This window comes from Leptolyngbya sp. Heron Island J (assembly GCF_000482245.1).
Classification (GTDB): domain Bacteria; phylum Cyanobacteriota; class Cyanobacteriia; order Phormidesmidales; family Phormidesmidaceae; genus Leptothoe.
In genome coordinates this window covers 1-57,008 of record NZ_AWNH01000046.1, presented here as the reverse complement: position 1 = coordinate 57,008, position 57,008 = coordinate 1, and the positions used below count along the sequence as shown (strand labels likewise).

58 protein-coding genes and 1 pseudogene are annotated in these 57,008 nt (G+C 48.0%); 37 read left to right on the top strand and 22 right to left on the bottom strand.

All coding sequences use genetic code 11. The features are described 5' to 3' along the window. The first annotated feature begins 250 nt into the window (after positions 1–250). From N836_RS53480 to gatC, 3 genes are all read left to right on the top strand, one after another. On the top strand, positions 251–694 hold the full coding sequence (locus N836_RS53480; protein WP_023073061.1) for a hypothetical protein: 444 nt from the start codon (positions 251–253) through the stop codon (positions 692–694). A 157-nt stretch (positions 695–851) separates the two neighbouring features. After that, positions 852–1,373 (top strand): photosystem I assembly protein Ycf3, encoded by a 522-nt coding sequence (locus tag N836_RS53475; RefSeq protein ID WP_023073060.1) that lies wholly within the window; start codon positions 852–854, stop codon positions 1,371–1,373. 77 nt (positions 1,374–1,450) lie between these two features. Beyond that, on the top strand, positions 1,451–1,738 hold the full coding sequence (gatC, locus tag N836_RS53470; RefSeq protein WP_023073059.1) for an Asp-tRNA(Asn)/Glu-tRNA(Gln) amidotransferase subunit GatC: 288 nt from the start codon (positions 1,451–1,453) through the stop codon (positions 1,736–1,738). A 48-nt stretch (positions 1,739–1,786) separates the two neighbouring features. On the opposite strand, the gene N836_RS53465 is transcribed toward gatC, so the two are convergent. Beyond that, positions 1,787–2,533, bottom strand: a complete 747-nt coding sequence (locus N836_RS53465; RefSeq protein WP_031292827.1) for a creatininase family protein — start codon at positions 2,531–2,533, stop codon at positions 1,787–1,789. Positions 2,534–2,657: 124 nt separating this feature from the next. On the opposite strand from N836_RS53465, the gene N836_RS53460 reads away from it, so the two are divergent. After that, a complete protein-coding gene (locus N836_RS53460) occupies positions 2,658–2,945 on the top strand; it encodes a DUF6679 family protein (RefSeq protein WP_023073057.1) in 288 nt (95 codons plus the stop codon). Between the two features lie 9 nt (positions 2,946–2,954). On the opposite strand, the gene N836_RS53455 is transcribed toward N836_RS53460, so the two are convergent. Together N836_RS53455 and N836_RS77885 are read right to left on the bottom strand one after the other, a co-directional pair. Then, entirely contained in the window at positions 2,955–4,625 is a 1,671-nt protein-coding gene (locus N836_RS53455; RefSeq protein WP_023073056.1) for an MBL fold metallo-hydrolase, read from the bottom strand. Between the two features lie 47 nt (positions 4,626–4,672). Then, positions 4,673–4,795, bottom strand: coding sequence for a hypothetical protein (locus N836_RS77885; RefSeq protein WP_265579503.1), 123 nt, complete (start codon positions 4,793–4,795; stop codon positions 4,673–4,675). Positions 4,796–4,916: 121 nt separating this feature from the next. Between N836_RS77885 and N836_RS0138145 the strand changes: the two genes are divergently transcribed. Then, a complete protein-coding gene (locus tag N836_RS0138145; RefSeq protein WP_031292824.1) occupies positions 4,917–5,507 on the top strand; it encodes a DNA-3-methyladenine glycosylase in 591 nt (196 codons plus the stop codon). 33 nt (positions 5,508–5,540) lie between these two features. Here the strand turns inward: N836_RS0138145 and N836_RS73355 are convergent, their stop codons facing one another. Beyond that, on the bottom strand, positions 5,541–6,116 hold the full coding sequence (locus tag N836_RS73355) for a sporulation spore germination protein (protein WP_023073054.1): 576 nt from the start codon (positions 6,114–6,116) through the stop codon (positions 5,541–5,543). Positions 6,117–6,244: 128 nt separating this feature from the next. Between N836_RS73355 and N836_RS53445 the strand changes: the two genes are divergently transcribed. Continuing rightward, positions 6,245–7,258 carry an aspartate carbamoyltransferase catalytic subunit gene (locus tag N836_RS53445; RefSeq protein ID WP_023073053.1) on the top strand — a complete coding sequence of 338 codons (1,014 nt, stop codon included), beginning with the start codon at positions 6,245–6,247 and terminating at the stop codon, positions 7,256–7,258. 4 nt (positions 7,259–7,262) lie between these two features. Here N836_RS53445 and N836_RS53440 read toward each other — a convergent pair whose 3' ends face one another. Then, a complete protein-coding gene (locus N836_RS53440; RefSeq protein ID WP_023073052.1) occupies positions 7,263–7,526 on the bottom strand; it encodes a hypothetical protein in 264 nt (87 codons plus the stop codon). A gap of 190 nt (positions 7,527–7,716) precedes the next feature. Here N836_RS53440 and N836_RS53435 point away from each other — a divergent pair, with 190 nt between their 5' ends. The 4 genes from N836_RS53435 to N836_RS53420 all read left to right on the top strand — a co-directional run bounded on the left by N836_RS53435 (position 7,717) and on the right by N836_RS53420 (position 10,993). Further along, on the top strand, positions 7,717–8,208 hold the full coding sequence (locus tag N836_RS53435) for a molybdenum cofactor biosynthesis protein MoaE (RefSeq protein WP_023073051.1): 492 nt from the start codon (positions 7,717–7,719) through the stop codon (positions 8,206–8,208). 112 nt (positions 8,209–8,320) lie between these two features. Further along, on the top strand, positions 8,321–9,181 hold the full coding sequence (locus tag N836_RS53430; protein WP_023073050.1) for a DUF1361 domain-containing protein: 861 nt from the start codon (positions 8,321–8,323) through the stop codon (positions 9,179–9,181). 165 nt (positions 9,182–9,346) lie between these two features. Beyond that, on the top strand, positions 9,347–10,393 hold the full coding sequence (locus N836_RS53425; protein ID WP_023073049.1) for a DUF3616 domain-containing protein: 1,047 nt from the start codon (positions 9,347–9,349) through the stop codon (positions 10,391–10,393). Positions 10,394–10,612: 219 nt separating this feature from the next. Continuing rightward, entirely contained in the window at positions 10,613–10,993 is a 381-nt protein-coding gene (locus N836_RS53420; RefSeq protein WP_023073048.1) for a hypothetical protein, read from the top strand. A 19-nt stretch (positions 10,994–11,012) separates the two neighbouring features. Here the strand turns inward: N836_RS53420 and N836_RS53415 are convergent, their stop codons facing one another. From N836_RS53415 to clpS, 3 genes are read right to left on the bottom strand one after another with little or no spacing between them, the layout of a single operon-like run. Further along, positions 11,013–12,179, bottom strand: a complete 1,167-nt coding sequence (locus N836_RS53415) for a hypothetical protein (RefSeq protein WP_023073047.1) — start codon at positions 12,177–12,179, stop codon at positions 11,013–11,015. 48 nt (positions 12,180–12,227) lie between these two features. Next, a complete protein-coding gene (locus N836_RS53410) occupies positions 12,228–12,524 on the bottom strand; it encodes a DUF2103 domain-containing protein (protein WP_023073046.1) in 297 nt (98 codons plus the stop codon). Between the two features lie 3 nt (positions 12,525–12,527). Then, on the bottom strand, positions 12,528–12,857 hold the full coding sequence (gene clpS / locus N836_RS53405; protein WP_023073045.1) for an ATP-dependent Clp protease adapter ClpS: 330 nt from the start codon (positions 12,855–12,857) through the stop codon (positions 12,528–12,530). A 372-nt stretch (positions 12,858–13,229) separates the two neighbouring features. Here clpS and N836_RS0138140 point away from each other — a divergent pair, with 372 nt between their 5' ends. The 3 genes from N836_RS0138140 (at position 13,230) to N836_RS53395 (ending at position 17,585) form a co-directional block, all read left to right on the top strand. Continuing rightward, positions 13,230–14,186, top strand: a complete 957-nt coding sequence (locus N836_RS0138140) for a 2-keto-4-pentenoate hydratase (protein ID WP_023073044.1) — start codon at positions 13,230–13,232, stop codon at positions 14,184–14,186. 328 nt (positions 14,187–14,514) lie between these two features. Then, positions 14,515–15,330, top strand: coding sequence for a DUF928 domain-containing protein (locus N836_RS53400; RefSeq protein ID WP_023073043.1), 816 nt, complete (start codon positions 14,515–14,517; stop codon positions 15,328–15,330). Next, on the top strand, positions 15,330–17,585 hold the full coding sequence (locus N836_RS53395) for a CHASE2 domain-containing protein (RefSeq protein WP_023073042.1): 2,256 nt from the start codon (positions 15,330–15,332) through the stop codon (positions 17,583–17,585). Before N836_RS53400 ends, N836_RS53395 begins: the two co-directional genes overlap by 1 nt. Here N836_RS53395 and N836_RS53390 read toward each other — a convergent pair. Then, positions 17,560–18,015 (bottom strand): peroxiredoxin, encoded by a 456-nt coding sequence (locus N836_RS53390; RefSeq protein ID WP_023073041.1) that lies wholly within the window; start codon positions 18,013–18,015, stop codon positions 17,560–17,562. The genes N836_RS53395 and N836_RS53390 overlap by 26 nt on opposite strands. A gap of 112 nt (positions 18,016–18,127) precedes the next feature. On the opposite strand from N836_RS53390, the gene N836_RS53385 reads away from it, so the two are divergent. After that, on the top strand, positions 18,128–19,588 hold the full coding sequence (locus tag N836_RS53385; RefSeq protein WP_031292816.1) for a DASH family cryptochrome: 1,461 nt from the start codon (positions 18,128–18,130) through the stop codon (positions 19,586–19,588). Positions 19,589–19,599: 11 nt separating this feature from the next. Here N836_RS53385 and N836_RS53380 read toward each other — a convergent pair whose 3' ends face one another. Further along, positions 19,600–20,241 carry a Uma2 family endonuclease gene (locus N836_RS53380; protein WP_023073039.1) on the bottom strand — a complete coding sequence of 214 codons (642 nt, stop codon included), beginning with the start codon at positions 20,239–20,241 and terminating at the stop codon, positions 19,600–19,602. Positions 20,242–20,312: 71 nt separating this feature from the next. Here N836_RS53380 and N836_RS53375 point away from each other — a divergent pair, with 71 nt between their 5' ends. Continuing rightward, complete coding sequence (locus N836_RS53375) at positions 20,313–20,624, top strand: antibiotic biosynthesis monooxygenase family protein (RefSeq protein ID WP_023073038.1); 312 nt, start codon at positions 20,313–20,315, stop codon at positions 20,622–20,624. A 23-nt stretch (positions 20,625–20,647) separates the two neighbouring features. Here the strand turns inward: N836_RS53375 and N836_RS53370 are convergent, their stop codons facing one another. The 3 genes from N836_RS53370 to N836_RS53360 form a co-directional block, all read right to left on the bottom strand. After that, positions 20,648–21,151 (bottom strand): hypothetical protein, encoded by a 504-nt coding sequence (locus tag N836_RS53370; protein ID WP_023073037.1) that lies wholly within the window; start codon positions 21,149–21,151, stop codon positions 20,648–20,650. 3 nt (positions 21,152–21,154) lie between these two features. Next, positions 21,155–21,730, bottom strand: a complete 576-nt coding sequence (locus tag N836_RS53365) for a hypothetical protein (protein ID WP_023073036.1) — start codon at positions 21,728–21,730, stop codon at positions 21,155–21,157. Positions 21,731–22,018: 288 nt separating this feature from the next. Next, positions 22,019–23,179, bottom strand: a complete 1,161-nt coding sequence (locus N836_RS53360) for a pyridoxal-phosphate-dependent aminotransferase family protein (protein ID WP_023073035.1) — start codon at positions 23,177–23,179, stop codon at positions 22,019–22,021. Positions 23,180–23,373: 194 nt separating this feature from the next. Here N836_RS53360 and N836_RS53355 point away from each other — a divergent pair, with 194 nt between their 5' ends. Together N836_RS53355 and N836_RS0138135 are read left to right on the top strand one after the other, a co-directional pair. Then, positions 23,374–24,090, top strand: a complete 717-nt coding sequence (locus tag N836_RS53355; protein ID WP_023073034.1) for a C40 family peptidase — start codon at positions 23,374–23,376, stop codon at positions 24,088–24,090. Positions 24,091–24,255: 165 nt separating this feature from the next. After that, positions 24,256–25,554, top strand: a complete 1,299-nt coding sequence (locus N836_RS0138135) for a lysylphosphatidylglycerol synthase transmembrane domain-containing protein (RefSeq protein WP_023073033.1) — start codon at positions 24,256–24,258, stop codon at positions 25,552–25,554. A 16-nt stretch (positions 25,555–25,570) separates the two neighbouring features. Here N836_RS0138135 and N836_RS53350 read toward each other — a convergent pair whose 3' ends face one another. Then, on the bottom strand, positions 25,571–26,563 hold the full coding sequence (locus N836_RS53350) for a M28 family peptidase (protein WP_023073032.1): 993 nt from the start codon (positions 26,561–26,563) through the stop codon (positions 25,571–25,573). A gap of 14 nt (positions 26,564–26,577) precedes the next feature. On the opposite strand from N836_RS53350, the gene N836_RS53345 reads away from it, so the two are divergent. Then, positions 26,578–27,060, top strand: coding sequence for a hypothetical protein (locus N836_RS53345; RefSeq protein WP_235071097.1), 483 nt, complete (start codon positions 26,578–26,580; stop codon positions 27,058–27,060). Here the strand turns inward: N836_RS53345 and N836_RS78200 are convergent. After that, positions 27,031–27,270: pseudogene (locus tag N836_RS78200) on the bottom strand (glycosyltransferase 61 family protein); the annotation flags it as partial. The gene N836_RS53345 and the pseudogene N836_RS78200 sit on opposite strands and share 30 nt — an antisense overlap. A gap of 245 nt (positions 27,271–27,515) precedes the next feature. On the opposite strand from N836_RS78200, the gene N836_RS53340 reads away from it, so the two are divergent. From N836_RS53340 to N836_RS73350, 7 genes are all read left to right on the top strand, one after another. Then, on the top strand, positions 27,516–27,860 hold the full coding sequence (locus tag N836_RS53340) for a rhodanese-like domain-containing protein (RefSeq protein ID WP_023073030.1): 345 nt from the start codon (positions 27,516–27,518) through the stop codon (positions 27,858–27,860). 75 nt (positions 27,861–27,935) lie between these two features. Then, positions 27,936–28,406 carry a phycobilisome protein gene (locus tag N836_RS53335; protein ID WP_023073029.1) on the top strand — a complete coding sequence of 157 codons (471 nt, stop codon included), beginning with the start codon at positions 27,936–27,938 and terminating at the stop codon, positions 28,404–28,406. Positions 28,407–28,443: 37 nt separating this feature from the next. Further along, entirely contained in the window at positions 28,444–29,124 is a 681-nt protein-coding gene (locus tag N836_RS53330; RefSeq protein ID WP_023073028.1) for a V4R domain-containing protein, read from the top strand. Next, on the top strand, positions 29,121–29,411 hold the full coding sequence (locus tag N836_RS53325; RefSeq protein WP_023073027.1) for a hypothetical protein: 291 nt from the start codon (positions 29,121–29,123) through the stop codon (positions 29,409–29,411). The genes N836_RS53330 and N836_RS53325 overlap by 4 nt, the downstream gene beginning before the upstream one ends. A 52-nt stretch (positions 29,412–29,463) precedes the next feature. Then, positions 29,464–29,937: a phycobilisome protein gene (locus tag N836_RS53320; RefSeq protein ID WP_023073026.1), complete on the top strand. Its 474-nt coding sequence runs from the start codon at positions 29,464–29,466 to the stop codon at positions 29,935–29,937. A 92-nt stretch (positions 29,938–30,029) separates the two neighbouring features. Next, entirely contained in the window at positions 30,030–30,695 is a 666-nt protein-coding gene (locus N836_RS53315) for a V4R domain-containing protein (RefSeq protein WP_023073025.1), read from the top strand. A 41-nt stretch (positions 30,696–30,736) separates the two neighbouring features. Next, positions 30,737–32,491: a serine/threonine-protein kinase gene (locus N836_RS73350; protein WP_023073024.1), complete on the top strand. Its 1,755-nt coding sequence runs from the start codon at positions 30,737–30,739 to the stop codon at positions 32,489–32,491. A gap of 13 nt (positions 32,492–32,504) precedes the next feature. Here N836_RS73350 and N836_RS53305 read toward each other — a convergent pair whose 3' ends face one another. Then, complete coding sequence (locus N836_RS53305) at positions 32,505–34,283, bottom strand: DUF1565 domain-containing protein (RefSeq protein WP_081716863.1); 1,779 nt, start codon at positions 34,281–34,283, stop codon at positions 32,505–32,507. A 344-nt stretch (positions 34,284–34,627) separates the two neighbouring features. Between N836_RS53305 and N836_RS53300 the strand changes: the two genes are divergently transcribed. The 5 genes from N836_RS53300 to N836_RS53280 all read left to right on the top strand — a co-directional run bounded on the left by N836_RS53300 (position 34,628) and on the right by N836_RS53280 (position 40,261). After that, positions 34,628–35,683: a thiamine phosphate synthase gene (locus N836_RS53300; protein WP_051394580.1), complete on the top strand. Its 1,056-nt coding sequence runs from the start codon at positions 34,628–34,630 to the stop codon at positions 35,681–35,683. Between the two features lie 17 nt (positions 35,684–35,700). Further along, positions 35,701–35,928, top strand: a complete 228-nt coding sequence (gene thiS / locus N836_RS53295) for a sulfur carrier protein ThiS (protein ID WP_023073021.1) — start codon at positions 35,701–35,703, stop codon at positions 35,926–35,928. 167 nt (positions 35,929–36,095) lie between these two features. After that, a complete protein-coding gene (locus N836_RS53290; protein ID WP_023073020.1) occupies positions 36,096–37,049 on the top strand; it encodes a DUF1517 domain-containing protein in 954 nt (317 codons plus the stop codon). Between the two features lie 283 nt (positions 37,050–37,332). Beyond that, on the top strand, positions 37,333–38,427 hold the full coding sequence (locus N836_RS53285; RefSeq protein ID WP_023073019.1) for a YdcF family protein: 1,095 nt from the start codon (positions 37,333–37,335) through the stop codon (positions 38,425–38,427). Positions 38,428–38,512: 85 nt separating this feature from the next. Then, on the top strand, positions 38,513–40,261 hold the full coding sequence (locus N836_RS53280) for an ABC transporter ATP-binding protein (RefSeq protein ID WP_023073018.1): 1,749 nt from the start codon (positions 38,513–38,515) through the stop codon (positions 40,259–40,261). A 238-nt stretch (positions 40,262–40,499) separates the two neighbouring features. Here N836_RS53280 and N836_RS53275 read toward each other — a convergent pair whose 3' ends face one another. The 3 genes from N836_RS53275 to N836_RS53265 form a co-directional block, all read right to left on the bottom strand. Continuing rightward, entirely contained in the window at positions 40,500–41,720 is a 1,221-nt protein-coding gene (locus tag N836_RS53275; protein ID WP_023073017.1) for a type II secretion system F family protein, read from the bottom strand. A gap of 121 nt (positions 41,721–41,841) precedes the next feature. After that, positions 41,842–42,981: a type IV pilus twitching motility protein PilT gene (locus tag N836_RS53270; RefSeq protein WP_023073016.1), complete on the bottom strand. Its 1,140-nt coding sequence runs from the start codon at positions 42,979–42,981 to the stop codon at positions 41,842–41,844. A 142-nt stretch (positions 42,982–43,123) separates the two neighbouring features. After that, entirely contained in the window at positions 43,124–45,133 is a 2,010-nt protein-coding gene (locus N836_RS53265) for a GspE/PulE family protein (RefSeq protein WP_023073015.1), read from the bottom strand. Between the two features lie 465 nt (positions 45,134–45,598). Here N836_RS53265 and grpE point away from each other — a divergent pair, with 465 nt between their 5' ends. The 5 genes from grpE to rsgA all read left to right on the top strand — a co-directional run bounded on the left by grpE (position 45,599) and on the right by rsgA (position 51,339). After that, positions 45,599–46,300 carry a nucleotide exchange factor GrpE gene (gene grpE / locus N836_RS53260; protein WP_023073014.1) on the top strand — a complete coding sequence of 234 codons (702 nt, stop codon included), beginning with the start codon at positions 45,599–45,601 and terminating at the stop codon, positions 46,298–46,300. Between the two features lie 422 nt (positions 46,301–46,722). Next, entirely contained in the window at positions 46,723–48,732 is a 2,010-nt protein-coding gene (gene dnaK, locus N836_RS53255) for a molecular chaperone DnaK (RefSeq protein ID WP_023073013.1), read from the top strand. Between the two features lie 102 nt (positions 48,733–48,834). Then, the gene (dnaJ, locus tag N836_RS53250) at positions 48,835–49,962 is read left to right on the top strand and encodes a molecular chaperone DnaJ (protein ID WP_023073012.1); all 1,128 of its coding nucleotides are present in this window, start codon (positions 48,835–48,837) and stop codon (positions 49,960–49,962) included. 22 nt (positions 49,963–49,984) lie between these two features. Then, positions 49,985–50,236, top strand: a complete 252-nt coding sequence (locus N836_RS53245) for a sulfurtransferase TusA family protein (RefSeq protein ID WP_023073011.1) — start codon at positions 49,985–49,987, stop codon at positions 50,234–50,236. Then, positions 50,233–51,339 (top strand): small ribosomal subunit biogenesis GTPase RsgA, encoded by a 1,107-nt coding sequence (gene rsgA, locus N836_RS53240; protein ID WP_023073010.1) that lies wholly within the window; start codon positions 50,233–50,235, stop codon positions 51,337–51,339. The genes N836_RS53245 and rsgA overlap by 4 nt, the downstream gene beginning before the upstream one ends. 90 nt (positions 51,340–51,429) lie before the next feature. Here the strand turns inward: rsgA and cysS are convergent, their stop codons facing one another. From cysS to petC, 3 genes are all read right to left on the bottom strand, one after another. Then, positions 51,430–52,881, bottom strand: coding sequence for a cysteine--tRNA ligase (gene cysS / locus N836_RS53235; protein WP_023073009.1), 1,452 nt, complete (start codon positions 52,879–52,881; stop codon positions 51,430–51,432). A 182-nt stretch (positions 52,882–53,063) separates the two neighbouring features. Beyond that, positions 53,064–54,032 carry a cytochrome f gene (gene petA / locus N836_RS53230; protein WP_031292799.1) on the bottom strand — a complete coding sequence of 323 codons (969 nt, stop codon included), beginning with the start codon at positions 54,030–54,032 and terminating at the stop codon, positions 53,064–53,066. Positions 54,033–54,087: 55 nt separating this feature from the next. Beyond that, positions 54,088–54,630, bottom strand: coding sequence for a cytochrome b6-f complex iron-sulfur subunit (gene petC, locus N836_RS53225; RefSeq protein ID WP_023073007.1), 543 nt, complete (start codon positions 54,628–54,630; stop codon positions 54,088–54,090). A gap of 402 nt (positions 54,631–55,032) precedes the next feature. Here petC and N836_RS53220 point away from each other — a divergent pair, with 402 nt between their 5' ends. Further along, positions 55,033–55,344, top strand: a complete 312-nt coding sequence (locus tag N836_RS53220) for a DUF3067 family protein (RefSeq protein ID WP_023073006.1) — start codon at positions 55,033–55,035, stop codon at positions 55,342–55,344. A 660-nt stretch (positions 55,345–56,004) separates the two neighbouring features. Then, positions 56,005–56,997 (top strand): ribose-phosphate pyrophosphokinase, encoded by a 993-nt coding sequence (locus N836_RS53215; protein WP_023073005.1) that lies wholly within the window; start codon positions 56,005–56,007, stop codon positions 56,995–56,997. Positions 56,998–57,008 lie beyond the last annotated feature (11 nt).

Below are 57,008 nucleotides of genomic sequence, written 5' to 3'. Positions count from 1 at the left end.
CATGCCTTTCTTGGCACCCTGCCCCACAGACGGTTTTTCTCAGCCCACCCCGCTGTACACCGTGGTTATGCTAGGAGGGCGGGGAACAATAGACACACAACTAAACAGTGCTTTTTACGAGACTGAAGTGTGCAGCCCGCATTAGCTAACGGTTAGCAAGCTACCATAGCGTTAACCGTTGTCATACGTCAGGATGCTTGGGGCACCGACGAGTCAATAACGTTTCTAGGTCGCGGGTTAGGCAAAACTTATGTGGCAACAGTGGCGAAAGGCTAATAACTATATCCGTAGCATAGAAACCTATGGGGATATGAGCCCTGATTTATCCATACGTCATCAGGTTAACCAATCTCTCAGACAGCGTCGTCATCCCCTCTCAACTGAGGCTTGGTGTGAAGAATGCCATCAAGTTACCCAGTCTCAGCCCAGTACACTGCTGTTTATCTATCATTCGTTAGAAGCCTATTCCGGTCTGGAATTTAATCGCATCAGACCCCACGACCGTCTGGTAGATGATTTACAGTTTCCCATGGTGTGCTGGTTTGACTGGTCAGTCAGCTTTTGTGATGACGTCGTCACCCACTTTGATATAGACATTAGCGACTGCTTTGACGAAACACGTTTTGACACCGTGGGTGACTTGATCATGTTTTTAGATGCATGTTTAGTCAGTCAAGCTTCTCCAACCGATTGATACCTCTGTGGCTGTATCTGGCGCTGGGGTTTTGCTTTGGTAGAAACTTTAGGTTGCAACTTAGCTAGGGTTTATTACAGACCCCAACTAACTCGTGAAGGTTATGGCTGCATTACATTAAAATGTAGCTTTGGCACTCTTATCGACTAGTCTTGCCATGCCTAGAACTCAGCGTAACGATAATTTCATCGATAAATCTTTTACGGTCATGGCCGATATGATCTTAAAGATGCTGCCGACGAAAAAGCAGGCGAAAGAAGCCTTTGCCTACTACCGTGACGGCATGTCTGCCCAGGCCGATGGCGAATATGCAGAAGCCCTGGATAACTACAACGTAGCGTTAGAACTCGAAGAAGATCCCTACGATAAAAGCTTCGTTCTTTACAATATGGGGCTGATCCACGCTAGTAACGGCGATCATGATACTGCTTTGGAAAAATATGCCGCAGCTATCGAGCTCAATCCTCGCATGCCTCAGGCGTTAAACAACACTGCGGTTATCCATCACTACCGAGGTGAGCAGGCTGAAGCTGCAGGCGATAAAAAAGCAGCTGAAGTCTTTTATGACGAAGCAGCCAGCTATTGGTTGGAAGCGTTAAGGATGGCTCCCAATAACTACATTGAGGCTCAAAACTGGCTTAAGAATACGGGCCGGATGCCTGCAGATGTCTTCTTTTAATCAATAGGTTGAATAGTGATGGATGGTGGGTAACTCCTACCATCCGAGTATGTACGATTCATAGTTACCTCGCTCAAATGATTGATTTAGAACAAGTTCGTAAGGTAGCGCTGTTGGCTCGATTGGAGCTAACTGAAGCTGAAGAGCAGCAGTTTACAGAGCAGCTCAGCGGTATTTTGGACTATGTCCAGCAGCTAAACGAGCTGAATACGGAAAATATTGAACCCACTACGCGAGCAATTGAGCTGAGTAACATTACTCGTCAGGATGAATTGGCTCCCTTTGAGGATCGTGAATCGATCTTGGGAATTGCCCCTGATCGCGAGGATGACTTTTTTAAGGTACCTAAAATTTTGGGTAGCTAAAACACTTTCTTTCCCTTTGTGAAGGCGTTTCATGGAACGCCTCTACCATTAATCCCCTAAGAATTTGAGATAGTCATTACTCATTTCTTTGACAGCGGCTTCGTAAAATTGTTTGCCATGTTCTGGGGTAGCTAGATCCGGGTTAGAGCCCATGCGACCGTCAGCATAAAACTGCCGAAAATCGGTAGCGCCATAGATGCGATGTCCTGAGGGAGCAACCTGGGGCTCTAATGGTGCTGACTTGATGAAATCAGGATAGGCATACTGAGTCAGCGCCACTTCACTGGGGGTGGCGTGGGAGCCTTCTTGGTTACCGTAGAGTTCTTTAGCCAGGGTATATACGGAGCGACACATAAACCAGTTTGCTAGTTTACAGCGCACCTGCTCGGCACCGGCAATATTCAGATCCGCCAGCATGGCATAGGTTTCAGAAAAGGCAGCTTTAAGCGTAGCCATGTTTCCCCCGTGGCCATTGATAAAGTAAAACCGGGTAAACCCGGCTCGGGCTAGAGGCTTAATATAGTCTTGAATTAAGGCAATGAGCGTACTGGGACGTAGACTCATGCTGCCGGGAAAAGCAGTGTGATGCAGGGCCATGCCAACGTTAATGGTGGGGCCGATCAAGGCTCCTGTTTGTTCGCCCACACCTGTGGCAACGGTTTCCGCACAAATGGCATCAGTGCCAATTAACCCCGTTGGGCCATGCTGTTCAGTGGACCCAATGGGAAAAATGATGCCTTGCGATCGCACCAAATACTCCTCTACTTCAGGCCATGTACAAAGATGTAGTCTCATAATTTAACCTCCGCCAGCCATAAACCCATTATCCGGGTGGTCAAAGTCCATTCACCTCCCTTAAGCTGTACTTAAGTTATGGTCTTAGGACCACAGTAGTCGCTTAGATGACGGGTAGATTTCTATGCTACATCGCAAGATATACCAACTCTCCTGCGACGGTCGTGAGGTGTGGGTATTTTTAAGGGATCAGCACCGCTGGATCGAGCGGGCTAAGATCCTTAACATTGAGGGTGATCTCGTGACTTTGCGCTACGAAACCGAAGAAGAAGATGAACTCTGCGCCTGGGAAGAAATGGTGAGGCTAGAGAGCATTGGCTCCATCCAACAAAAGTTAGCCACAGTCCCCAAAGGAGATACAGAAATAGCCATCTCAGATGACTGTCCCACCTCTGAGCAACTCCACGAATAGAAACGCGCCCTACCGGGCCATAAATTCTGGGCAGTGACCGTCTGGGGCCACTAGCCTACCAAACAAGGGTGACTGCGGCTGCTGACAGCTACGCTGCTGATAAAACTGACAATTGTCACAGGCGATGCGATCGGGAGCCAACCGATTAGTAATCTCCGTCAATTCCGATGGATCTACGCCTCGTAAGACCAAATTATCGCCCTGCCAGCGGGCTTCAATGATTCCAGTTTCAGCAAAGCTCTGCCAGCGAGCATCCGACGTAATTGTAGGCGGCAGCTGCATAGAGACTTGCTCCCGAGAGTCACTAACGGTACCTTCAAAGGTCAGTTCGCGGGGTGGGGGTGGGGATGTAAACCGCGTATCCAAAAACAGAGATAGGGGATTCCCTGGCAGCGGGATATGAAGCTGATAGCGGCTTTGGAGCGATTCTAAATTTGCAAGGGCGCTAAGATCATCCAATTTGCCGTGGACCAACACCACATGACGTGGCCGCAAATTGTGAATCAGCTGTGTGGTGCCATCACCATCACAGTGGCAATACAACTGATAGGTTTCTAACTGCACAGTGCCCGACGTGGTCGCATTTTTGAAACTATCAAACCAGTCGTAGATCGGGCCATGGGTATTGATCTGAGTTTGCCAGGCCCTGAGGTCAGCTTGCTCTGGCAAAAAGACACTCCAAGACCCCTGATGACGTTGACAATAGAGATCCACCGGGGTGGCTGGATGGACTAAAAATACTGCAGGTGCATGAAGAGGTAGAGTGGAGGCCTCAGCTGATAGACGTTTGATGTTGGGATTGATCCGATCGTCCCAGAAGATAGACTGATGTCGAGCAAAATTTTGCACATTGCGAGGAAAGGCATCCGGCTGCTGAGCCAGCAGTTCTAGATAAGCATCACAGCTACGGGCAATGGCGGGATCAACCCAAATGGTTAAAGGTTGCCCAGTAAAATGGTAGTGGCTGCGCCAGAGCATCAACAGCTCTTGCCCTAGACCCAACATGGGCACTGGAAAAACAACACAGCGCGACTGGTCTAAGTGCGATCGCAACTGCTTAATGAGCTGATTTTCCTGCTGACGACGATTGGGATAGCGGGTTGCCCCCAGACTCCCCTCAATAATCAGCACATCGGGATGTAAACCCCGTAGAGCCGCCAGCGGCAAACCATCTACCAGACGAGTACTGGAAAGAAAACAATCCCCAGTATAGAAAATCCGATAGTTTCGATTGTTATGGATATAAGTAAATAGAGCACAGGCAGCCCCTGGCAAATGGCCAGCGGGCCACAGCTCTAGGGTTAAGTTGTCTGCTAATTTAACTGGCATCCGCCAGGGCAAAACCCGAAGGGACTGGGCCAAAACCCTATCCTCCAACAGAGCAGCCGTGGCCGCTGTGGCATAAATCGGCACGTGGGGCCAGCGTTGTTTTACCTGGCTTAGACTGTGGCCATGCTCAAAGTGAGCATGGCTAAAAAAGACGGCATCTGGGGCAGGAGCACTCTCTAGAGACGTTAAATCCTCTAGACCGCAATCAAGTAATACTCGGTGAGAGCCAATGGTCAGACCTAGACTAATGCCTTCATTCGCATGACCAACACCGTAGGGATAACAAACAACAGTATTCTCATCGGCAACAGCGGATGATCCCAGCGATGGTACAACAGTATTGGCCCCCATTAGGTCAGGCGTACCTCATCCCATAAAGTCAACGCCTGTTACACCCATTAGTGGGCAGAGCCATTGCCATGGTAGTCATCAGAGTCGTAAAAGCCATTTTGGGTACCAAAAAACAGGCACGCGACCGAGAAAACAATGGCTAAGACGGGCAAAATCGCTTTGATATCCACAGACGGTTATTCCTTAGTCGAGCTTTCTAGGTGTTTTGATGATCGTAGCAAGTTCATTCAGGAATGCAATCATAGTCCCTATGACTGTTATCAACTGCAACATTCTGAGTCTGTGCCCCTGATGATTTCTGCTGAATGGTGCGATCGCAACACGCTGCATGTCGCTCCTGACTTAATTGGATGTACCCTTGTCCGCCAGCTTCAGGGCGAAACCCTACGCGGTCTAATTGTGGAAACGGAAGCATACTGCCCAGACGACCCGGCCTGTCATGCCTATCGCGGCAGAACCCCGAGCAATGCTGCCATGTTTGGACCACCAGGCCATAGCTACGTCTACTTTATCTATGGCATGTACCACTGCTTTAATGTCGTCACCGAATTACTGAATATTGGCAGTGCCGTCTTAATTCGCGCCATTGAACTAGACCAGTTGCCCCAAACCATTGATGCCAAATATAAAAAGCAGGGAAAACGCATCGCTGCTGGTCCGGGTAAGCTATGCCGGACATTAGCTATCGATCGTCAGCACAATGGCCTTGGTCTGATGCCCCAAAACCAACTGTGGCTTGAGCATCGCGCTCCAACATTTCAAGAAAAGCTAGACCAGGGCTACTACGAACTCGTTCAAACCACCCGGATTGGCATTTCCAAAGCCGCTGAGCAACCGTGGCGCTGGTATCTCAAAGACCATCCCAGCGTGTCTAAGCCTTAGGAAGTTAGCTTGGAACGGCGTGGTGGGCCGTTCCTACAGGACAATTTCTTTGCCGCGATTGGTAAATTCCACCTGATTGACTTTCCAGGTTGAATTTTGGGTCAGGGTCTCTTCTAGTCCACCAAATAACCCTTGCTGTTCGCAACTCGATAACGACAGAAACTGCCGCTGAGAATCCTCAGCCAAACGTAGATCAACAACTGCTTTACTATCTTCAACATTCACCCGATAGCCCGATAGCTTAAATGCTTCAAACTGATGTCGTTCTAGCACCTCGCCCACGGCCTCAGTCATGGCTTGATCTGCAGGCACCTTGACTGATTCCGCTGTAAAGTTGCTACAGCTGTCATCCATGACATAGATTGAAACAGCCACCATGTCACTAGCCCCATCCGCTGTATCCGTCTGGGCTTCTACTTTAGGCTCATCTGCATCCGTCGATTCACCAAGCTCGTCAGAAGTCGCATTCTCATTCACTTCAACTTCTGCAGCAGGGTCTTCTACTGGCGACGGGTCAGCTACATCCGTAGGGTCAGTACCATTACAACTGGCAATGGTTAGCCCTACAGCCACAAATAAACCTAATAATACCTTTGGGAACCGCACCATCGAATGAAATACTAAGTAAAGCGTTTGCTCATATCCTACAAACTGAAGATATGATCTGTCGCTAAAGTGTGACAGTTTGCTACACCGCAAACGCTATACCCAGTCCCCTATTCAATTTTGGTCTGTCTATGGCCGACAACATCTGGAGTCGTCGTCACATTATTTCCCTAGAAGACTTCACCCCTAACGACTATCAAACCATCCTCCAAACAGCGACTAGTTTTCGTGAAGTCCTTTCCCGCCGCACTAAAAAGGTACCCGCTCTACAGGGTCAGGTAATTACTAATCTGTTTTTTGAACCCTCCACACGTACCCGCAGCAGTTTTGAGCTAGCGGCTAAGCGATTGTCTGCAGACATTCTTAACTTTTCGCCTGGCAGCTCATCCCTTAAGAAAGGAGAAACCATTTTAGATACGGCCAAAACCTACTTGGCCATGGGCACTAATCTAATGGTGATTCGCCATCAGCAGGCAGGTGTGCCAACGATTATTGCCCAGGAGATGAACCGGATTAACTCAGGTGTGGGCATTCTCAATGCTGGCGATGGCCAACACGCTCATCCATCCCAAGCTTTACTCGATTTGTTTACCATCTGTAGTACTCTCGACCCAGAAAATCCTAATATTGAGCAGTTACAGGGAAAAAAAGTAACTATTGTTGGCGATATTTTACATTCACGGGTGGCTCGTTCCAATATCTGGAGTTTAACGACCTGTGGCGTAGAAGTGCATCTGGTTGCGCCGCCAACTTTACTACCCAAGCATTTTCTAGATGCATTTAAGCAGCCAAGCAAGCAGGCCCATACTGCTACATTAGAACGCAACCTTTACATCCATTGGCAGTTAGAGCCCGCTTTAGAAAATGCCGATTTTGTCATGGCGCTACGGTTACAGCATGAACGCATGAGTGAGCATCTGCTGCCCAGTCTGCGAGAATATCACCAGCAGTTTGGCATCACCCGCGAGCGCTTACGAGGTTGTAAACCAACGGTCAAAATTATGCATCCTGGCCCGACTAATCGCGGCGTTGAGCTGACATCGGACTTGATGGATGACCCAGAACTGAGCCTGGTCCCAAAGCAGGTGACCAGCGGTATCGCAACTCGCATGGCTCTGCTTTACCTAATTGGCGGCGTGCAATAGGTGTCTATGTATCGTCAGCCCCCATGTCTTTCAAAAACTGACGATAGTTAAATATGGTTTTCTCTTCAGAAATCTGCTGAGCAGTATGAAAGGTAAACCGTCGCTCTTTACCTGATTCTTGCCAGGCTTGCTGTATTTTCTTTGATGGAAATGTGCCTTGGACAAACATCGCCATCATTTTGGCCCAGCGGGTTTTGAGCTGATGGGTTTCTCCGACATAAAGCCGATATTTTCCAATGTTAGCTACAGCAAAAATTCCAGAACTCATATTGCGATCGCTATTCCTGATAACCCAGCAGCCCTAAAACCAGACGTCACTTAAAGCTAACTCGCTTTCCAGTCAATTTTCCCCCAGAGTTGGTTAAATCATCAATATTAAAGATGTTTCGCAACTCCCAAGGGACTATCTACAATAAATAGCGTCCATCCCCCGCACCCGTCTTGCAATACGCACAGCTATGACCCTTGGCCTACCCTTTAACCTCGACGTTCAAACCCAGACAAATGAGACTGATAGTTTTACTATCACCTTTGCCCCCCTATCCCTAGATGAGGTATATCGACTCGCAGATGATGAGGCAAATGGAGCCATTGTTGTCATGAGTGGCATGGTACGCAACAACACTGATGGCAAAGCAGTTGTTGCATTGGAATATCAGGCCTATGAACCGATGGCAGTCGCCGTGTTTAAACAAATTGCCGCTGAGATCCGCAACAAATGGACCGATGTAACCCACATTGTGATTCATCACCGCACCGGCAAACTAACAGTCGGAGAAATCAGCGTGCTTGTGGCTATTGGCTGTCCCCATCGCTCCGAAGCTTTTGCAGCTTGTAAATACGCCATTGATACTCTCAAACATAATGCTCCCATTTGGAAAAAAGAGATTTGGCACGATGGTTCGACTAGCTGGGTAAGTATTGGAGCTTGTGAGGATGACAACGAATAGTCTGTTAAGAACAATTCATTTGCCTTAATCCCAAAGCTATAAAGAATCCATACTGGAATTAGCCCTTGGAAATGAGTAGAACTGTAATGTCCGATATAGGGTTGATAAATTTATGCGATGGATCATCGTTGACATTTACCAGGGCATCAATAACTTCTACAGCGGTTGGATCTGGTGGAACTTATTTCTAGCCTTTATTCCAATGCTGCTTAGCTTTAAGCTATTTCGCCGGAAAGCACTTTCTCCTTTCTGGTTTGCGCTAGCCTGTTTTGGAACTGCCCTAATTGGTATCGTCGGGCTGGAGTCGAGGCTGCCCAGACTTAGAGTGTTTGCGTTGGGTGTCGTTCGTGGTATCCAGACAGGTGATCCTAGCACCTTACTCCAGTTGCTTTGGCTGGCCGGGGTTATGGTGATTGCTCTTGGCATCAGCGTTTGGCTATTTAAACAATCGCATACACGGAAGCTCTGGCTGTGGTGGATAGGATTGGTGACTTTTATCGCCTTTCTTCCCAATGCGCCTTATGTTTTGACCGATATTCTTCACCTGATTCGTGGCACCAGTGTTGGCACAATCAGGATTTGGGTGATTGCTTTTATATTTATTCCAATGCATATGGTGGCCATTATTTTAGGATTTGAAGCCTATGTGATTGCTCTTTTAAATGTAAATTTCTACCTGCAACAAAAGGGATTACAAGCACTCACTGGGCCAGTCGAGATTGGACTCCACGCACTGTGCGCTTTTGGCATTTATCTGGGCCGTTTTATTCGACTTAACAGTTGGGATATTGTTGTTGACCCGTCCAGTGTTCTGGCTGTCACCCTTAACACTTTGACTTCAAAGCGACCGTTAGCTGTTATTTTCTTTTCATTTGTTCTACTCACAGTGCTCTATTGGATCATGAAGCAAGTAACCCTGGGGCTAAAGCTTAGAATCCACTATGCTCGCACGGGGCAAAATGCCCTTGATTGAGCCAATAAAGCCTTGGGAAAGGTTCTATTAGCTGGATCAACATCGATTCCTATGGCAACGAAAATCAGGACCTCCAATAGTTATTAACATTGCTGTGAGTTTTCGAATCAGCGTCTTGGCTAACGGTATACTCGGTCAAACCTCAATGACATGTGGTAAACATCCGTGACTAATAGCTTTTTACTCAACCGTGTTTTACTAAAATTTGGTGATCCTGATCCCAAACTAGCAGGCAACTTATCAGCAGTAACAACAACGCCAGATGGCAGTCTCTGGCTGGGGTCCGATGAATTTATCTCGATTGAGCGATTACAGCCAACTGACCACTGTATCTACGATCAACATCAGGCTGTGCCCGTCGGTGATTTTGTCTCTTTGGTAGACGACGAATCTGAAATTGATATTGAAGGCATGGACTATGCTGATGGCTATTTGTGGCTGGTGGGTTCCCACAGTGTTAAGCGCAAACAACCTAAGGGGAAAAAGGTTAAAAAGGATGTGCAGCGGCTAGCAACTATTACCAGTGACGCTAATCGTTATTTGTTAGCGCGTATACCCGTTGTTGAAGGCAAGCTAGTAAAAACAGCTAAATCAATCACTGCTGGTGCCCTGCCGCCTAGCCAAGATAAAAACCCATTAATGACTGCTCTGGCTAAAGATGAGCATATTGCTCCATTTTTGACCATTCCTTCAAAAGATAATGGATTAGATATCGAAGGTCTGGCTGTAGCTGAAGATAAAGTCTTTTTAGGGCTACGTGGCCCAGTCTTGAGAGGGTGGGCTATTATTTTAGAACTTGAGCTGGAAGAAAACAAATTAGGAACTCTCTCTCTTAAAGCTTTAGACAAAGATATTTACTATCGTAAGCACTTCGTTGACTTAAATGGTCTTGGGGTCAGAGATTTATGTTTTCATAACGAGGATTTATTAATCTTAGCTGGACCAACTATGGTGCTTTCAGGAGCTATGCAAATCTTTCGGCTGAAAGATGCTGTGGAGCATGGCAACGATACCATCTGGAGTCAGGATTCTGATGCTCTGAATGTTTTGTTTAATTTGCCTCTGACGATGGGTTGTGATTTTGCTGAAGGTATCACTCTGTTTTCGTATTTAGGCGAAGACAATTTACTAGTTGTTTATGACCGGCCCAGTGTCTCACGCATACCGGATGAATATGCTGTTTTTGCAGATATCTTTCGCTTGCCTACCTAAGCTAAGATCTACACTATAAGCACGTTTGAAAAACGCGAGACCAACATATCAGCCAGGTCACGCACCATAAAAGATTATATCTGTCTGTTCTTAAGGAACTCAGAGTCGTTTTTGAATGTCTTCTAAAAAACGCAAATCGCTTTTCATCCAAGGAATCAGGATGTATGTGTCACGCTTTAAAACATGACTAAGTCTCATTTTATACACCAAATTTAACGTATGACATCCAATACTAAAAGGACCGTTGAAGATCAGTCAGAAGCTATTGATTTTCTGCTTTTGGCTTTAATTTTGTCCAACAGTCGTTTTCAGCGATATTATCCGTTAACACAATTTTTGAACTATCAATTGGGATTGTTTCTCGATCTGCTAAATATTCTCCAACGCTTACGTGACGTAGGATGGCTGAGAAACATCTCAGAGTCTGAAAGCCTAACTATATATGAGATTACAGATACTGGTGAAGAGGAATTGAGTCGTATCAATATGAACTCTGTGTTTCAACAGTTGCAAAATGATGTGGGCAACCCCAAACTGCTTTCTGCTTTGCAGAAAATGCTACAGCCCACACCATCCCCAAATATCTCGCCACCTGTCTAGAAACCAGCTGATTCAAAGCTTAGCCAGCACGTAAGCTCCTAGCGATTTCTAGACAAACGGCTAAAGGGGCATTTGTTTTAATGGCTTGGGAATCGAGATGGGTGCGGGTGGCGCGATAAGAGCGATCGCAAATCCTCCTAATCAACCGATCCCTTGCCGGCACATCCATCTGGCCCCGACGCCCAATCTCCGCCAGAGGATAGTAGTAAGGGGGCATCGCCGTCTCCTCACCCATGATCGCCAATAGCCGCTGTAGTCGTTGGGGCCAACGCCACTGATGGGCCAAAGCAGCCATCTGAGCGATATAGGCTGCGTCATGGAGTGGCCCTAGCCACATGGGTCCGCTAACTACCGGTGCTGTTCCACAAACTTCGCAGCCCAGCTGACCCAGCTGTCGCCAATCAGCCGTACGAAACTGACCACAGCTGTGGCAATAGGCCAAAAATCCATAGTGCTTGTCCTGCCAAGAGCCAGTCACAACCCGTACCATCACCCGATGGATAGAGCCATTAAAAATCGAGAATACCGGCTCAATGTGAAACCCTCTGGTAGCGGCCTGCTTAGCTGCACAGCCAATCAACAGCCTTAATCCCTGCTCGTGAACGGCAGGATGACTGCGGGCACAAGCCCCATACATCTGCACGCTTCTCTCTAAAGCATGACCGCTGGTCGTTCGGCCATCGGTGCTGGTGAGATAGAGCAGTCCTCCGAACTTAATAGCCCACAGTGCTGTATTGACAAAGGGCGTAGGACTGCCAAAGCTATCGATATCGATCAGGTCGTAATAGTCTTGCTGCTGGGCACAGCTAAAAAATAACTGGTTGGCATCCTGATGGGTAATGCGATAAGTGTCAGGAGCCATCCCCTGGTGTAAATTTGCACTGAGCACCGCCTGTAGGTCAGGATTGCCCTCATTGGCCCAGACCCATTCAGCACCAGCCTCCAAATGATAGCGTAGAGGACGAACACCACAGCCGGTCATGGCATCAATGACACGCAACCGGCCGTGCTGCTGACGATAGATGGCCGCCGCCAACACGGCTAGATCACGACCTATCTGGCTGGTAGAGCGATAAAAAGCGGTTGCGGTACCCGTAGCCATGCCTTTGGCGATCGCAAATCGTGCCTTCCCTTCTTGCCGCTGAGCGCTAGTGGGTAAAATTCTCCTGTCCTCTCTATTCCCCATTAACTGCTGACCATTGACTACCGTCAAAAGACCCTAAGCACCGTTTCTCTACAGTACCGTCTCAATCACAGTTGCCAATTGCTCTGCACTCAAGTCAGTAATCACAAACACTTCTTGCACCGACTTACCTTTGCGGGCAATCAACTTAAAGCCGCCACGAATTGGGACAGACACTTTCAAGCGCAGCTTTGGCGCATTGGAACGCCCCCGGCTAATCACCGCCGGTGTCACGGTTGTAATTTGAGGATGGGTCGCCAGCTTTTGCAAAATTGCAATCAAACCAGGAATATGAGTCGAATGGTTAAGCACGACGCGACCACGCAGATCTTTGGGAGTAGATGCCATGGGCTAAGCCTGCTCTAAGGGAGCCATAGTCAACCCAGCTCGAATTAACTGACTGTGGTAAAGTTCTGCCTGCTCAAGCGGTCCAATCCATACGGTAGCTTGCCCTTCATAATGCACCTGATTAGTCAACTTCCAGGCTTGATCGGGGGTCATGTGGGGAATATATTTCACCAGCGTCTCAGCCACATGTTGAAACGTGTTGAAATCATCATTGAGCACAATCACCTTGTAGTTAGGATATGGCTTTCGGGTGGTTTGTCCCGCCCTCTCCCGAGTCACTGTAGGTGACGCAGAAATGGCCTGAACGGTCGAATTAAAAACTACCGCCTTCATAGGTTATGACTTCGCTAAGACAACGGACATACGGTCGCACCATCGCCTATGGGAATGATCGTAGATGTCTTTATATACAGTAACAAAATGCTCTGGAAGATTGGCGAGGGAGATTAAAAAGAAGTCAGGGCACACAGAAGTTAGAAAGACCATGTGAGCACATGTTCAGCTTCACGTACAAAACAAATTCTACACAAGCCAGTTGGCCAGGCGTCACCTTTATTGATGCATTTATAGAAAAATCTTTGTAAGCTAGATAATCTTCTGAACACTGGTGCTGGCAAAATTTTTAGGGGTGTTTTAGATCAACAGACGACGCCAGCCAGATAAATTTAATCTTTAGACGATTTACTAAAAGTAAGGGAACGGAGTATGAAATACTGGCGCTGGCTACAGGGCATGGGCCTCGGCATTCTCATGGCTGGTGGAGCCACAACTATTCAAGCCCAGGAGTTGGGGCCTAAGCCATTACAACCCTTACGGTTAGCCCAAAGCTATACAGACCTGGTAGCAGTTTCATTGTTCCAGCACTACACCGCTGGTTATCCAGCCCCTATCCTGACGGAAGGTCTATCATCACGCCAAATTGACTCAATTCACATCGACTTTGTCCGTCGTTTAATGAGCGAAGCCGGCGATGAAGGTGTAATCGTCGGCTACAAAGTGGCGCTAACTAATCCCAAATCCCAGTCACAGTTAGGCATTACCCACCCGCTTTACGGCTTCCTGCTAGAGAATATGCTGCTTGAAAGTGGAGCAGAGTTGCCCTTTGAGTTTGGCAGCCGCCCTCAAGCTGAAGGGGATTTGATGGTCCGGGTCGGTAGCGCCGATATTAATCAAGCAGAAACAGATTTAGAATTATTGGCTGCTTTGGATGCCGTCATTCCTTTTTTAGAGCTACCCGACCTGATTTATGAAGAAGACGCTTCGATTAATGCTGGGGCCATGGTAGCCGTCAATGCCGGGGCGCGATATGGTGTCATGGGCGACCCAATTGATCTGAAGTCTGAAGATAGTGGTCTGGATCAGCTGGCCAATATTCGAGTTGTCCTCAAAAATGCCAGGGGTCAATTTTTGGTTGAAGGAAATAGTACCGCCTTATTGGGACATCCAATTAATGCTGTGCGCTGGTTGCGGGATACTTTGCAGAGCCAGGGTGTAGACCTGAGACCGGGGGATTTATTGTCATTGGGTTCGGTCACCTCTTTAGTGCCGTTGGATGCTGATACGGATATTACAGGGATCGAAGCTCGGTATTTTGGCCTCAGGGATGATGAACGCTCCATTGATCTCGAAGTCTCATTTGAGCGTCCTGAAGAGGATGACTGATGTGCCTAGCGGGTAAGTGTTTGAGTGTAATAACGATTACTCATGTGTCTGTAGAACCGACGAGTCAATTTTTCATGGGTAGTCACCTATGATCAAGCTACGATCAAGTTGACCAACCTGCGTCTACAAGACATTACAACAGTTATTTAAGAGATTTTAGAGCATGATTCTGTCAGCCTTGTTGGCAGACAGTTTCCCCACTGGTCTACTCAAAAGTTACCGAAACAGGTTCTGAAAATCATGTAGTTCTGCGTAAGAACAGTTAACTATTCAAACACACATATCACTTAGTCCCGCGTAATCAGAGGTTGTTAGAGAAGAAATCGTCATGTCTATTCCTTTGCGTTGTATTCCAGCTGCGCTTGCTACCCTGATAGTGGTTGGTGCTGGTCCTAGTTATGCTTTAGAGTTTCCTCAAACCCGCGATCGCGGTGCCCCTGCTCGGGGACCATCCATGGCGACTCGCGGTGAGATCTGTCTGGACCCTCAAAATCGGCCTTCCTTGACATCGTTGTTGCCTCATAATGCGATCGCAACCGCATTTGGAGCCGACACCAATATTCCTATGGCCCTCTGGTTCTACATTCCAGAAACCGTAGCCGCTGGCGCAGAGTTGACCATTGTCAATGAACTGGGGGATGAAATTTTTCAACAGGCTATTGCACTGCCTGAGACCCCTGGCACCCTCCCAATCGACCTGCCCAGATACCAGGCAGACGGCGTCACCCCCACCTTTGCCTCCGGCAGTCTATACTACTGGGATTTTGCCCTGATTTGTGACCCAGACGATCGTGGAGACGATGTCCTGCTGGGTGGTGGCATTCAGCGGCTTGATGCCAGTCCCGATTTCTTAGCCGAACTCAACGCCGTGGCCAATGATCCACTGGCCCAGGCCGAACTCTATGCAGCCGCTGGTGCATGGCAAGAAACCATCGCCTTAGCCGCCTCTATTCGGTCTCAAAACCCAACTGCCTGGGCCGAACTACTCACATCGGTTGACCTCGATTCTGTCGCTGCACAACCCATCTTAGGTCAGGATGATTTGGCAGGAGAAGTCCCAGCAAGGACACCGACAGCAACCCCCAACCATTCCAGTGACCTGCAGCAGCTACTGGATGGCATCAACCACAGCGGCGCTGAATAATGAACCTGAAAAAGCTGTGGTGGCAGTGGCGCGGGGTAGCCATTGCCACGCCAACTGCCACCATTCTTGTTGTTCTTCTGAGGGCGGCAGGGCTGTTACAGCCCTTAGAGTGGCGCACCTACGACCAATATTTACAGTGGCGGCCTGAAGAGACCGACCCACGGATTGCCATTGTTGGCATCGACGAGCAAGACATTCGGGAACTAGGCCAGGCTATTATCCCCGATGGAATTTATGCTGAAGTAATTTCAAAACTGGCTCAACAAAACCCTAGAGCGATTGGTCTCGATATTATTCGCGATGTTCCCGTAGAACCCGGCCATACCGAGCTAGAACAAGTTTTTCGTAGTACCCCTAATCTGGTAGGTATTCGCAGCACTTTAGGAGACAATGCCGAGCGGGATCTGATTGATGCCGCCCCCACCCTGGCAGAACTAGGACAAATTGGCATCAACAACGGCATTGTAGACAACGACAATACAATTCGACGGGGACTGCTGATGGTGACCACCCCTGAAGGTGACCAGGCCCCCAGTTTTGCCCTGTATCTGGCCCTGCTTTATTTAGATGCTGAAGGGATTGGCCCCGAACCCGTCGATAATACAGACTCCTGGCAGCTTAATGGCGCAGTCTTTCGACCGTTGGAAGCTAACGATGGTGGGTATGTCCGGGCCGATGCTGGCGGCTATCAAACATTAATTAATTATCGCGGCGGTAGCGAGCTGATAGAAACCGTCCCCTTAAGAGCTGTACTTAATGATGAAATCGCCGATGACTGGGCTACAGATCGGATTATTCTGATTGGCTCTATAGCCGAAAGCCTGAAGGATAGATTCTTCGTACCCCACAGCAGTAAGATGTTGGCCCTGCCCAAGTCCATGGCTGGGGTAGAAATTCATGCCAATATTACTAGTCAAATCATCAGCGCGGCCTTAGAGGGTCGAGCCTTGATCCGCACCTGGTCAGAACCAATGGAAATTCTCTGGATTTTTCTATGGGCTGCATTGGGAGCAACAATCACCTGGATACAGCGCGATCCAGGCAAACGTACGCTCCTGCGTCAAATGGCTCTACTGGTGGCCGTTGCTTCGATTTTGGTCCTGGGTGCCTATGCATTATTGCTAGCAGGCTGGTGGGTGCCGGTGATTCCGCCATTAATGGCTTTAGTCGGCGCTGCTTCTGGCGTCAATACCTATTTGGCTCGCAGTGCCAGCCAGATTCGTCGCACCTTTAGCCGCTATTTAAGCGATCAGATTGTGGCAAATCTGCTGGAAAATCCTGACAATCTTAGATTAGGCGGCGAGATTCGTAAAATCACGATTCTCACCTCTGACCTCCGGGGATTTACAGCCCTATCAGAACAGCTGCCCCCTGAAAAGGTAGTCAAAATTTTGAATCTATATCTGGGCTATATGTCCGATGTGATCAATGACTATGAGGGCGTCATTGATGAGTTTATGGGGGATGGCATTTTGGTGATTTTTGGAGCTCCTAATACGGTGGCCAATGATAATCATCCCGACCGGGCCGTGGCATGTGCGATCGCAATGCAACAAGCCATGGTCGAAGTCAATGCCGCCATGCGGGCCAATGGCTTTCCTGAACAAGAAATGGGCATCGGCATCAACACTGGCCAGGTAGTCGTCGGCAACATCGGCTCCGAGAAGCGAACGAAATACAGCGTCATCGGCGGTGCCGTCAACCTCACCTTTCGCATCGAGTCCTACACCACAGGCGGTCAAATCTTTATTTCCGAAGACACCCACCAAGAGATGGATACCATCAACAATCATCGCCTGGCTATCCAAAGCAAGCTCGAAGTCTACCCCAAAGGCATCAAACGCCCCATCACCATCTATGACGTCACCGGCATCGGCGGCGACTTTTACAATCTTTCTCTTACCACAGAAGAACTTCCCCTAGAGCCCCTAATTGAAACCATCCCCATTGAATACGTAGCCCTAGAAAACAAACAAGTTGGAGCCCAACATCATCAGGGAAGTCTCCACAAACTCTCCGCCAAAACAGCCTTGCTACACATCAAAGATGTTGAGCCCCTCAGCATACTCACCAACATTAAGCTGACAATCCAGACCCAGACAGCGCCGCTAGAGGTACGTGAAACCGACATTTATGCCAAAGTGCAACAGCAAGGCAAGACCGAGCAAGAATATGTGATTACCTTCACAGCCCGGTCGCCTGCAGTCATCGCGTGGCTAAATCAACAAATCAGCCCAACCCTTTCAACACTGTAAGCGCTTCATCCACGTGCTTTTTAGGATTGAATTGGGAGTTGAACACATGACGAACGGTGCCGCTTTGATCAATCACATAGGTCACACGCCCTGGCAGCAAACCTAGGGTAGCCGGTACACCATAAGCCTTACGCACACTTGAATCAGCATCACTCACCAAAGTAAACGGCAGACTATACTTGCCAGCAAACTTTTGATGTGACTCTGGAGAATCACTACTAATGCCAATCACCTCAGCCCCCAGATCCTGAAAATCCTGGAAGCTATCACGAAATGTGCAGGACTCCGTAGTGCAGCCAGGCGTATCATCCTTGGGATAGAAATACAGCACCACAGTCTTCTGACCCTTAAAGCTAGATAGCGTCACCGACTCCCCAGACTGGGACTGCAATGTAAAATCCGGAGCCGTATCACCCACCTTAATCGCCATCGTTTGCGTTCCTTTCTTTTATGGGAAGAAATTGTTAACTTTTATTTAGCATACTGCTTTGGTAGAAAAATTAAACGCTCTACCTCTCCCCACCCAACTCAAACCTTTTTTCATGCGCATTTTGCTCTGGTTTCGCAATGACCTCCGCCTCCACGATCACGAACCGCTCCACCGAGCCCTAGCGCAAAACGCAGAGATTATTCCCGTCTACTGTTTTGATCCACGTCAATTTAGCCAAACCAGCTTTGGCTTTCCCAAAACCGGTGTATATCGTGCCCAGTTTTTGCTAGAAAGCGTGTCTGACCTGCAAGCATCCTTACAGACAAAAGGCTCAGATCTCGTCGTACGTCATGGCAAACCCGAAGACGAAATTCCTATCATTGCCAAAGCACTGCAGGTAGACGCTGTCTACTGGCACGAAGAAGTCACCAGCGAAGAGCTAGCTGTGGATGCAGCCCTAGAAAAACAACTCACCCAGCTCAAAATCAGTTATGAAGTGTATTGGGGAGCCACCCTCTACCATCCCGACGATTTACCCTTTGAAATCTCTCAGCTCCCTAAAGTCTTCACCGCCTTTCGCAAAAAGGTCGAAAAAAGCAGCTCAGTTTATCCAGCCTTTGTAGCCCCCACAAAACTGTCGCCACTGCCCACTATTGAGCCAGGTAGGCTGCCTACATTAGCCAGTCTAGGATTAGACAACAAAACTCCCGAGCCACGCGGCGTCTTGTCGTTTAAAGGAGGAGAGACCTCAGCCCTCCAGCGTTTGCAACATTATTTTTGGAATGTAGACAAACTGCGCGTCTACGAACAAACTCGCAATGGCATGTTAGGCGCAGACTATTCCTCTAAATTCTCCCCCTGGCTGGCCCTGGGTTGTCTCTCACCCCGTCGTATCTACGAAGAAGTGGGAGCCTATGAAGCTAAACGTGTAAAAAATGACTCCACCTATTGGCTAATATTTGAGCTACTCTGGCGAGACTTTTTTCGGTTTATCTGTGCCAAACATGGCGATACCGTGTTTTATCCTTCAGGATTACGAGGGTTACAAGTCGACTGGAAACAAGATTGGCAACGATTTGAACAATGGACCAGAGGTGAGACAGGATATCCGCTGGTGGATGCCAACATGCGAGAGTTAGTCACCACTGGATTTATGTCAAACCGGGGACGACAAAACGTCGCCAGCTTTTTAACTAAAAATCTGGGCATCGACTGGCGCATGGGAGCAGAGTGGTTTGAGTCGCTGCTGATAGATTACGACGTTTGCAGCAACTGGGGAAACTGGAATTACACAGCTGGTGTCGGCAACGACGCTCGCGGTTTTCGCTATTTCAATATTCCTAAACAGTCAAAAGACTATGATCCAGATGGAAAGTATGTAAAACACTGGCTACCAGAGCTAGCCAAGGTACCCCGCAAAAAAATTCACAGCCCCTGGAAACTAGATGCAGACGAGCAGAAGCGTTGCAATGTGACTATTGGTGTGGATTATCCCAATCCAGTGGTGGACTTGGATAAGTCAGTGCGCAGAAATGAAGCCATTTATAATGCCGCTATGGAGATCCGTCGTTAAGTTTAGACTGACTAACGAATCTGTTCCATAAACCATGCACCAATTGCTGACTGATCGGCAACGTCACTGCGGCGTAGTGCCTCTACAATCAGACTCAGGGTCAAATTTGAGAGTACTTTTGATGTGTCAATACGTTTGCTGCTGCCATCTGGCGAAATCGAAAACGCAATCAGCTGGACATTTCTAACATCCCAAATCCAATACTCAGAAATACGTAACGCTTCATATTGAAGACGTTTTTCACCTTTATCATCAGCCAGGGTCGTGTCGGAAATTTCGATCACCAGATCTGGTTTGGGATGTTGCTCTAAGTTAATGATGCGAGTGCCTTTAGGGATACAGTTCGCATGATCACCAACGTAGTAAGAGATATCCGGTTGAAATTCATCGCTACCGGGTCTGCGATAAGAGCAAGCATCACGAGGATCAAGGGGAATACCCGTAACCATGCCGAAAAGACCAATAAGCAGCATGAGGATGGCATGGTCTCTTGCATGATCGGAACCTGTTGGCATGGTTTCCAGCCTCATTTTGCCATTGGAATAGTAGGCTTTATGGTGTTGATGTTCAGGCCGTTCAACCAACTGCACGAACTCATCCCAGGCAACTGATGTCCAGGTATCTGTAGGGAGTGGTAAGCGTGTTAAGGACATAGCACTCATCAGGATTGAATTCGAACATAGCTCTATTCTAGAAGATCTGCCAGTATTGACTCACTCAACCCATGATTCTAGAAGTCGCTATTCTTGACATCAAACCCGGAGAAATCGACGCCTTTGAAACTGCATTTCAGCAAGCCCAGTCGATTATTAGCTCCATGGCTGGCTATGGCAGCCACCAATTGCAAAAGTGCATCGAAAAAGAGAACCGATATATATTGCTAGTGACTTGGCAAACCTTAGAGGATCACACTCAAGGTTTTCGCGGTTCAGAAGAATATCAACAATGGAAGGCGCTGTTGCACCACTTTTATGATCCGTTTCCCGTGGTGGAGCATTATCAGCGGGTAACTGGCAGCAAGGTATTAGAAAGCTGAGCCCATCTAGATCCCGTCAGTCATTATCTATCCAGCAGGTGTGATTTATACTTCAGCGGATTCTTTAGCAAGCGCAGAATTTTAGACGGAGCCAGGTTCAAAATTTTGTTAGCTAGAGTAGGAGCCTGTTTAATGCTTTTCAACTTTAATATCTGGTGAACTTGCTCTAGGACAGCTGGCTCGATATCTTGCTCCTGCAAATATTGAACTACTAGCACCTGTTGAAGGCGGTATAGATCATTCCAGGTTTGAAAAGCGTTTTGCGAACTTCGGGCTTTTTCTAGCTGTTGACTGAGCGTCGCTATTTTTGAAGCTACGTCATCAGCTTTTTCAGCTTGCGTAGGAGCATCAGTAGTTAATTCTTTTTCAGCCCTAGCATAGGTATATCCTAACTTGAGCGAAGCATCGGCTACATTGGCCGTATTTTTGGCCAAGTCTTCACTCAGAGATGACATTTTATCGATACCCGATTCGATGTTATCTAACTTTGCTGAGGCTTTTCTGAGTGAATCCGTTAAGCGCCCCATGAGTTAACCTCGGTTATCAAGTAAGCTACGATTAATACTAGCTTGATCTTCTTTTAGAAAATCGTTTTCGTCGTCTTCAACCACCACATCTGCCCGTTTCATCATTAGTTGGCTAATATCTGTGGTCAAAAGTCTTTTTGCAGCCTGTAGTAATCGCCAGAAGCCGCCTAGGCTCTTATTATCCTTAACTTCCTCATAGACGTTTTCAAATTCATCTAATAGACCAGCAGTGGCATCAAGCTGTTGCTTCAAATCACGCACACTGCTGGACAGCTGATCACGTTCTGTTCGAATTGACCCTTGTAACTGAACACTATGAGCTAAAGACTTTTGCAGAGTTTCTTTATCCCGACTAAGAGTATCCAAAGCGGAACTAACATTAGCCAAGCTATGCTTCAGTGTCTTAACTTTGGTTTTAGCTTCTGTCTGACGCCTTACTAACTGCCCACGACTAATGGATAAGCGCTTATATTCTTGACGAATATCTTGATAAGTAGCCTCAAGCTCTTCTCTATTTAACGTTTGAATGTGGAGTGGGAATTCGCCGACACTCCTATATTCTTTGAATCCATCAGCCATGAGTCACTGATTCCGAATTTAAGTATGGAAACTAGACAAAGCGCGACTTATATGACTTCAAAGCACGTCGCTTCGATTAGTACTACTCTAGCTCGCTCAGATCAGAACAGGGATGAGTGGTTCTTAGGAACTTATAAATAATTCAAAGAAATTTGATATTTTTTACTGCAATATTAACTGATGAGACATACACGATTTTTTCTCATATGAAAAATCTCTGCTGATACTTTGAAAATATTTCGGTTCTCAGCAGAGGTGATTTTTACAGACCTTTTGTTAATTAGCCAGTTACAGCTCTGCCATAACTTTGCCTAAAGCCACTAGCACATTGTCTACATTTTCTGGCCGACTGTTATAGCCCATCAGGCCAATACGCCAGACCTTACCGCCTAGTTCACCCAAACCATTGCCAATCTCAATATTATGGTCATTGAGTAGCTTACTGGTTACCGCTTTCGCATCAACACCTTCTGGCACCTGAACTGTTGTCAATGTTGGCAGACGATATTCTTTATCCACATGACAATTAAGACCCAAATCTGCCAGGCCCTCCCACAGTTTCTCGGCGGTCGTTTGGTGACGCTCCCAGGAGTTCTCTAATCCTTCTTCAGTGACTAGACGTAGCGCCTCACGGATTGCGTAGGTCATGTTAACCGGGGCAGTGTGATGGTAGGTGCGATCCTTACCCCAGTAGTTACGCAGCAAGGAAATGTCTAAATACCAGTTAGCGACCTTGGTCTGACGTTGGTCCAACTTTTGCAGGGCCCGCTCGCTCATGGTGAAGGGGGAGCTGCCTGGAGGGCAGCTTAAGCCTTTTTGGCTGCAGCTATAGGCCATGTCTACTTTCCACTCATCTAGAAAGATAGGAATACCACCGAGGCTAGTGACCGTATCAACCAGAAGCAGACAGTCAAACTCACGGCACAGATCACCTACACCTTCCAGGGGCTGACGCGCACCGGTAGAGGTTTCGGCATGGACCAGAGCCAGAATGGCAGGACGATGCTCTTCGAGGGCAGCACGTAGTTCGCCTAGGCTAAAGACCTGTCCCCAGGGTTTGTTGATGCTGCGGACATCGGCTCGATAGCGACCGGCCATATCCACCAGGCGGTTGCCAAAGTAGCCGTTAATGCCGACAAGCACAACATCCCCAGGCTCGACTGTATTGGCCAGAGTGGCCTCCATAGCGGCAGAACCAGTGCCGCTGATGGGCAATGTCATCTGGTTCTCGGTTTGCCAGACGTAGCGCATCATCGCCTGTACTTCATCCATTAAATCCAGATAGGCTGGGTCTAGATGACCGATGGGCTGCCGGTTCATAGCGGCAACCACGTCGGGATTGGAGTTGGAAGGGCCAGGGCCGAGCAGCAGACGCTCCGGGATGTCTAGGGCTGGGGGGGTAATACGAAAGGTCTCGTTGATTTTGGGTCGAGCGGCAGTCAGAGTCATGGCGTTGCTTAACGGATGAAGACGACTAACAAAACAGTAGCTAATGCGACAAAATGTTTTTTTATTGTCTGACGTAATGGGTCATTCGTTACATAGGAACGTCAAGAGCGTTACATTCGGGTTGCAGATATTTAATTGCAGTATGGCGCTGTCTGCACTTTGAATGCTAAGGGTTCGGAACACGGAAAAGGAGGATGAATTTGGTTCAGTTAATGGATTTGAAGAATCGCTGGCAGCTGGCTCCTGAGGCTGAGTATCGATGCGATCGCAACCTCAACCTCTACAAAACCCCAACTGAACCCAGTCTGGTTACCCAGGCCGCCACCGGACGCCAGCTGAGAATCACAGCCATTGAATCCACAGGCATTCATGTCATTCTGTGCGCTGACGACTATCCCGGCTGGCTCAGGTTAGACGATATTGACGCCCTGACACCTGCCACTACGTCGTACCAGCCGCCTACTATGACTCGGCATGATATTGAGCAAGTGATTCCAGATGCGATCGCCTTTACCCAGGCCGCTATGGCAGTTCCCAATAAATATCTTTGGGGTGGCACTGTGGCTCCTAACTATGACTGCTCCGGGCTAGTACAAGCCGCCTTTGCATCAGTAGGAGTCCCCCTACCCCGCGACTCTTACCAACAAGAAGCCTTTACAACCACAATTGACAAACATGACCTGCTAGCTGGGGATCTGCTCTTCTTTGGTACCCCAGAGCGTACCAACCACGTTGCCCTATCCCTGGGAGCAGGAAGCTATATCCATAGCTCTGGCAAAGATCAAGGACGCAATGGTATCGGCATTGACTCAATCGTCACTCTCGCCGATCCAGTCAGCCGGACCTACCATAACCAATATCGGTGCTGTGGCCGAATTATGACAGGCTATCTGCCCCAAAAGACAATCTAATCGGTAATGTGTCAACACTGTGTGCTAAACCTGTATCCAAAATGCCCGTCCAAATTAAAAGTCTAGGTTATGACCCTAGAGTTTTAAATGTGAACGCGGTTTAATACTCGTTACCATTGCCCAAGTGTTTTACACCGCCATTTTATGTGCGGGCTCCTACCACCCATGGTTAATCGCATCCTTCGCTGGTTTTTATTTGGTGGCATTCTATTCTTTCTTGCTAAGACCTTAAAGGATCATTGGCAAGAGGTCAGAACTCTGGAAATTACCGGCGCTACTTTAGCGCTGCTGACAGTTGCTTTAGGAATTACGCTGATCGCCCACATTTGGTCGGGGTGGGTATGGCATCTGATTTTAAAATCCATTGGCCAGCCCCGCGATGGTCGATGGACCACCATGATCTATCTCAAAACCAACATTGCTAAGTATCTACCAGGCAATGTCTGGCATTTCTATGGACGGGTACGGGAGCTACAGACATCGGGCTCATCGACGGGCGCTGCTATCCTCGGTGTTGTGTTAGAACCCGTGCTGATGGCTGCTGCCGCTCTGGGGTTAGCTGCCATTAGCTTTAGCGTAACTGCGGTTAATGACTGGCGGCTGTTAATTGTGTCCACAGCAGCGCTAGTGGCGATGCTAGTGGCGATTCACCCACGTTTTCTGAATCCCATCCTGCAAAAGCTCGGCAAAGCCAAAGCTAAGTCCCAAGGACTGACGGTGATTATCAGCACGTTACGGCTCAAGCGGTATCCTTGGTCGTCACTGTTGGGAGAGCTTGGGTTTGTGATCCTACGCGGCATTGGGTTTGTGATTACGATTGCGGCCCTCCAAACGCTACAGCCAAATCAGATTTTGCCAATTATGGGGGCGTTTAGTATTGCCTGGTTGCTAGGGCTGGTGGTGCCTGGGGCTCCCGGTGGTGTGGGTGTATTTGAGGCGGTTGCGATCGCAATCTTGGGGAATCAACTGCCCAGTGGGTTAGTCATCAGCGGCGTTGCCCTTTACCGCTTGATTAGCACCCTGGCCGAAGCCCTTGGGGCCGGGCTCATCTGGCTAGAAGAACGCATTGCCGAAATGATGGCTCCCGTAGCAAAGTTCAGAAAACGGCTCCTATTGTTGCCCCCAGCCAGAAACGATATTTCTGCAGAAGAAGAAACAGCTGCCCTCCTAGAAACCGCCCCCCAAGCAACACCTGAGGTTTCCTATGTGGTCACACCCAAGGAACAGAATTCACCTCAAGCAGCATCCTCACAAGCCATCACGATGTATGGAGAAGACTCCGTCACTGATGACTTAGACAATGATTTGCTCAGCGGAGAGTTAAATGATGCAGCCGTTGAAGACATGACTCCTGGCGTCAAACTCGACAAATCAGAACCCGCATTGCCATCGTTTTTACCTCAGTCTGTCAAAGCCGAAGGAGAACCAACTTCACAATCTTTTTCACCTAGAAAGAGTAGTTAGATTTCCAAACTCGCATTTAGCTATTTGCCAACAGCCCTGATAGACGCTCAACCACGTAGTTAGCAGTCTGTTCTAAAAACGTTAAATCCAAAGTCTCAACCGTATCACTGTCCCTGTGATAATTTGGATTGCGAAAATTGGCAGTATCAGTCACCATCACGGCTCCAATAGCATTGAGCCAGAAAGGGACATGGTCACTGCGAAAGAGATCGGGCATCAGCGGCAAAACCCCAATGGGCACTGGTAGCGTCACTGCTTTGATCGCTGTTGGTATCTGGGTGTCAGCAGTATTCTCAGCCTCGGTAGAAAAGACAGCCAACAAGTCTGGATGCTCGGCATCGCCAATCACCCCAATAAAGTCTCCTTGATTGGGCAAACCTTCATCTCCTAGTCCAGGTGGATAGGTTTGACAACCGGCTTCATAACAGGCATAGCCTAGCATTTCTAAAATGACTGCACCGGTTAAGCCATTCAGGTTGGCGGCATCGTTGACAAACGCATTACTACCCAACAGTCCGGCACCCGCTGGTTGTAGCTCTTCCTGGTCAAACAAGACGACCTGCAGGGTTTTATCGGTCGGGTAGTCGGCAAACAGCCGGGCTATCTCTAAGACCGTGGCCACAGCACTAGCATTGTCGTCTGCACCAGGGGAACCGGCCACTGAGTCATAGTGTGCGCCGACTAGAATTTTTTGCTCAGGGGTTTGCATGCCCGGACGGACAACGCTCAGGTTAATACCTGCACTGTCGCCAACCCCAAATGCTTGACTGATGGGCTCGTAACCGTAGCTTTGGAGTTGTTGGGTTAAGTAGGTGCGGGTGCAGGCTAAGGCGGTGTTAGTGTGCCGTTCGTTGGCCAGGGTTTGGAGGTGCGATCGCAGTTGCTCACCATCCACCCTAAGCTGCGACGATTGGGCTTTGGAAGATAGCTCATAAAACACAAACAGACCGGCTGCCAACGTCAGTAAGCCTAGCCATAGTCCAACTCGATGCCTAAATTGCTTGCCCATGACCCATATCAAATGTGATTGATGTATCCGATATCAAGATGCAGCCCACTGTAGATCGCGGTATTGAGAATCGTCTATCAGCCGCTTATTTCTATTTTATGAAAACATCTTCTAAACTTGACCAGTCTAATCAGCGCCATGTTGTTTTACTAGCACTAGGCTATGGTGGACTATTCTTATTAATTCTATGGGCGGCCTACACCAATAACTTACCGCTCAGTTTGCTCGGAAAAATCCCCTACTATGACAAAATTGGGCACGTAGTGCTCTACGCCCTAGCCAGCTATCTAGGCCATCGAGTTTTGCATCGACAACACTTCAGAGGTGTTCGATATTTGCCTATTTTTCCAGTATTGTTTGGACTGGCAATGACAGCAGAAGAGATTGTGCAAGGGCTCTCACCCTATCGCACCTTAGATGCACTAGATTTAGTCTGCAGCCTCAGCGGTGTGGTGTTGGGCTATTTTCTAGCGCAAAGACCTGAACAGCAAGGTTAACCCCCATTTGAGAAGTACTCTAAATAGCTTTGCTTGTTCAGCAACACTCAAGGGATTGACTTTAACAATTTGAAGATTATAGGCTGCCAATAGTTCTCTTAACTCACGCTCATTAAGCAGTTTTCTACCAGTCTTGACATATTCTCTTGCGAGATAAACTCTTCGATATGTTTTTTGGATAGGGTGTTGTATAAAAGCTGATTTGATGGCCTTGCAGAATCGGGCAAAGGAATCACGGGACTGCTAGTCGTTGGTCTGATTCATATACCTGCAAGGATCGATTGCTCATGCTCAAGTAATAGCACGAGGGAAGCTACAACGCCTCTGCTCTGTTTGACAAACGGCAATCGATGGGTTGCTTCTACTTTTAAGCAGAGTTGCTTTATATTTCGTCTAATTAGCGATCGCAAACGCTACCCTAATCAAATAAGTGGTGATCCTATCGGAGCAGATCAATGTACGAAATGGCAGGTATCGAAGAAATATCAGCGCCCGAGTTTGCCCAACGACTAACAGATGGTGAGCTACAGCTCGTGGACGTGCGGGAGCCAGAGGAGGTTGCGATCTCGCATCTACCTAACTTTATTCATCTACCCCTAAGCCAATATCCTGACTGGTCCGAGCAAATCTTTAATCACCTTGACCCCAGTCTCGAAACCATCGTTATGTGCCACCACGGCATGCGGTCTGCCCAGATGTGCCAATGGCTCCAACGCCAGGGCTTTGAGCGTACCAAAAACCTATCCGGCGGCATCGACGCCTACGCCCGACTTGTAGATAACTCCATTCCCCGCTATTAATAGCCTTATTCCAATGTACAGACATTGCCAGCACCATCTCTTCCCATTCAAACTACCGCCCACTGCCTTGCCCCTATGTTTAGTCAGCTTCAAACCCTCGTCCGTGAAGTCGATGGTCGCTATGCCACTGATACAGAACTCATGTTTTTGCAAAACTATTTGCAAACAGCCCGGCTGAGGTTTAGTGCCTATCAAAAAATTCAAAAAGCTGAACCAGACATTATCCAGCAAGTCAAAAAAAAGCTAAAAGCAACTGACCCCCAATTACTGCGACGCGGCAAAGTAGACCTCAGTGCAAAATGGCAGCGAGACACCGTTAGAGTATTACGCTACTGCGCCCATGCTCTGCTGGTGGCAGATGAAGTGGGCCTAGAAGAGAGCTTTCTACTCTGGTTTCAATCCATCATGCGCTCCTTCAAAGCCCAACAAAGTTGCGACATCACCTACAAAGCGATGCAGGAAATCATCCGTCAATACCTGACACCACAAGAGGCTGAGTTATTTTGCCCAATTTTGGCCCAGGCCAGACTTTTGCTAGGTCAATAGCGTTACCCTGAAGGTATCTCCAGGTATATCAGGTCTTATGGACACCCCGTCGGTTCATTCCCACAAGCTGCATCAGCAATACCCCCAAAAGCATAACCACTATAAGTTTTCCGATTTCTTTCAGTTCAATGGTTCAGAAGGCACTATTTCTGACTGGAATGGCAGCCGTAACATCCTCACCAGCGAAGACTTTATCATCGGCCTGTTAGAAGGATTAGAGGAAGAAGTTGGAGCAGCCTCAGCCGCTGTCATGTATTCCATCGGATTGGAATGGGGTAAGCAAGACTCACAATTTTTTGACCAATGGTTTGAACGTGAGTATAACGTGAGTCCACAGCAAGCTAACCTGATGTTTTTGTTAGAAACCTGGTGGTGGCCTTTTACAGCCCAAGGCTGGGGACGTTGGGAAATCGACATGGCCGACCGCACCCAAGGGTTTATGTTTATCAACCTATTTGACTCAGCCGTAGCGCGAACCCTGGGAGATGTTGGTAAACCCGTCTGCTATCTCTATGCAGGCCTCTATGCAGGCTTTTTCACCGAAATGGTTCGTAAGCAACTGAGCTGTATCGAGATTCAGTGTTATTCCATGGGCGAAACCTACTGTAAGTTTCTATTGGGAGCCAAGGATCGCATTGATGCAGCAGCATTTTGGCTGAACGAAGGAGCAACAGCCAGTGATATCGAAAACCGGCTGCGTTCTGGAGACTCATTATGATGGGTAGCCTTCCAACCCCGTATAGGCTGGATAGTCAACCAGCAGAAACGATCTCAGTCGGCGAATTTTTTCAACAAATCAATTGGTATGGGAGCGTCTTGCTAGATCTGGATGATGCCGCCATACTCCCTCCCTATGAAACAGTTGGGCAATTTTTTGGTACATTTCCTTGGCAGGGTACAACAGCATCTATACCCGCTGATGACTGGGCTCCCATTAGAGATGACGATATCGTCTCAATAGAAGACGATACCCTGACCCTGGAGGACCTGTCGGCATTGTTCTAGGTCAGGCGGTCGTCTGTCCCAGGTTCTGGATAAAAACTGCCCATTGATCACCATGACAACTCCCAGCCAACACATTTTGCGGCAGATTGAGCTGCAACCCGATAGAAGCTATCTTACAGCTCAGGAATTGAGTAACCTTGGTCGGTATGTTGGCAGCCTAGCGGATCGGGTTCGAGCCTATCGTCAGCTGCGTGAGTGGGAGGTGAATCTGCTTCAAGAATTGGTGGATCGACTCCCAGCTGAGCTAAAGGAGAATCAAAGTTCTCTAGAACAAAGCATTAAACAAACGATTCTGATTTTACGCTACGCAGCCCTAGGTATGCTGGCAGATGATGTCAATCTAGGACGGCGGCGGTTAGAAGGATGGCTGCCAACCATGGTATCGGTTTACCAGACCCAAGCCATTGATACCATCCTGCAGCGTTACCTCAATCAACAGCTACCCAGGCTCCTGACTGATTCACAGTTTGCCCTACTTAAACCCGCGCTAGAAGCTGCCCAGCAGCTGTTACAGGCTGAGGAGTAGACGCGCTGCTCTGTTTGAGGAAACTCTCCGATGATAGAATTTGCTCAAACGGGTGTCATGTTTGTAGAAGGCCCTTTAGGAAATACGTCAAGATGGTGTTAGTAGCCGACTTACTTGCAGACAATAACCTGACGGCTAACTATTTTGCTAGTGATGTATACGTGCACGGCACTCTAGAGCTGGGGTTGTTGGAAAATCGCCGGGGTGACCGCTTGTTGGCACTGCCGAGTACGCTCATTCGGGCGATTTATTCAGGGTTGGACAATGAAACTGGTCAGGCGGCCATGCTAGTGCTATACAACTGCGGACGCTGGTGGGGTAAAAACTTTTATACTCGCTTTTGTGAAGAGCTGACTGATTATCACAATCGGTCGATATTAAGCTTATCGATGGCTGAATTTATGCAAGCCCTGCAGCAATGTTGGGTCACCCACGGCTGGGGCCAGATTAGCCTGGATAAGACCTATCAGTCTCAAGGTTTTTTAGTTGTTAAAATTCGGTCATCGGCGTTTATTTACTACGCACCTAAGTTAGAGCAACCTGTTGGTTTTCTGGAGATGGGAGCATTACAAGCCTTTTTTAGTGCGTTGAGTGATCAAACACTGCACTGTGTGCAAACGGAATGTGAATCCCTAGGAGCTGAAGAAAATTGTTTTGTCCTGGGTCTTAAAGAGCGGTTAACTCTGGCAGAAACCGGTGTAAAGCAGGGCCTTTCCCATAATGAGATCATGAATCTACTGGTAGCGCAGGGAGCATAGCGGCGTGCTGGCGGGTCAACGAACGCAACGGATGCAGTGATGTGAAAATTATCCATCAGCGGTCTAGCTATCGCCTGTTAGGACTGGTTGGCAACGGTCAGTTTGGGCGTGTGTATTGTGGAGTTCATCGCAAAACAGGACAGCTGGTGGCGATTAAATATGTTCATCGCCATAGCTTATCTACCCATGCGTTTTTGCGAGAGCTGCACTGTTTATTAAGTCTTTCCCATCCCAATATTGTGGCTTGCCATGCACTAGAACATGCTGAGGATGGTCGACAGTTAATATTGGAGTACTGTGCGGGGGGAACTTTGCGATCGCACATGCTCAATCCTTTAAGCCTGGCTGACATCCTCACCCTGGTATCAGATGTCCTGCGTGGGTTAGCCCACGCTCACCAGCAAGGAGTCATCCATTGCGACATCAAACCCGAAAATATTTTACTCAGCTACTGTGGCAGCCGCTGGCGAGCCAAGATTTCTGACTTTGGCATTGCCAGATTGGTCCAAGAACTGCCTAACCATAAAGGGTCAGGTCAAACAGGCTCTCCTGCCTACATGGCTCCAGAACGCTTTTATCGTCAGTATGCTCCCACGGCAGACGTGTATGCCGTGGGCATCATGCTATTCGAACTCTTGGTAGGACAACGACCGTTTACAGGCACTCCTACAGCCTTACAATCAGCCCACCTTAACCAGCCCGTACCCACAGTCGATCACCTCAGCAAACCGCTAAGACAAATCATCAATAAAGCTTTAGAGAAATTACCAGCCCGTCGATATCCAACTGCGGCTGAAATGTTAGCAGATTTGCAACAGGTCGATCCCCTGAGTGCAGAGCTAACCTTACCGGACAGAGCCGAGCCGATCATCTACCATCCCTATCGGGGTCTCCCCACCTACAGCTTGACTCACCCCGTACATCACCTCAAGCAGTATTCAGCCACACTGACAAACGGAACCGCTGCAGACTCCCAGACCCTGATTGCCTGTGGCCCTCAATTAAGCATCTTACAGCCGCCATCCCTCACTATTTCTGAGCAAAGTTTAGATGGTCCAATTCAGGGCATATATTCACACAAAACCGGGTTACTAGTGAGTACACCCTACACGCTTTGGCGTGGCTCTACCCCCACTGCTCTGACGCCCCTAAGCCATTGGCCCACACCGTCGCTGGTCGCCGTTGCACCTCACCATCGTTGGGTAGCTACGGTTAGCCCCAGCACCAAACAACTGACCATTACGCAACTGCGCCAGTCAAACCAGGTGCCTGCCCGTCGACCACTGCCACCAGACCTGGATATTAATCAAGTGCTGGCACTTGATGACGGTCATATCGCCATCTTAGTTAGCTCTAAACAAGCCGGTAGTCAGCTATTGCTATGGAACCGACAAGGCATGTACCTCACATGCCTAGATTTGGGTATTACTCTACGACAGTTAACTCCCATGCAACAGCCTCATCAGTGGCTGGCGATCGACGTAAATGAGCCTCATACAGTGATTATTCTGACCCTGAAGCCTCTGCGTATGACCCGCTTGATTTTAGATATTTGCCCTACTTTTATGCTGGACTTACCCCTGGGCTATCTCTTTAGCAATAGGGAGGGACGGATACAGTTGCTGGATCGTGATTTCTCCACAATTGGTGGGATTCAGGGACCAGCCGCAGTGACTGCGGTGACCGCCTGGAGTTCCCATGAGCTATTGGTTGCTACATGGCAAGACAAACCAACTGGCGTGAGTGCGCTTCATACCTTAGATTTACAGGATTTTGAGCTAGATGTGATTTTTTAATGGCTGTCAGCGTTCAATTTCTCAAATTGACCTGCCCATCAATGCCATGCTCTCGGAGCCAATCTAATCGCTCTTGAGCATCTGCTTCGTCTACATAGGCACCCGCCTGCATAAATATGCGATCATCCACCTGGGTACGAAAGGCATCAGGCACCAAACTCTGCAATGCCTCTGCATCTGCCATATCAACCAGCACACGATAGCGAAATGTGGCAGCTAGAGCTACTGTGGTGCCTGGCGGAGTCAGACTCATGGAACCCTGCCCACTCGGAATCGCCACCGATGGTACAGGTAATCGCTCACCAGTGTCGATCACCCTAACGGCGGGGGCAGCAGGAGTAGCAACATCAGGAGCGGATTCAACGGTTGCAGTTGGCGGCGATGAGTCAGGAACAGGACTACTATTTAATCGAGCCAAAAGTTTCGCAACGCCTTCTCGTCGTTCCTGACTGGGTGAATTATGGGGGGTACTCTCATCGGGTGTCGTTACCGGAACAATGGCTATAGGAATGGCATCATCGGTAGCCATGGTCTCAGCTGTCCTGTCAGTTGTTACCGGAGCTGGTGCCACCGATGCCGCTGCTAACTGTTGTCTGTCAGGTGCGATCGCACTAATCGATTCATCCGAGATCGCCTCATCTGAGATCGCCTCATCCAAAACCGCTTCATCCACATCCGTTATCTCTTCTAGTATCGCCGTCGGCGTAGTCGTTACAGTCACAGCCTCAGCAGCAGCATTCAAGTCAGTATCGGACTGGATAACAGCCACAGCAGTTTCCATCTCAGCGACTTCAGGCTCAACAGTTTCAGCATCAGGTCTGATCAGTACCGCCGCTCGCTCTTGAACCGCCACTGCTGCCGGAGGATTCGACTCATAGGTACCGGCTGCAACCTTAACGGCAATGACATCCGTAGGGTTAGCAGGTGCTGCTGGCGCTACTGCCACAGCTGTGTCTACTTCCACCACCCCATTACGTCGGTTGTCATCCAGTACATTCGCTTCTATGAGAGGACGGGCATTATTCTTTAAGGCAATCCCCACATCATTGCGAGCAATCCGATTGTTATTAATGATTGGAGTGGCTGGACTCACCACAGTAATAGCCCGGCCTGTTGCTTCAAAATAGTTACCTCGCACCATGGCACGACCATCTCCTTGAATGGTCAAACCATAGTGGTTACGGTGAAAGTAGCTATTCTCAATCACCGGAGCCCCATTGGAGACCTGGACTCCAGAAACAGCGTTAGACACGAGTGCCACCCTGCGCAACACAGGTGAACCCGCCGTAATCCACACGCCACTTCCCTTGGGGTTAGACACCGTGACATTCGCCAACCCAGAGCGATCGGTCGTCACAATGGTGGCATAGTTGGCAGTGCCACTATCCTGAAACTCTCCACCGCCAGCAATGATCGTGTTACGAGTTTCACCTGCATTCCCTTGAATTGTGAGTCCAGGTCGCAAACGCAAAGGAAAATGTTCACCCGATTCTTGGCTATAGTGGCCCGGTGCTAACAAAATTACTGTACTAGTGGCGGGGGCCATCCGTAATGCTTGCGTAATCGTCCTGTAGGGTTGTTCCACACTGCCAACTCCCTGCTGATCGTGCCCTGCCGCTGCATCAACATGCAGCACACGATAGTTTTGAGCCCCCTGACTCAGCGCATATTGGTCACGAGAGCTATTAGAAGGTTCCTGGGCATTAGCCGGGAGTGTTGTTATGACGGCTGCCATGGCTAGCAGCAACAGCGTATCCTGCACAGATTTCATATATTTTTTTGTTGCGCTCATCGTCAAATCCACCAGACAGTTGCTCGGGAGAATACTCTTCTCCGAGCTGCTTGCGATGACGCTCTGCTCACCTTCCTAAATCTGTGGTTAGTGCTGCAAAATCTGCGGTAGGTGCGTGAAGCAGGATGTCGTTAATGCTGAAGTTATTTAGCCTTAGCTAGGTTGTTTAAACCTGGCTAAGTTTTTATGCTTTGAGATTTTGATAGGGGCTTGGACAATTGTCAACCCCTGGCAACAGATTTCTATTAAATTCCAGGGTCGGTTTTCATGTCACGCTCTCAAAATAGTGAGCATAAGGTCTGATCCTGAATTTACAGCTGATACGATAGGAAGGCTTTGCCCTCATGTCTATGCTATCTATGCCCCCTGAGTCGATTGCTACACCCCAGTCTCAGAAAGTACTCTGTCGCATTTTAGACGCCAATCTAGACCGGGCTCGTGAAGGTCTCCGGATTATTGAAGAATGGTGCCGATTTGGTCTTAATGATGCCGTGCTCACAGAACAAATTAAACATCTCCGGCAAACCTTAGGGAGCTGGCACAGCGATGAGCTGCGGCAAAGCCGTGACACCCCTGGAGACACAGGCACCGCTCTCAGTCATCCCAACGAAGAACAGCGCGATACCCTAGACACTGTGGTGCAGGTCAACTGCTGTCGAGTCCAGGAAGCCCTGCGCGTACTCGAAGAGTATGGCAAGCTCTATGGGACTGAAATGGCGAGCGGCGCAAAACAGATGCGCTATAAGCTGTACACCCTGGAAAGCAGACTTCTGGGACATGACTTACGACAGCGATTGGCCAGGGCACGGACTTATTTGGTCACCTCCCCCAGTGAGCGGTTATTAGAAACTGTGGAAGCCGCGCTCAAGGGAGGCATTGATATTGTTCAATATCGGGAAAAAAGCGCGGATGATGAGGTGCGCTTAGAGCTGGCTAGTAAGTTAAAGGCGCTTTGCCACGCCTACAACGCCTTGTTTATTGTTAACGACCGGGTTGATATTGCAGCGGCAGTCGGCGCAGACGGAGTGCATTTGGGACAACAAGATTTACCAATGGCGGCGGCTCGCACTATTTTAGGGCCGTTGCCCATTGTGGGCAGATCGACGACAAATCCAGCAGAAATGGCCCGCGCTATTGATGAAGGTGCTGACTACATTGGCGTTGGCCCAGTGTATGCCACCCCTACCAAACCCGGCAAAGCAGCCGCAGGGTACGACTACATTCGCTATGCTGTGGACCATGCTCCAATGCCCTGGTTTGCCATTGGAGGCATTGATCTTAGCAATGTGGCCACCGTTCGAGAGGCAGGCGCTCCAGGCATCGCCATTGTCCGGGCTATTATGCAGGCTGATGATCCGACCCAGGCGACCCAGGCGTTCAAACAGCATTTTGGTGAATAAGGTTTTTATAATTTCCCATGCACAGTAGCTCTGATTCCGTCTTGATCTCCCTTCAGGTTAATGGCAATCGGCAATCTTGCCCGCTGGGTACCACGTTGCCACAACTTCTAAAACAGTTAGACATGGACCCACGCCTAGTTGCGGTGGAATACAACGGTGAAATTTTGCATCGGCAATTTTGGGAAACCACGGTGATGCAAACAGACGATCAATTAGAGGTGGTCACGATTGTGGGCGGCGGTTAATCGTTAACCAGTGTTAAAACTTGCCAAAGTTGGAAAAAGCCTGCTCCGTTGGGTTGGGGCGGTAATCCCCCCTACCTGAAGCCACTGTCTGACCTAACTAAAGACGTTAGAGTAAAGGTAGCTACATTTTTGGTGAGCTATCTAAGCGTCTTTCTACACTCTGCATCATGAGTCGATTTAAACTGACCCAACTTACGTCTCGGCTACGGCCCTTGTTAAAGCCATTTTTGGTCTGTGTCCTAGCATTTGTTCTGGTCTTTTCTCAGGCTGATGGCGCTTTGGCTGCTCGCGCAGGTGGACGTATCGGTGGTGGCAGTTTTAGAGCCCCTAGACCGAGCCGCACATATTCGTCACCACGCAGCTACAGGGGACCGTCCGGTGGTGGTTACTACCCTGGCGGCGGCTTTGGGTTCGGGTTTCCATTTATAATGCCGCTGTTTGGGTTTGGTGGCGGTGGCTTGTTTAGCTTGCTGGTGTTTTTTGCGATCGCATCCTTCCTAGTCCGCAGTTTCCGCTCCACAGGCATTGGTGAGGGAGAAACCTACACGCCAAATCCAACGGTTTCCGTCGCTCGTTTACAGGTCGGCCTACTGGCTAAAGCACGCCACCTGCAGGATGATCTCAACCGTTTGGCCACCTCCGCAGACACCAGCTCATCCAGTGGATTGGCCAAAGTGCTGCAAGAAAGCACCCTTTCTCTGCTGCGTCACCCCGAATATTGGACCTATGCAGATACCGATACCGTTCAAACCAAGCTAGCGTCCGCCGAGGTGGAATTTAATCGCTTAGCCCTAACCGAGCGCAGCAAATTTAGCCACGAAGCTGTCTCCAATGTGAATAACCAGCTATCTGGGAACAACAGCGCGACATTACCCGACGCAGATAGCTCCCTACAATCTGGCCAGTACATCATTGCAACGGTGATTGTAGCTACCCAGGGTAAACTAACTATCCCCAAGGTCAATTCTGATCAAGATTTAAATCAAGCTCTCAACCAAATTGGTGCAATTCCTAGTGATTCACTGATGGCAGTTGAAGTTTTGTGGACACCACAGGCGAGTGGTGAAACCCTGACCAATGATGAGGTTATTGCACAATACCCCAACCTCAAAGTGGTATAGCGATAAAGTCAATGCAAGCAGTGAGATAACGAATATTCAGCGTCGCTGCGGGAGCCCAGCTAGGGCTCCCGCTTTTGATTTGGCCGGAGCGATCGCAAAGTTTTTTAGGTTTCCTATGAGCTGCAAATCAAATAGTTTGCCAAATGTTTTACAGTTTCGAGCACATCTACGTACAGATCCAGGTATATTGGTTCCGGCTTGAGGGCCTAACCCGGTAGCCGAAAATGAGCTAATGTGCTTAACTTTTGAACAATCTCTCGCGCCTGTTCTCTAAAAGGTTCCCATGCTTGTCCTGCTTACCCGTGTTTTACTTTGGGCCACGATTGGACTTTTGGTTTGGTATATCCTGACCAAAATTATCCCGCAAAAGTATCTGACCTGGTTTGGTGGGGTAGTGGTTTTAACCCTGATCGTAGCTTCATTTGCCGATCCCAATGATGAAACCATTGGCACCATTTGGCGCTTACTCTCACTGCCACTGACACCGCTAGGCGCAACAATTTTACTGCTCGGGTCAGCCATTAGTGACGGCGTGGGAAAAGTCAAAGGCCAGCAGGTAGCAGCGGCTCTAGCCATCTTAGTAATTACAAGTTTGCCGATTTTTAGTCGCTACATTGTTGCCCGCTCAGAATTAGAAGTGCAGCAGGCATTTGCCGAACGGGCAGCGCTATGCGCCGAGGTGTGTCCCGCAGGATTAGAAGGTCCTCGTACAGATCTCACGGGAGCGATTGTTGTCCTGGGCGATGACGCTGGCGATACCACCGCTTCTGTTGCATTTCAGAGCGCTAGCGACCAGGCCTACAACTCTACGCTGGTGCCTCGCTTAATCTATGCGTCTCAGCTTTATGCCGAAGCCCGTCAGGCCGGTGCCAATCCGTTTGTGATTGTAACCGCCGATCCAGGGGGCACCAATGAGGCCAGTCAGGCCAAACGCCAAAACATTAGAACAGTATTGATTAATAATGGCGTGCCTGCCGAAAATATTAGCTTTGAATCCACTGGCTTAAACGTGCATTCTACAGCGGAGAGAGTCGATCGATTTCTACGCAATCAACAAGTGCTACCCCCTAGGAATAACCGTGATGAACCGACCGATCCTAGGATTATGTTGGTCGCCCCAGCTATGACCATGACTCGCTCTGCCTTGACCTTTGAAAATATGGATATGCAGGTCATTGCCAAACCAACTGATTTTTACTCAGTGGATCGATGGTCAGGCGATGACACCTTCTCTCGACTACCTGACATTATTCCCAACGTCGATGCCCTCCAACTCACATCACGTTACTGGGATGAAGTGCTCACATCTACCTATTACTTCTTGCGAGGCTGGCTACCTGACTTTGACTTCGGCTGGGACCCCAATATTGAGGTCTAAGCCTGATAGTTTGGCAGGCAGGCTGAGTGATTGAGTACTACGATAGTGAAGCAGCTCAGGCTGCAGGCGCGTTTCGAGTACTTTTATGGCACAGTCTAGGCTGAAGTATCTAACCAGCTATCTTCAACCCCACCGTCAATATCTGACCTTGGGTATTGTGACTCTGCTGGTGGTCAATATTCTGAGTGTTTGGATTCCCTTACTTATTGGTGATGCGGTTGAGCAACTTAAAATCGCGTTAAGCCAAGGGACAATTCTACGCTACGTGATTTTGATTTTGGCCCTGGCAACGATTATGTGGGTTATCCGCATGGCCTCACGGGTGTTGATATTTGGGGTGGGTCGCAAGGTTGAATTTGACCTCAAACAGCGAATTTTTGAACATTTGCTGTCCTTAGAGCCAGCGTATTTTGCAGAAAATACGATTGGAGATCTGATTAACCGAGCCACCAGTGATGTGGATAATATTCGCCGTCTCCTCGGGTTTGCAGTGCTCAGTTTGGCCAATATTTTATTTGCCTACAGCTTTACTGTGCCTGCCATGCTTCGCATCAGCGTACAGTTGACCCTGGTAGCTCTGGCAATTTATCCAGTCATGCTGCTGCTGGTGGGCTCCTTTAGTAATCGTCTACGGCAAGAGCAGCTAGATGTCCAGCAATCTCTATCTGACTTGAGTACGTTGATTCAGGAGGATATGAGCGGCATCGGCTTGATCAAAATTTATGCTCAAGAAACCAATGAGCAGCAAGCCTTTGCTCAGCGTAATGATGCGGTACTGGAAGCAAACCTCCTACTGGCACGCACTCGAAATACGCTGTTTCCGCTACTGGGAGGCTTGGCTAGTCTGAGCCTAGTCATTATTTTGGCCGTCGGTGCTCGCAACATCGCAGCGGGGACACTAGCGGTCGGTAATTTTGTTACCCTCTTGCTCTATGTCAATAATCTGGTCTTCCCAACGGCTCTTTTAGGATTCACTATTACCTCGTATCAGCGGGGTGAAGTAAGTGTTGATCGGATTGAAGCAATTTTTGCCGCACAGCCGAAGGTAGCCAATGCTGCTGAAGCAGAGGCACTGCCGGTAGTGGAGGTAACCGGTCGATTGCAGGCAAAAGGGCTAACTTATCAATATCCTGGTACAACAACACCTGCTATTCAAGATATTTCATTTACCATCGAACCGGGTGAGACTGTAGCTCTAGTGGGCCCCATCGGCTCAGGAAAATCTACCCTAGCTAAAGCGTTACCGCGAATTTTAGAAATCCCAGAGGAACAGCTGTTTATTGATGATCACGATGTGACTCAGGTGGCATTGCCGGATCTGCGTAGAGCCATTGCTTTTGTGCCTCAAGATAGTTTTTTGTTCAGTACTAAAGTCAAAAATAATTTGCGGTATGGAGTGCCCCTGGCAGAGATGCCGGAAATTGAGCAAGCGGCGAAACTGGCCCAGATTCAAGGTGAAATTCTCAACTTTCCGAATCAATATGACACTATCGTGGGTGAACGTGGTATCACCTTATCGGGAGGACAACGACAACGCACGGCTTTGGGACGCGCATTGCTGGTTGACGCGCCCATTTTGGTACTGGACGATGCCTTATCCAGCGTTGATAATCAAACGGCAACTCAGATTCTAGATAACCTATCCCACGGTACTCAGCGTAAAACGGTTCTTTTTATTACTCATCAGATGTCAGCGGCAGCAAATTGCGATCGCATCATCGTTATGGAACAAGGCCGCATTGTTCAAACAGGTTCCCACGACAGCTTGGTAACACGCTCTGGTCTATATCAGCAACTTTGGAACCAACACAAACTCAAAGAAGTTCTCCAGTAGGCACTACGGCAAAAAACGGAAGAATGCACACAGAGGAATGAAAAAATGACTGAAGGATTAACGTTTTAAGGTTCTAAATGGTCCTAACCAACCCTTCAACTGCTATGGGTGGTGACCAGAGCAAAAAATGCCTGGCGATATTTCGTCGCCAGGCATCCAACCAGAAGGTTAACTGAATGCGGATAACTGCTGATTTTGCTTAGCAATCCTCACAAAATCATCGATAGCCTTTACTCACCTATTGAATAGCACCAGGAAGTGCAAAGATCGGTAAGTACATTGCCACCAGAATCGAACCAACCATACCACCCAGGAAAATGATCATAATCGGCTCCATGATGCTGGTTAAAGCCTTCACAGCCTGCTCAACCTCATCTTCATAGAAGTCTGCAACCTTCATGAGCATTTGATCGAGTTCACCGGTTTCCTCACCAATGCTAATCATCTGGATCGCCATCACTGGAAATACCTGGTGCCTTTGCAAAGCCAAACTAATCATGCCCCCGGTCTGAATTTCGGAGCGAGCCTCCTCAATTGCATTGGCAATTACCTGGTTACCTGACGTATCTCGGACAATTTCCAAAGCTGTCAAAATCGGCACACCCGAGCGAGAGAGCGAACCAAACGTGCGGCAAAATCTTGCAGTGGCAGACTTCTGAACTAGATCACCAAAGAGTGGCAGCTTCAAAAACAGCCGGTCCATAGTTTCTCGACCAGCACGGGTTTTGTAATACTGGCGGTATACAAAACCAGCCACGATTAATACAGCAATCGTTAATAAAACTAGTACCGGATTACGCAGAAATCGGCTAATGCTAATCATGAATTGCGTAAAAGCCGGTAACTCTGCCCCTAATTCGGTAAAAATATTCTCGAAAATAGGCAAGAGAAACACCGTCATACCAATAAAGATGGTGACCGCAAGCACACCAACTGTTACTGGATAGGCCATTGCAGATTTAATCTGGTTCTGCAAGCGATTGAGATCTTCTAAAAGCTTAGCCAGACGGTTTAGGACTTCGTCCAACACACCACCAACCTCACCCGCTTGAACCATACTCACATACAACAAGTCAAAACTTGATGGATGTTTACGCATGGAATCAGACAGATTATTACCCTGTTGCACATCCGCGTTGATCTCTAAAAGTGCCTTTTTTAATTTTGGGTTAGGACACTGCTCACCCAAAATGCCAATGCCTCGAACCAGACCAACGCCTGCGTTCACCAAAGCCGCAAACTGACGTGAAAAAACTGCCTTATCTTTTACTGAGACCGAAACCATAGAGGTCCTGATTTCTTCCCAATTAAGGTTCAGTGTTCGATCCTGTTTGATGCTCTGAATGTAAACTCCACGCTCCTTGAGCATCGTCCGAGCTTCACCCGGCGTGGCCGCAACAACTTTCTCGCGCCGGGTACGGCCCGTAGTATCTCGCCCTGTAGCAACGTAGGTCGGCATGGTTTTACCTCTACAATCTTTTATGCTTAGAAGTCATTGAAGGCTTTATACAGGTTGTCCAAGTTTTAGGCAACCCTCGATAGCGACCAGCAAAGAACTGTTGAGCAATAACAACTCTTCACTAGCGACGTACACCTGTAGCCGGACGTCCTCGTTGTGCCTGACCTCTATTTGTAGTGCCTGCACCACCTGCATTAATTAATCGCTGCAGTTCATCGGCTCGGGACGACTTACCTATGGCCTGCTCAAAACTGATAGTTCCAGCTTTATATAAATCAGCCAAGACCATCTCTAAGGTTTGCATACCCAGCTTAGCGCCAGTTTGAATAGCTCCATAAATCTGAGCTGTTTTACCTTCTCGAATCAAGTTGGCAATAGCTGGGGTAACGACCATGATCTCTTGAGCCATCACTCGACCAAATTCTCCAGGCTTGGGATTAGCTTTTGGGATCAATGTCTGGCTCAAAACAGCAGCCAAAGAGTTAGACAGCTGCACCCGTACCTGCTGCTGCTGCTCTGGAGGAAAAACATCTACCATTCGGTCGATAGTCTGGGCCGCAGAACTGGTGTGCAAAGTACCAAAGACCAAGTGACCGGTTTCAGCTGCTGTGATAGCCAGGGAGATCGTTTCTAAATCCCGCAGCTCACCCACCAAAATCACATCAGGATCTTCCCTTAGTGCAGCTCTGAGAGCATTAGCAAAACTCTTAGTGTCTTCCCCAATCTGGCGTTGATGGATCAAGCTCTTGATAGGCTCATAGACAAATTCAATCGGATCTTCAACCGTCAGAATATGTTCAGCTCTCGTGTGGTTGATGTCATTAATCATGGAAGCCAAGGTCGTTGACTTACCAGACCCTGTTGGACCAGTTACCAAGATCAGGCCCCTGGGCTTACGGGCAAGTTCAATCACAATATCTGGTAAGCCAAGCAGCTCAGCACTGGGAATTTTGGAACTTAGAGCCCTTAAACAAGCTGCATAAGTGCCTCTATCTTTATAAACATTGACTCGAAAACGAGCCAGTCCCTTGACCCCATAAGAGCAATCTAATTCCCAGTTTTGCTCTAAGTGCTTCCGCTGAGTATTGTTGAGCATACTGAAGATTAACCGCTGACACTGCTCAGGTGTCATAGGTGGATGCTCAGTCGGAGTGAGATGACCACTAACCCGAATATAGGGTGGCAAACCCGCTGAAAGGTGAAGGTCAGAACCACCCCGTTCAACTACTTCTTCCATCAAGTCTTCGATCATCATTTCCATGGGGCCACCTCAGGTAGATATCTACAAAATTGTTGTCAGCAAAAATGCTGGGCAAATAGCAGGGATACTTGGCAGAGCTTAATGTCAGTAATGGAGATGATTGTACCCACTCCACCTTGACGAATTACATCATTCAATCCAGCTAATTAGACTGGAAACGGGGGGTTAGACAATATGGACAATCTAACCAATCATGATGTAATTCTGCATTACAGGTCGAGCAGATTAAAACACTCTTACGTCTAGCTTTGAGCTCAGCCTCTAAACCTGTGTCAGTAAATGTCACACGTTCTACCTCATCCAAAGTGGTGTAGCCTTGCTCTACTAAATTAAGGCTATAGGACAGTAGAGTTTGCATACCTTCTTCAACGGCAGCCTCCTTAATATGTTCTGCAGGGGCTCCATCTGAAATCATTTTCTGTAAATTTTCGGTGATGCGCATTACTTCATACACACCAACTCGACCTTTGTAACCTGAACCCTGGCAAGTTTGGCAAAGCTCACCAGCAGCTTTCACTGTCTCAACTTGATCTGGAGGAACCGTATTGGCACGGTAAAACTTAATATCACCTCCAGACGAACTGAGCCCAAACCGTGCTAATTCCTCATTATTAGGTACATAAGCTATCCGGCAATCAGTGCATACACGCCTTACCAACCGCTGAGCAAGAACCCCAATCAAGGAGCTAGATACCTGGAAGGCTTCTACCTCCATTTCATTTAAACGGGAAATAGCACCTGCCGCATCGTTAGTATGCAACGTAGTTAAGACCAAGTGCCCAGTGAGTGCCGCCTCAATAGCTGTTTTTGCCGTTTCAGTATCACGGGTCTCACCCACTAGAATCACATCGGGATCTTGCCGCAAAAAAGCACGTAGAAGCAATGGAAAGTCAATACCCTTCTCACGAATAACTTGTACCTGCGTAATGCCTGGTAGAGCATATTCAATCGGATCCTCTGCCGTACTAATGTTAATGCTTGGATCGTTCCGTTCTGCAAGGACTGAATATAAAGTCGTTGTCTTACCTGATCCTGTAGGTCCAGTTACCAGGATCAAACCGTAGGGGGAACTTGTCATATCCCGAACGATCTTGAGGGTTTCGTCATCTGTAATCAGCTTATCTAGACCAAGCTGAGTATTCGTATTATCTAAGATTCGTAAAACGACTTTTTCACCATAGCGGCTGGGTATCGTACTCACCCGAAAATCAACCTTACGTCCCTGGAAAACCCTTCGAATTCTACCGTCCTGGGGAATTCGTCGTTCAGCAATATCCAGCTCAGCAATGATCTTTAAACGAGCTGTAACCGCTGGAATAATTTTTTTCGGTAGCTTTTGAAAAGCTTGACGCAAAACCCCATCACGGCGAAAGCGAATACGTAAAAACTCCTCTTGGGGTTCGACGTGAATGTCAGAAGCATCTTCCTGTAAAGCTTTAACCAGTATTTTATTGACTAGTGCAATTACGGGTGCAGCGCCTGCATCCTGTACAGCCGTACTTAGATCTGCTTCTTCATCTAAAGCTTCCTCCAGTCCGGCATCGTCTAGATCCAGGTCCTCTAAATTAGTGTTAACATCAACAGCCTGTTCAAAATCTCGCTGCTTTTCCTTAGCGACTTGATCATCTAAATAGGCTGAAATCATCCGTTGATAGTCTTCAACGGTAATAACCATGCGACGCAACTTTAAATTCTTGGGTCGCAAAATACGATTTAGATCATCCTGAGCTTCCAGATTTTCTGGGTCCACCATTGCTACCAGCACGGTAGAAACCTCATTTTGAGTAGTTTGAGAAAGGGGCAACAAACGATGACGGCGACAAATATCTACGGGAATCAACTCATCAATGAGATTGCCAACTTTTGTATCGGATACGCTTTCAATCTCAGGATCTAATGACTCGACCCCATAAAGAATCTTAAGTTCGAATAGCTGTTGTTTTTTATACTGCCTTAAAAGCTCTGGACTTAACTGCTGACCTGTCAGTGACTCTAGAACATCTGTTAATGAGCGTCCTGACTTTCGACTTTCAACCAACGCCTGCTGCATTTGGTCTGTATCAACATACCCTGCTTGAATCAGCTGGTTGCTAAATGGCGAAAAGCTTCTTTGTAAAACAAGCGCTTTCCGAGATGATGAGGAATTTGTCATAGTCGCCGCAGAAAATCCTTACAGAAGGTTGCCCACAAAACGCTTCTCTGTAGACAGCTATAGAAAGAGAGTAAACCCCTATGAGTTGGGGATACTTTTACAATGTCACAGCATATTATTGTAAAATGCCGTTTCATTTCCCGATAATAGCTTGAACAATAGCATCCAGCTAGCCGCATCAAAGACTATTGTGCATTTACGAGGAGCATGAGGAGGCTAAATCACTGTAAGGTGCCACTTAATTTATGTAGTCATTACGTTGCATAATGCACTATTGTGATACGTCTAAAGTGAAAGTGGTTGAATAAACTCTACAAACCAGGGGCTGATAAGACCTATAGAATAGAGAGGTAGCTTTTCTGTCTGAGCCTCTTCTGCGAAGAGGTTTTGGAGTGAGCAACTCGCTTCAGGCATCAGCGTCTAAGGAAATTATTACTCCCTGTGTTCTGTTATTGATGAGGTTAAATGATGATAGAGGACGTTAATCCAGCAGAAAGCAATTCTATTGAAGAAGATGAAGCATCTGAGGCTACTAGTGGGGTAGATGCAGATATCGAGGAGCTTAAAGCTGAAGACGCCGATATTGATATTGATTTTGAGAATGAATTTTCCGAGGTAGCTGATAATGCAGCGTCTGTTGATTCTTCCGTTAATGAAGAAGCGGACGTATCTGAGGCTGACGTAGCGGTTATTGCTGGATTAGAAGAGCAAATAGCGCAACTCAAAGCACAGCTAGAAGATAGAAACAGCCAGTATCTGAGACTTACAGCTGATTTCGAAAATTTTCGCAAGCGTACTAGTCGCGAAAAAGAAGACTTGGAACTTCAGGTGAAGTGCAATACGATCAGCAACATGTTAGAGGTCGTAGACAATTTTGAGCGGGCTCGGGCTCAGATCAAACCTCAGAACGATGGTGAAATGGCTGTTCATAAGAGCTATCAAAGTGTTTATAAGCAGCTGGTAGAAGCTTTGAAGCGTATCGGTGTGGCACCAATGCGTGCAGAAGGCAAGGAATTTGATCCTAATTTGCATGAAGCGGTAATGCGCGAACCAACAGATGAACATCCTGAAGATACAGTCATTGAGGAGTTGGTAAGGGGTTATGTTCTAGGAGAGCGAGTTTTGCGCCACGCCATGGTGAAAGTTGCTACCCCTCTAGAGGGGTAACCTAAATCGGATTGTAGGTTAAGTAAAGTGTTTACCCAGAACATAGCTGTGTTGTCAGCTAAAACTAACTTGGTTATAAAGCTTTCTTGAATATCAAGGCGCTTTGTTAGAGTTTATGGTTTTGGGTATTGTATTTATATTGGAGAGTAACCTCAGCATTTTTTCAGAATATGCTGTCTACAGATACTTTCTGTGGGTATGTGTTACTTACAGGGTGTAGCCATATAGCAATATTTACTTAAGCTTATATGTCGGTTAATCCATAAGGTTAATACTCGCTTAGCTGCCTACGTCCTTCTCGATGGTAATTGCCATTTCTATTAGTTAGTTAAGGGTAGGATTTGGAGTCAAGTTAGTATTTCAAATCTAGTGGATCTCTATTTCTAAAATTGTGTGATTTTCTGGAGTAAGCAGGCTCTCAGATGGGCAAAGTTATTGGCATTGATTTAGGAACTACGAATAGCTGTGTTGCAGTGCTCGAAGGTGGTAAGCCTGAGGTAATTACCAACACGGAGGGCGGACGGACAATGCCAAGCATTGTTGGTTTTGCGAAGAATGGCGAACGGTTAGTGGGGCAGCTAGCAAAGCGTCAAGCCGTTACAAATGCAGAGAATACCATTTACAGCATCAAGCGCTTTATCGGTCGCCGCTGGGAAGATACCTCCAGTGAAAGAACACGAGTTCCTTATACCTGTGTACGTGGGAAAGATGACACAGTCGATGTTTTAATTCGCGGCAAAGCTTACACACCCCAAGAAATTTCTGCAATGACCCTGCAGAAACTGAAGCAGGACGCGGAGGCTTATCTGGGTGAAGCAGTTACCCAGGCTGTGATTACGGTTCCAGCTTACTTTACTGATGCCCAGCGCCAGGCAACGAAAGATGCTGGCAAAATTGCTGGACTTGAAGTACTGCGCATTATCAATGAGCCAACGGCTGCCGCACTATCCTATGGCCTGGATAAGCTTGAGCAAGACCAGACCGTCTTGGTATTTGACCTAGGTGGGGGCACATTTGATGTCTCCATACTGCAACTTGGAGATGGGGTCTTTGAAGTAAAGGCTACGTCCGGCAATAATCATCTGGGTGGTGATGATTTTGACAATAGTATTGTCACAGCGCTCTTGGATCAATTTAGAGACCAAGAGGGCATGGATCTTTCCACAGATCGCATGGCTTTACAACGAATCCGTGAAGCAGCTGAAAAGGCTAAGATTGAGCTTTCTAGTCGGGCAACAACCTCTATTAATTTGCCGTTTATTGCGGCAGATGAAACCGGGCCAAAACATTTGGAGTCTGAGCTGTCTCGGACCAAATTTGAAGAATTGGCAAAGTCACTGATTGCAGCAACATTAGAACCAGTTGAACAGGCATTGAAAGATGCTGAGCTTACTCCCGACGATATTGATCGAATTCTATTAGTCGGAGGTTCTACTAGAATTCCGGCAGTACAAAAAGCAATTTCTGACTATTTCAATGGTAAGACGCCTGATCGGTCTGTGAATCCGGACGAAGCCGTCGCGCTAGGGGCATCAATTCAAGCAGGTGTATTAGGAGGTGAAGTCAAAGACTTATTACTTCTAGATGTGACGCCGCTCTCTCTTGGAATTGAAACATTAGGCGAAGTATTTACTAAGGTAATTGAGCGTAATACTACGATCCCTACTAGCAAATCACAGACCTTTTCAACGGCTACCGATGGCCAGACATCAGTAGAGGTGCATGCATTACAAGGTGAGCGGGCGATGGCTCGAGACAACAAAAGCCTTGGTCGATTTGAGCTAACTGGCATTCCACCAGCCCCCAGGGGAATCCCTCAAATTGAGGTGTCCTTTGAAATTGATGCCGATGGCATTCTGCAAATATCCGCTAAGGATAAGGGTACAGGTCGAGCTCAAAGTATTCGCATTACCAATACAGGCGGCCTCACATCCAGTGAAATTGATAAAATGCGTGAAGAAGCAGAGGCCTATGCTGACGATGATGCTCGCCGGAAAGTAGTGGCTGAGATGAAGAATAAAGCAGACACCCTCTTCTACAGCTATGAGTCAACGATGCGGGAAAATGCGGATTGGATTAGTGAGGAGCGCAAGGCTCAGGCTCAGGAATCAGAGATTGCACTCCGGGCAGCTTTGAACAACAAGGACATTACGCCTGAAGAACTTCAAGAAGCACTAGATGCCCTGCAACAGACTATCTTTGCCATTGGTGCTGAGATGTACCGTCAGGTTAATGAAGACAACTATGACATTGCGATGGATGAGACAACTCCAGATATGTCCTCTTCTGCACCTTTCGAAGAAGTTTCCTCTGAGGCACCCCCAGTAGAAGAGCCTGCTGCTGCAACCTCTGAAGCAATTGATCTGCTCGCCGATGATCCTGAGTTTGATTTGGACGCCACGATAACGGCGGACTATGAGGCGATTGAATAGTAACCGAATTATGGAAGTACGGGAATTGCGAATTAGTAATGTGCCGTGCTTACGTAGAATAGTTGGGTAGGTTTCCAGTTGTCGTTGTTAAGCTAGCATTCTATGGCTCGTGATTACTATGAGGTACTCGGTGTTTCCCGGGGGGCCGATCAGGATGAGGTAAAACGTGCTTATCGGCGGCTGGCACGTAAGTATCACCCCGACGTTAATAAAGATCCGGGTGCAGAAGATAAGTTTAAAGAGATTAATCGCGCCTACGAGGTTCTGTCTGAGCCAGAGATTAGAGCCCGGTATGATCGTTTTGGTGAAGCGGGTGTTGGCGGAGCTGCGGCTGGTGGCGCAGGCTTTCAGGACTTTTCCGATATGGGTGGCTTCGCCGACATCTTTGAAAGCTTTTTTAGTGGGTTTTCGGGTGGTCCAACTCAGGCTAAACGTCGTGGTCCCATGCGTGGGGATGATCTACGGCTTGATCTGAAACTGGATTTCACTGAGGCAATTTTTGGTGGTGAAAAGGAGATTAAAATCAGCCACCTGGAAAATTGCATGACCTGTAAGGGATCCGGTGCAAAACCAGGCACACGTCCTCGTACCTGTTCAACCTGCAGCGGTTCGGGTCAAGTGCGTCGTGCAACTCGAACACCATTTGGTAGCTTTACTCAGGTTTCAGCCTGCCCTACCTGTAACGGGACAGGGGAAGTCGTTGAAGATCGGTGTGAGGTTTGTAACGGTGCAGGACGTAAGCAGGAAACTAAAAAGCTCAAGATTACCGTCCCTGCTGGTGTTGACAATGGTACACGCCTGAGAGTTTCCAATGAAGGGGATGCGGGGATGCGGGGTGGCCCACCGGGTGACTTGTATGTGTATTTATTTGTCAAAGATCACAGCAAATTTAAGCGCGATGGCATCAATGTGCTGTCAGACTTGAAGATTAGTTATTTGCAGGCAATCTTAGGTTGTGAGCTGCAGGTAGATACAGTTGATGGACCGTTGGAGGTTCAAGTGCCATCCGGGACTCAACCCAATACAGTATTAACTTTGGAAAACCGTGGAGTACCTAAGTTGGGGAATCCAGTAAGTCGTGGTAATCATCTATTGACTGTTCTGGTTGATATTCCTACCAGAATTAAGGCTGAGGAGCGGGAGCTATTGGCCAAATTGGCCGAAGTTCGAGGTGATTCAGTTTCAAAAAAGGGGCTTGAAGGATTTTTAGGTGGCCTGTTTAAGGGCTAGTCATTGGTGGGGGTTCTGTAATATGGCGGATGTCTTGAATAAACCTGATGAGCGGTTAGATTTACGTGGGACACCCTGCCCTCTAAATTTTGTGCGTACCAAGCTTAAGTTGCAACGAATGCCTGTCAGTGAACTTTTAGAGGTTTGGCTAGATGCCGGGGAACCAGTGGAGCAAGTTCCCGATAGTTTACGCTCAGAGGGATTTTTGATTGAAGGACTAGAAGCAAGTCCAGAAGGTTATTTCACCTTACAGGTACGACGACCTACGGTATGAAAGCAACCACGCGCCTATCGTCTGCGCCAGGCACCGTGGTTGCCTGTCAGGCCAACTACTATCAGGTAAGGCTATCTCTGGAAACCTATAAACCACTGTACTTTTTGTGTACCCGCCGGGCTCGTTTGAAAAAACTTGGACAGCAGGTAGTCGTAGGAGATCAGGTAGTCATTGAGGAGATGGACTGGCAAGATCAGCGAGGTGCGATCGCAACTATACACCCTCGCAACAATCTGCTCGACCGTCCTCCTATTTCCAATGTGGATCAAATTCTGCTGGTATTTGCGCTAGCCGAGCCCGTCTTAGACCCCATACAGCTCAGCCGATTTTTAGTGAAAGCAGAATCCACAGGTATTCCCGTTACCCTTTGCCTGAACAAGCGCGATCTGCTTTCTCAAACCGCCATTGACCAATGGCAAACCCGACTAGAAAACTGGGGTTATGAGCCTTTGTTGCTCAGCGTCCGTGATGATAAAGCCTTACCGACTGCCCTACTGGACACCTTAAACCATCGCGTCAGCGTAGTTGCCGGACCTTCGGGCGTGGGCAAATCAAGTCTGCTAAATCGGTTGGTGCCTGATGTTAAAGCCCGCACTAATGCTGTCTCGGGTAAGCTAGGTCGAGGCCGTCACACTACACGCCATGTGGAATTATTTGATTTGCCAACCGGCGGTTTACTGGCTGATACTCCGGGATTTAACCAGCCCGATATCACCTGTACCGTCGAAACACTGATGACCTGTTTTCCCGAGATTCGACAGTGGGGAGGACAATGTCAGTTTAATAACTGCCTCCATCGTGACGAACCGGGCTGCGATATTCGCGGTGAGTGGGAGCGGTATGATCACTATCTAACTTTACTTGACGAGGTTCTGCGCCATCAGCAACAGTTGGAACATCGCCCCGATGCCGAAGCAATTGAAAAAGTAAAGATGGGTAGCGATGGTCAAGCGCATCACGAACCAAAACTAGAAGCTAAGAAATATCGCCGTACGTCCAGGCGACGGCGGCATCAAGATTTACAAGATATGTGCTACGACGTCATGGGAGCCAATTCCATTGATGACTTAGATGACGCCGTGCTAGAGGAATATGGGTTTTAAGGTGAATCTTCTTCTTCGTTCCAAAAACTTGCTTCTAGCTGCTGAATATTTTTACAAGAATTTCGATAGCACTGGACCATTGGTCTACTTTTACCGATGCCACTCAGTTACACCACCTGGCTTATCAATGAGAGTAATGCCCAAGGCGGCCAGATCATCCCGAATTTGGTCGGCTAGAGCAAAGTCTTTGGCCTTTTTAGCGACTAATCGCTGATCAATTAAAGCGGCAATTTTCTCATCGCTGGGGCCTTCATTATCTACGGGAGGTACATCGGGGGTTGTTTCGATACCCAACACCTGAGCCAGACACACCAGGGTATACCATTGCTGCTTGAGACAATCACTATCGGCATCTGCTTTACCCTCATGGATCAAGAGATTTCCTTGACGACGCAGCTCCTTAGCCAGCTCAAAGAGAACGGCTACGGCTTCTGGCGTATTGAAATCGTCATCCATAGCTGCCTGGAATCGCTGGACCGCATCACTCTCATAGTCGAGTGCTAGGGTATCAAGGTCGGTCCACTTCAATTCTGAGCCATGATTGGCACCAAACAATAGGCCATCCTTAAGAGTTTGCCAGCTTTTGGCAGCCGATGAGATCGCATCAGCCGTAAAGTCCACCGGCTTACGATACTGAGCCTGACAGAGAAAGAGTCGTAGCGCCATTGGATGCAAACCATCCTCTGCATCCAGCAGCTGACGAATCGTGGTGAAGTTGCCCAAGGATTTAGACATCTTTTCACCATTTACATTCACCATGCCATTGTGCATCCAGTATTGGGAAAGTGGATGCCCCGTAGCCGCCTCGGACTGAGCGATTTCATTCTCGTGGTGGGGAAAGGTCAGGTCACCACCGCCCATATGGATATCGATAGTGTCCCCCATGCGATCGCGAACCATGGCCGAACACTCAATGTGCCAACCCGGTCGTCCTGGTCCCCAAGGCGATTCCCAGGCAGGTTCCTCTGGTTTAGCCGCTTTCCACAAAGCAAAATCAAACGGATCGTGCTTTTTGAGCTCACCGCTACCAACTCGACCACTGGCACCAGCCTGCATGTCATCTAACTTACGGCCCGAGAGCTTACCATAACTCTCAAATTTGCGTACTTTGTAGTACACATCACCACCAGCCGCATAGGCATATCCCTTTTGTTCCAATTCACCAATTAGCCGCTTAATGCCATCGATGGTGTGGGTGGCATAAGTATACTCATCGGCCTCCAGGATATTGAGCCGCGCCATATCTTCGTGGTAGGCCTCAATAAAACGCTGAGAAACAGCCTCCATAGTGATGCCTTCTTTACGGGCACGGTTCAAAATCTTGTCGTCAATATCGGTAAAGTTCTGTACATAGTGCACATCATAGCCGCGCCATTGCAGGTAGCGGCGTACGGTATCCCACACTACATAGCAGCGAGCGTGCCCTAAATGGCAGTAGTCGTATACTGTGACACCGCAGCAGTAAATCTTGGCTGTACCAGCAGTCAACGGCTGAAAGGGTTCTTTACGGCGAGATAAGGTGTTGTAAAGGACGACGCTCATAAAAGTGGCTTTTTAGTCAGATAGTTTTCTATGGTAAGTCGCTTTGGGACAGGACGATACGGCTGGGGAAACTGCTAATCACACTGACTAAGTGTTGCCCCGAACCCACATTACCCATCAAAAAGGGGAAGGCACTGATAGCACCTTCCCCAAGCTTTGTAGCTCAAGTTAATAGACTGCACCTAGAAGGTGACGTTAGCAGCCTGGACAGTTTCAACCTGCTTCTTCTTAAGCACCAACATAATCTGAGTTACCGCTGCCGCTCCTAAGAAGGCTAGCAAACCCTTAATACGTCCGGAACTTTGTAACACAATCTCAGTGTCATGCTGACCAAAACCACCCACATTGGGATCACTGGTAAGCGGTGCACCCGCTTCAACAGCATCACCCGCAGCCACAATCAGCTCAGGACCAGGCTGTAAGCTTTCGGTCACAGTCTCACCGTCAGCCGTCTTAATAGTCACCTCAGTGCTGTAATCGCCCTTAGCGATATCGGTAATAACGCCTCCTTGTGAAGCTGTGTAAACTACGTTGTTAGTGGATTGACCCGTAGGGTAAACCTGACCACGACCACGGTTACCACCAACATGAACCTGATACTTACCGAAGCTAATATCCTTGTTCGTAGCTGGATCAGGAGAAAGCACGGGGAAGACAATTTCCTGATACTGATCACCAGGCACAGGACCTACTAATAGCCAGTTTGGATGCTCTTCGCTGTAAGGCATGAAGTAAGTACTACCGACTTCTTCCTTAATCTCTTCAGGTATACGATCTTCAGGCGCTAGCTGAAAACCGTCGGGTAGCATTAGCACTGCACCTACGTTGAGAGCCCCCTTGCTACCGTCACCCAACACTTGCTGAGCATCAAGGTCATAGGGCACCTTAACAACGGCCTTAAATACAGTGTCAGGTAGAACAGCCTGAGGTACTTCAATCTCGGTTTTTTTCTGACCCAGGTGACAGTTGGCACAGACAATGCGGCCAGTTGCCTCACGGGGAGTGTCGTAGTTTTCTTGTGCCCAGAAGGGATAAGCCGATGCTGATTGAGCGTTGGTTAGCACCAGGCTGAGGGTTGCGATCGCAACTAAAGCACCCGAAGCAATAGTCTTCAGCAGCCGATTGAACACGCTTAAAAAATTAAATTTCATCCGTCGCACGCTAGCAATCCAATTACGTAGAGAGAAATCAAATGAAACAGACAACTTAAGCCCACCAAGGAGCATCGCCTGTCCTAAAGTCAGTGTCAGTCCAAGGACTCAGAGTTACCTTGTCATCATCAGATACGCTTGTTTTAGCCAGCGCCAAAGACAGAGGGGCCGGACCACGAACTACCTTACCAGCTGCATCGTACTGAGAACCATGGCAGGGGCACTTAAACTTGTTCTCGCTAGCATTCCAGGGAACAACACAACCTAAGTGAGTGCAGACTGCATTGACAGCATAGTTATCAATAGTGCCATCGTCAGTTACGACCAAATACGTTGGATCACCCTTTAAGCCTTGAACCAAAGAGCGGTCACCAGCACCGTGGGTCTCCAGGTAGCTAGCAGCTACAACATCATTACCCAGTTCATCCTTAGCAGTAACACCACCACCCGCTGAGCCACTGCTCGGAGGTAAAAAGTACTTAACAATGGGATAAAGAGCACCCAAAGCCGTACCAGTCGCTGCTCCAAAGGTGAGCAGATTCATAAATTGGCGACGTCCTAAATCAGGGACATCAGGGTTTCCAGAAGCTTGAGCCATAACTGTCAGACTATATATGCGAGTATGAATCCAAAGGCTGCATCGCCCATTGCAAGTCCCTGTGACTGGTAGCCGAAAGTACATTTACGGCTCATATCGTCACAGAAATTTGCAAATTACTATGAGTATTATTACATTTTGCCGCCTCAGATAAACTCCTCTTCTTGAGGCTAACTGCTGATAATCATCACTTTCATATGAGTTAGCTACCTGGTTTTTACTACTGCATGATTTTGCAAATAGGGACTCAAACCCTCATCAGGTAACTACTAGCATTGAAGCTTCTAAAAATTGAACGACATCGAACTAAGCCTTTAAAATCTGTATCTGATTTACTTCTCAGATTGGCGCGTTATCTGAAATCTTGTAAACAAATGTAAAAACCAATCGACTTAGAAGCCTATGACCCCCGAGAACTTTCAGGAACTACTTATTGACAAATGGGGATACTCATTCGATGTACAGATCCGTAAGACTTCCACTAAAGTCTTTTTTCAGGTGATGTGGCGCTATTTAGAACAGGTTTCTTTCCCCATGGATGAGGACGAATACTTGGCGCATTTGCAAGATATAGTTCTGTATCTTGAAGCGATGGGGTGCTTAACTCAAGTCAAGGCGGCAATCGAACAGACTAATGAACGTCCTAGATTAGGTAAAGCTGTGAGTATCCCTATCGATTTGGGAAGACGGGCATCTGAATGGCTCCTTGAATGATTCAGATGCCAGATTTTTAAGCAAAACTATCACTAACTTAGACTGAGATAGCAGTATTTAGCCGTCTATAGCGTGACCCGCCTTAACAGGTTGCTTAATAAACTGATATGCAGAAGGGATGTACTCCGCGCTTACAAGTCTGATAAAATTTTGTCCTAGGAATGTATTATAAAATACACATATGCCGCTAGGCTTACGGGTTAAGCGGTAATTCAATTTTTAAAAAATATTCTGGCCTCCTTTCAAGTCACTTAATCGGCACGAAAGTTAGTTAAAGCCATGACTTTAGGACTGGCACTGCTCAAATAAGGACATAGAGAGGCTAAAGATAATATCCCTCATCGAGGGTATATATCAGTGATACAGAGGATGACTTAGGCGGTTTGGCCAAACTTCTGACCAACCCAGCTCTCAGTTATGAGTCCCTAAGAGCATCATGTGCTTCTAGATCTACCAACATCCCTTTTTCTGATAGCCAGCGATAGAATACTTAACTTCTTTAATACCGTTGAGTCGTTCAGCTAAAGACTCAGTACTTACATCAAGTCCAGATATCAATGTGTATCTAGGATGTCTCAATTGGAAAAAGTCAGACAGAATTTTCCTGAGACCGATGTTACGATTTGCATGAACTCGCTAAGTATGCTTTGAGGGCCTGCCGTGATCAGCTCTGCAACACTGCCTGCTAAACCAACTCTGCCCAGTTTAGAAGACAACAGCCGCCTGAAACTGTTTTCAGGGTCGTCAAATCCCACTCTTTCTAGGGAGGTTGCCCGGTACTTGGGAATTGACTTAGGACCTATGGTCCGTAAACAGTTTGCCGATGGTGAACTCTATGTGCAAATCCAGGAATCTATCCGTGGGTGTGATGTTTATCTGATTCAACCCACCTGCCGACCGGTCAATGATCATCTCATGGAGTTACTGATCATGATCGATGCCTGCCGACGGGCTTCCGCGCGGCAGATTACAGCCGTGATTCCTTACTATGGCTACGCTCGAGCGGACCGTAAAACCGCTGGGCGTGAATCGATTACGGCTAAATTGGTCGCTAATCTAATCACCAAAGCCGGGGCTAGCAGAGTACTAGCGATGGATTTACATTCATCGCAGATTCAAGGGTATTTTGATATTCCCTGTGACCACATCTACGGGGCTCCCGTACTCGTTGATTATCTCGCCAGTAAGCGGCTAAGCGACCTGGTTGTCGTCTCTCCCGATGTTGGTGGAGTCGCACGAGCACGCGCCATTGCTAAACGCCTCAATGATGCACCTTTGGCCATTATTGATAAACGTCGGCAGGCTCACAACGTTGCTGAGGTGATGAATCTGATTGGGGATGTCAACGGCAAAACCGCTGTATTAGTCGATGACATGATTGATACAGGCGGTACCATTTCTGAAGGAGCTCGATTGCTCCGGGCACAAGGAGCCCGACAAGTATATGCCTGTGCCACCCATGCCGTATTCTCTCCACCCGCCGTTGAACGGCTATCCAGCGGTGTCTTTGAAGAGGTGATTGTCACCAATACGATTCCTGTGCCATCAGAGCATCAGTTTGCCCAGCTCACCACCCTAACCATTGCCAATTTACTCGGCGAAACTATCTGGCGCATTCATGAAGAAAGCTCCGTCAGCAGCATGTTTCGATAAAGTGTAAAAAT

Excerpts from the sequence above, each read along its gene's own strand:
- N836_RS53480 (WP_023073061.1), top strand. The coding sequence starts at position 251 with ATGTGGCAACAGTGGCGAAAGGCTAATAACTATATCCGTAGCATAGAA.
- N836_RS53475 (WP_023073060.1), top strand. The coding sequence starts at position 852 with ATGCCTAGAACTCAGCGTAACGATAATTTCATCGATAAATCTTTTACG.
- gatC (WP_023073059.1), top strand. The coding sequence starts at position 1,451 with ATGATTGATTTAGAACAAGTTCGTAAGGTAGCGCTGTTGGCTCGATTG.
- N836_RS53465 (WP_031292827.1), bottom strand. The coding sequence starts at position 2,533 with ATGAGACTACATCTTTGTACATGGCCTGAAGTAGAGGAGTATTTGGTG.
- N836_RS53460 (WP_023073057.1), top strand. The coding sequence starts at position 2,658 with ATGCTACATCGCAAGATATACCAACTCTCCTGCGACGGTCGTGAGGTG.
- N836_RS53455 (WP_023073056.1), bottom strand. The coding sequence starts at position 4,625 with ATGGGGGCCAATACTGTTGTACCATCGCTGGGATCATCCGCTGTTGCC.
- N836_RS0138145 (WP_031292824.1), top strand. The coding sequence starts at position 4,917 with ATGATTTCTGCTGAATGGTGCGATCGCAACACGCTGCATGTCGCTCCT.
- N836_RS73355 (WP_023073054.1), bottom strand. The coding sequence starts at position 6,116 with ATGGTGCGGTTCCCAAAGGTATTATTAGGTTTATTTGTGGCTGTAGGG.
- N836_RS53445 (WP_023073053.1), top strand. The coding sequence starts at position 6,245 with ATGGCCGACAACATCTGGAGTCGTCGTCACATTATTTCCCTAGAAGAC.
- N836_RS53440 (WP_023073052.1), bottom strand. The coding sequence starts at position 7,526 with ATGAGTTCTGGAATTTTTGCTGTAGCTAACATTGGAAAATATCGGCTT.
- N836_RS53435 (WP_023073051.1), top strand. The coding sequence starts at position 7,717 with ATGACCCTTGGCCTACCCTTTAACCTCGACGTTCAAACCCAGACAAAT.
- N836_RS53430 (WP_023073050.1), top strand. The coding sequence starts at position 8,321 with ATGCGATGGATCATCGTTGACATTTACCAGGGCATCAATAACTTCTAC.
- N836_RS53420 (WP_023073048.1), top strand. The coding sequence starts at position 10,613 with ATGACATCCAATACTAAAAGGACCGTTGAAGATCAGTCAGAAGCTATT.
- N836_RS53415 (WP_023073047.1), bottom strand. The coding sequence starts at position 12,179 with ATGGGGAATAGAGAGGACAGGAGAATTTTACCCACTAGCGCTCAGCGG.
- N836_RS53410 (WP_023073046.1), bottom strand. The coding sequence starts at position 12,524 with ATGGCATCTACTCCCAAAGATCTGCGTGGTCGCGTCGTGCTTAACCAT.
- clpS (WP_023073045.1), bottom strand. The coding sequence starts at position 12,857 with ATGAAGGCGGTAGTTTTTAATTCGACCGTTCAGGCCATTTCTGCGTCA.
- N836_RS0138140 (WP_023073044.1), top strand. The coding sequence starts at position 13,230 with ATGAAATACTGGCGCTGGCTACAGGGCATGGGCCTCGGCATTCTCATG.
- N836_RS53400 (WP_023073043.1), top strand. The coding sequence starts at position 14,515 with ATGTCTATTCCTTTGCGTTGTATTCCAGCTGCGCTTGCTACCCTGATA.
- N836_RS53395 (WP_023073042.1), top strand. The coding sequence starts at position 15,330 with ATGAACCTGAAAAAGCTGTGGTGGCAGTGGCGCGGGGTAGCCATTGCC.
- N836_RS53390 (WP_023073041.1), bottom strand. The coding sequence starts at position 18,015 with ATGGCGATTAAGGTGGGTGATACGGCTCCGGATTTTACATTGCAGTCC.
- N836_RS53385 (WP_031292816.1), top strand. The coding sequence starts at position 18,128 with ATGCGCATTTTGCTCTGGTTTCGCAATGACCTCCGCCTCCACGATCAC.
- N836_RS53380 (WP_023073039.1), bottom strand. The coding sequence starts at position 20,241 with ATGTCCTTAACACGCTTACCACTCCCTACAGATACCTGGACATCAGTT.
- N836_RS53375 (WP_023073038.1), top strand. The coding sequence starts at position 20,313 with ATGATTCTAGAAGTCGCTATTCTTGACATCAAACCCGGAGAAATCGAC.
- N836_RS53370 (WP_023073037.1), bottom strand. The coding sequence starts at position 21,151 with ATGGGGCGCTTAACGGATTCACTCAGAAAAGCCTCAGCAAAGTTAGAT.
- N836_RS53365 (WP_023073036.1), bottom strand. The coding sequence starts at position 21,730 with ATGGCTGATGGATTCAAAGAATATAGGAGTGTCGGCGAATTCCCACTC.
- N836_RS53360 (WP_023073035.1), bottom strand. The coding sequence starts at position 23,179 with ATGACTCTGACTGCCGCTCGACCCAAAATCAACGAGACCTTTCGTATT.
- N836_RS53355 (WP_023073034.1), top strand. The coding sequence starts at position 23,374 with ATGAATTTGGTTCAGTTAATGGATTTGAAGAATCGCTGGCAGCTGGCT.
- N836_RS0138135 (WP_023073033.1), top strand. The coding sequence starts at position 24,256 with ATGGTTAATCGCATCCTTCGCTGGTTTTTATTTGGTGGCATTCTATTC.
- N836_RS53350 (WP_023073032.1), bottom strand. The coding sequence starts at position 26,563 with ATGGGCAAGCAATTTAGGCATCGAGTTGGACTATGGCTAGGCTTACTG.
- N836_RS53340 (WP_023073030.1), top strand. The coding sequence starts at position 27,516 with ATGTACGAAATGGCAGGTATCGAAGAAATATCAGCGCCCGAGTTTGCC.
- N836_RS53335 (WP_023073029.1), top strand. The coding sequence starts at position 27,936 with ATGTTTAGTCAGCTTCAAACCCTCGTCCGTGAAGTCGATGGTCGCTAT.
- N836_RS53330 (WP_023073028.1), top strand. The coding sequence starts at position 28,444 with ATGGACACCCCGTCGGTTCATTCCCACAAGCTGCATCAGCAATACCCC.
- N836_RS53325 (WP_023073027.1), top strand. The coding sequence starts at position 29,121 with ATGATGGGTAGCCTTCCAACCCCGTATAGGCTGGATAGTCAACCAGCA.
- N836_RS53320 (WP_023073026.1), top strand. The coding sequence starts at position 29,464 with ATGACAACTCCCAGCCAACACATTTTGCGGCAGATTGAGCTGCAACCC.
- N836_RS53315 (WP_023073025.1), top strand. The coding sequence starts at position 30,030 with ATGGTGTTAGTAGCCGACTTACTTGCAGACAATAACCTGACGGCTAAC.
- N836_RS53305 (WP_081716863.1), bottom strand. The coding sequence starts at position 34,283 with ATGAGCGCAACAAAAAAATATATGAAATCTGTGCAGGATACGCTGTTG.
- N836_RS53300 (WP_051394580.1), top strand. The coding sequence starts at position 34,628 with ATGTCTATGCTATCTATGCCCCCTGAGTCGATTGCTACACCCCAGTCT.
- thiS (WP_023073021.1), top strand. The coding sequence starts at position 35,701 with ATGCACAGTAGCTCTGATTCCGTCTTGATCTCCCTTCAGGTTAATGGC.
- N836_RS53290 (WP_023073020.1), top strand. The coding sequence starts at position 36,096 with ATGAGTCGATTTAAACTGACCCAACTTACGTCTCGGCTACGGCCCTTG.
- N836_RS53285 (WP_023073019.1), top strand. The coding sequence starts at position 37,333 with ATGCTTGTCCTGCTTACCCGTGTTTTACTTTGGGCCACGATTGGACTT.
- N836_RS53280 (WP_023073018.1), top strand. The coding sequence starts at position 38,513 with ATGGCACAGTCTAGGCTGAAGTATCTAACCAGCTATCTTCAACCCCAC.
- N836_RS53275 (WP_023073017.1), bottom strand. The coding sequence starts at position 41,720 with ATGCCGACCTACGTTGCTACAGGGCGAGATACTACGGGCCGTACCCGG.
- N836_RS53270 (WP_023073016.1), bottom strand. The coding sequence starts at position 42,981 with ATGGAAATGATGATCGAAGACTTGATGGAAGAAGTAGTTGAACGGGGT.
- N836_RS53265 (WP_023073015.1), bottom strand. The coding sequence starts at position 45,133 with ATGACAAATTCCTCATCATCTCGGAAAGCGCTTGTTTTACAAAGAAGC.
- grpE (WP_023073014.1), top strand. The coding sequence starts at position 45,599 with ATGATGATAGAGGACGTTAATCCAGCAGAAAGCAATTCTATTGAAGAA.
- dnaK (WP_023073013.1), top strand. The coding sequence starts at position 46,723 with ATGGGCAAAGTTATTGGCATTGATTTAGGAACTACGAATAGCTGTGTT.
- dnaJ (WP_023073012.1), top strand. The coding sequence starts at position 48,835 with ATGGCTCGTGATTACTATGAGGTACTCGGTGTTTCCCGGGGGGCCGAT.
- N836_RS53245 (WP_023073011.1), top strand. The coding sequence starts at position 49,985 with ATGGCGGATGTCTTGAATAAACCTGATGAGCGGTTAGATTTACGTGGG.
- rsgA (WP_023073010.1), top strand. The coding sequence starts at position 50,233 with ATGAAAGCAACCACGCGCCTATCGTCTGCGCCAGGCACCGTGGTTGCC.
- cysS (WP_023073009.1), bottom strand. The coding sequence starts at position 52,881 with ATGAGCGTCGTCCTTTACAACACCTTATCTCGCCGTAAAGAACCCTTT.
- petA (WP_031292799.1), bottom strand. The coding sequence starts at position 54,032 with ATGAAATTTAATTTTTTAAGCGTGTTCAATCGGCTGCTGAAGACTATT.
- petC (WP_023073007.1), bottom strand. The coding sequence starts at position 54,630 with ATGGCTCAAGCTTCTGGAAACCCTGATGTCCCTGATTTAGGACGTCGC.
- N836_RS53220 (WP_023073006.1), top strand. The coding sequence starts at position 55,033 with ATGACCCCCGAGAACTTTCAGGAACTACTTATTGACAAATGGGGATAC.